Consider the following 46,650-nt stretch of genomic DNA (forward strand, 5'->3'; position numbering starts at 1 on the left):
GCACCCGCCTGGCCGGCCGGCCGGGCGGCGCCCGCCGGGGTTGCCGGGGCAGCCGGGGTGGCCGGGGTGGCATCGTGAGCCGGGGCCGACGTGGGAGTCGATTCCGGGGTCGCCGCGGGGCGGTTCTGGGCTTCGTTATCGTGGGCTGACACGTCAGACATTTTACCTTCGCCTAAGCTAGTCGGTTAATTTTTGGTTAAGTACTATGGAGGGCATGGGACGCCTCATCCTTCTCCTCCTCATCGTTGCCGCCGTCATCCTAGTCTGGAAGGCCTTCGGCCCCGGCACGTGGGGCAAGCGGACCGAAATCCAGGCGGATAACCGCGCCCCAAGCCCCAAGCAGATCAAGGGCCCGGATGATGACGAAGAGTTCCTGTGGAACATTGAGAAGCAGCGCTTCAAGGAGCGCCGCGCGCGGGAGGCGCGGGAGGCCGAGCAGCGCCGCCAGCAGGAACGCCAGCGCCGGCAGCAGCCCCCGCAGGACGAGACCTAAGCCCCGCGGGCATGTGGGTGCGGCCTACTCGGACGCGTCCTTAAACGTGAGCTCCAGGCCCAGCGCCTGGGCCACGGCCGCGACCTTTTCCCACCGCACGCCCGTGCCGCCGTGCTCGATGGTGTGCAGCGTCGAGCGGGACACGCCCGCGTCCTCGGCGAGCTTTTGCTGCAGGATGCCGCGCTCCCGGCGGCACCGGGCCAGGTACTCGCCCAAGTGCAGCAACTGCGGATTGTCCCCGGCCGGCTTGCCGGGCTTGTTACGAGTGCGGTTTTCCATTCGGTAGACCTCCCGCCACCAATCGCGGCAGTAATGAGCTAGTGGGAGTGAGCTAGTGGGAAGCTCGCGGCTAGTTCAGGCCCGCGTAGGAGTGCAGGCCGGAGACCACCATGTTAATGAAGAACAGGTTGAAGATCATGGTGGCCAGCGCCAGGATGTTGACCCAGGGGGCGTACTTGCGGGCCGAGGGGGTCGCGCGCATGTGCAGGTAGGCCGCGTAGAGGATCCAGGTGGCAAAGGAGACGGTCTCCTTCGGGTCCCAGCCCCAGAAACGGCCCCAGGCGGACTCCGCCCAGATAGCGCCCAGGACAATGCCTAAGCCAAGGGTGGGCAGGGTGATGACCGCCAAGCGGTAGGCCAGCTGGTCCAGCTTCTTCGCCGAGGGCAAAATCATCGTGATGGTGCCCAGGAAGCCATGCTCCTCGCCCTTGGGCTGCGCGCGGCGCAGCAGATACAGAATCGAGGCGATGCCGGAGACAATACCGATGGACGCGCCCACGGAGACCGTGGTGACGTGGATGGGCAGCCAGTGCGACTGCAGCGCCGGGACGACCGGGGCGGACTCCGCGTACAGCTTGGTGGAGCCGTAGAACAGGAGGGCCAACATCGGGGTCAGCAGCCACGGCCACAGCGGGCGCCACTGCTTGCGTTGCAGGGAGATCGCGGCGACGACCATGGTGCCGGCGGTGACCATCAGGACGTACTCGTAGAGGTTGCCGAACGGGAAACGGCCGGTGGCCAGGCCGCGCAGGACAATCGCCACCAGGTGCAGGACCACGGCCAGCCAGATGAGCGACTGGGTCATGTTGCCAATCTTGTCGGCGCGGCGCTCACGGTGTGCAACCTCGTCCGCGGTCGGGGCGGGCTCGGCGCCCGAGGCCCCGACGGGGGTGGCGGCGGCGTCGCTAGACCCGGCGCCCACCGCGGCGAGCTCCTTGTTTTCCTTGCGACCCTTCGCCTTTTCTTCCTGGGCCGCGCGGCGGGTCTCCAAGAGGCTCTTCATGCGCCCGTAGTACATCAGGGACATGAAAAGGGCGACGATATAGATGACAAACGCGGTCTGTACCGCGATGTCCGAAAAGTTCGACAGGTTCTGATCGACCGGCATACACACCTACTCTGACAGATTGCGTTCGCAGATTAGACTACCCCTGGCCAGCACGGGAATCCAACTTTAGATGGAGAGGATTATCTGTCTTCGTAATCGTAGAGCTCGTCCTCTTCCGTCTCCTCCGGATCGGGCAGCTCCAGCAGCTCACGGTAGAGCACGTGGAACTCTTCCGACCAGCCGGCCCGGTCCGTGCGCGACAGGCCCGCCATCTCAATGGCGGTGGTGCCGTCGGCGTTCGGGCGCAGGCGCACCCACACGCGGCGGCGCTTGATGACCAGCGAGCCGACCAGGGAGGCCAGCATGACCAGTGCGGAGACGAGCACCCAGAACTGCATCGGGTCGTAGGAGACCTGGTAGTTGGCGAACTCGTTGGCGCCGTCGAAGGTGACCTTGGTGCCGTCGTCGAGCGTGACCGACTCGCCCATCCCCAGGTTGACGCGCTCCAGCTTCTGCAGGGCGCCCGAGTGCATCAGCGTCGAGTCCAGGGAGAAGATGGACTGCGCCGTGCCGGTGTCCAGGCCCGCGTCGCCGCGGTAGATGTCGATGGCCAGCGCCGGGTCCATCATGGACGGGAAGGACGAGGACAGCAGCTCGCCGTTCTCGCCGGACCAGCTGGCCGTCGGCGCGAACAGGCCCTGGATGGCCAGCTGGTTCTGGCGGCGCTCGTAGAGGTCCGGGTACACGCCGGCCGGCGGGTCGAAGCGCATGGCGCCCGAGGACAGGAAGTTCGTCAGATCGTCCGGGCGGAACTGCATGGTCTGCGTGCGCTTCTCCCCGTCCGGCCACTCTACCGTCACGGTGGGCGCGAAGCCGTGGCCCTGCAGGTAGACGCGGTTATTGGCCAGGCGCAGCGGGTGGTTGACCTTGAGCTCGTAGTCGTCCCAGGCTTCTTCGCTGGCGTAGATGTCCTCGCCCTCGGCGTAGGAGACGTTCGAGGTAAACATCTCCGCCTGTCCGTTCGGCAGGTAGTCCGCGGTGAAATCGTGCGCGACCAGGCAGAAGGGGTGCAGCCCCGTGCCGTCGAAGAGCGGGCCGGCGCGGAAGGAGTCGTAGTTCGACGTCGAGGTGTTGCAGAACTCGGTGGATTGCTCGGCATCGGAGGCAGAAACGTGCTTGCCGGACTCGGTGACCACGATGACCTGGCCCTCGTAGTAGACCATGCGGCCCACGGCGATGGTGACCAGCATGGCCACGAGCGCGACGTGGAAAATCAGGTTGGCCAGCTCGCGGGAGTAGCCGCGCTCGGCCGAAAAGGCCAGCGCCCCGGCGCGATCCTCGCCCGGCTCGTAGCGGGCCACGCGCCAGCGCTTGAACATCGCCTGGGTCTTGTCGCTGAGCTCCTCGATGCCGCGCTCCGAGGTGCCCTCGGCGTGCAGCGGCATGCGGGTCAGGAACTTGGGCGGGCGGGTCGGCTGAGTCTTCCACGCCTTGTAGTGATTCCACGAGCGCGGCAGGATGCAGCCGATGAGCGAGATGGTCAGCAGCACGAAGATGGCGATGAACCACGTGGAGGAGAAGACGTCGAAAAGCTGCAGCTTGTCGTAGATCTCGGCGATGGTGCCGTTGGTCTCGATGAACTCGTTGACGTTGGCCTCGTTGAGGTCACGCTGCGGCAGCAGGGAGCCAGGGATCGCGGCGACCGCCAGCAAAAACAGCAGCGCCAAGGCGGTGCGCATACTGGTCAGCCAGTTCCAGCCCCGCTTGAGCCAGGTGCCGATCTGTTTCACGAATGCTCCTTAACTAAATGAGGGTCGCGCCGTATTCCACGGTCCACTGCCGGATCCAGTTGATGAATTCTCCCCAGAGGCCCGTCAGCAGTGCCAGGCCCACCAGGACCATGGCCACGCCACCGATTAACTGCACGGTACGCGAGTGCTTACCCAGCCAGGAAATCGTGCGCATGGCCCGGGCCGAGCCCAGCGCCACGAGCAGGAAGGGCAGGCCCAGGCCGAGGCAGTAGCCGATGATGAGGATGGTGCCGCGCAGCGCCGTCATCCCCTCGGTGCCCGCGGACACGGAGATGATGGCGGCCAGGGTCGGGCCCAGGCACGGGGTCCAGCCCAGGGCGAAAACGCCGCCCAACAGCGGCGCGCCCAGCCAGGTGGTCCAGCGCTTGGGCGACAAGCGGGTGTCTTTTTGCAGCGCGGGCACCAGGCCCATAAAGACCACGCCCATGAGGATGGTGACCACGCCGCCGATACGCATGAGCGTGTCAGCGTTTAAGGTCAGCACGGAGATCGCGCCGAAGACGGAGACCGTCGCCAGCACGAAGACCACGCTGAAGCCGAGGATAAACAGCAGCGCCGCGCCGACCACCGCCCACTGGCGGCGCTTGCCCACGCGGGCGCCGTACTCCGCGTCGTAAGTCACCTCCCCGCCGACCACGCTGGCCAGGTAGGAGATATACCCGGGCACCAGCGGGACCACGCACGGGGAGGCGAAAGAGACCAGGCCGGCGGCGGCCGCGGCGATGATTCCTAACAGGATGGGCCCGGCCGCGGCGGTGTCCGCGAAGGTCTGCCCCAGGCCCGACTGGGCCACGATTAGCTGTGTCTCCATACGCTAGGCGGACTCCTGCTCTAGTTCCTCGACGACCTCCAGCAGGTCTTGGTCCGTGATTTCGCGCAGGAAGACGGCGGCCGGGCGGTGCTGCTTGTCCAGCACGATGGTGGTGGGCACGACCGCGGTGGGCACGCCACCCAGCGCCGCCGCTGTCTTGAACGGCGGGTCATAGATGGACGGGTACTCCAGGCCGTTGTCTTCTTTGAAGTCGCGCGAAATCTGCGGGTTGTAGTCGCGCACGTTGATGCCGAAGACGGTACCGGCCTTGTCTTCCTGGAGCTTTTCGTGCACCCGCTGCAGGTCGTCCGACTCGGAGCGGCACGGCGCGCACCACTGGCCCCAGGAGTTGAGCACCACGATCTGGTCGTCGAAGTCCGACAGGGAGATGGTCTCCCCCTCGTTCATCAGGTCCTCGCCGCTGAACTCCTGCAGCGGCTTGCGCTCCTCGGGCGCGTAGCGGATCTCCGTCTGCCCGCCCGGGGTGATGAACTCGAAGGTCTCCCCCGTGGCGACGGCGTTCTTGGAGTTTTCCTCCGACTGCTGGCAGGCGGGCAGGGTCAGCGCCGCCGCGATCAGCGCGGCAGCGGCGGCAACAAACTTGGAAGACATATACACCTGAAAATCTAGGCCGGGAAAATAGACCGTTGAATTAATAATGGGCAGCTAAAGAACTTAAAGACGAGGCCAGAAGGCTAGATCTGGTGGGCCGGGGACGAGTAATAGATGTCAGTGATCTCCTCGTTCTGGAAAACCAGGGAGGTCACGGACGCCAGATCGCATTCCCGCGCCCACGGGGCGTGCGGCAGGCGCAGGCCCAGCACGGTGCGCTGGACCATCACGATGGGCAGCTGGTGGGAGACCAGCACCGCCTCGTGGCCGGCGGCCTTGTCGCGGGCGCGCTCGACCGCGTTAATCATCCGATCCGCGATCTGGGTATAAGGCTCGCCCCAGGACGGCTCGAGCGGGTTGCGCATCAGCGGCCAGCGGCGCGGGTTCCACAGCTGGGAGCGCAGGCCCTTGGTCCGCAGGCCCTCGAAGCGGTTGCCCGACTCGATGATGGTCTTGTCCAGCTCCACGTCCAGGCCGGTGACCTTGGAGATGGGCTGGGCGGTTTCCTGGGTGCGCTGCAGCGGCGAGGCCGCCAGGTACGTCACGTCATGGCCGCGGAAGACTTCGGCCGTGCGCGCCGCCATGGAGTGCCCGCGGGACGACAGGTGGTAGCCCGGGATCCGGCCGTAGAGGATCTTGCCCGGGTTGTAGACCTCGCCGTGGCGGACCAGGTGGACGATGGTGGCAGTCACTAGTTCTCCTTTGTTGCGGCGGCAGCGACCTTCGCTGCCGTGGCAAGTGCGTTTTCAATCCTCTCGAAATCATTGTCGCTAAGCGCGTCAGATACAAACCAGGTCTCGAAAGCGCTCGGCGGAACCATGACGCCGCCTTCCAGCAGGGCGTGGAAGAAGGGGGTGAAACGCCAGGTCTCGGCCGTCTGCATGTCGGCGAAGTTGCGGCCCTCGCCCTCGGCGAAGCGGATGGAGAGCATCGACTCGGCGCGCTGGACGTGGTGGGCCACGCCCTCGCGCTCCAAGGCGCGGTGGATGAGCTTTTCCAGGCGGTCGGCCTGCTGCTGCAGGCGCGGGTAGAGCTCTTCGTCCGCCAGCTCCAGCGAGGCCAGGCCCGCGGCCATGGCCACCGGGTTACCGGACAGCGTGCCGGCCTGGTAAACCGGCCCGACCGGGGCGAGGTAGTCCATCACGTCGGCGCGGCCACCAAAGGCTGCGGCGGGCAGCCCGCCGGAGACCACTTTGCCGAAGGTCACCAGGTCGCCGGCGACGTGGTCGACGCCGTACCAGCCCTGGTGGGAGGTGCGGAAGCCCGTCATGACCTCGTCCAGGATGAGCAGCGCGCCGTCGGCGTGCGCGATCTCCTTGAGCGCGGCGTTGTAGCCCTCGTCCGGGGCGACGGTGCCCATGTTGCCGGCCGCCGCCTCGGCGATGATGCAGGCGATCTGGCCGGGGTTCTCGGCAAAAGCCTGGCGGACGGCCTCCAGGTCGTTGTAGGGCACGACGATGGTGTCCTGGGCCTGCGCGCCGGTCACGCCCGGGCTATCGGGCAGCCCCAGCGTCGCCACGCCGGAGCCGGCCGCGGCCAACAGAGCGTCCACGTGGCCGTGGTAGCAGCCCTCGAACTTTAAGACCTTCGGGCGGCCGGTGAAACCGCGGGCCAGGCGCACCGCGGACATGGTGGCCTCCGTGCCGGAGTTGACCAGGCGCACCTTGTCGACGGCAGTGCGGCCCACGATGGTCTCGGCCAGCTGCACCTCGGCCTCAGCGGTCGCGCCGAAGCTCAGGCCCTTTTCCACCGCGTACTGCACGGCTTCGACGATCTTCGGGTGCGCGTTGCCGTGAATCATCGGCCCGTAGGAGCTGACCAGGTCCACATAGGTGTTGCCGTCCACGTCCCACAGCTGCGAGCCCTTGCCCTGCGCAATAGCGCGGGCCTGCCCGCCGACGGAACCGTACGCCCGAACCGGGGAATCCACCCCGCCGGGGATCACTTTCTCCGCTCGTGCGAAAAGCTCGGCGGACTTGGACGTTGTCATGGCGCTAGAAGTAGGCATAGCCCACATTCTACGGGTTTTCGCGCTATACAAAAGTTGTAGCCGCCCGCACCCGCCCTGCGTGCTCCGCCGCCCTGCGCTAGGGTGGCGGCTGGAGCGAACTGGGTGGCCCGGACCTGCCACCTGCTCGGGGAAAACACACGCACACAGCACGCTCAGCCAACGCACTGAATCACCGACTACGCACACAAAGTAATCGAGAAACATTCGGGGGAATCTTTCATGCTGCCGCGCTACCGCACAGCCGCCTTTGCCATCGCCGCTACCCTTTGCCTGTCCGCCTGCCAGACCGCCGAACCCGCGCGGGAGGAAACCCGCCCCACGTCGGCGGCGGACTCCAACCCGCGCCCCTGGTCGCCGGGCTCCGACTCCGCGCTCAGCGGCTCCAATTCCACCGCGCCCGACGCGACAACCCTCGATGGGGAAGTCTCCCCAGTGCGCGCGCCGCAGCTGCCCGGCGCTAACGATGCCGCCGCGGCCGACGATGCCGAGACCCCCACCGGCCCCACAGAGCCCGACCGCCCCGACGAGTCCTCCACTAAGCCGCACCCGGGCAACCCCGGCGCGCCGCACTCACGCCACCAGCGCGGGCCCGCCGGGCCGGCTGGCGCCCCGCCCCGGCCAGCACCGCGGCCCGGGATCAGCTTCTCCGAGCCGGGCCTGCCCAAAATCCCCAACATCCCGCCGGAAAAACTCCGCGCCCCCGACCTCCCGAAGCCGCGCGTGCCCGATCTCCCGGAACCGGATCTCCCCTCCCCCGATATCCCGGCTCCCGACGTCCCTTCGCCCGGGCAGGTAGAACGCGACGTCAAACGCTCCGTGGGCCTCTAGGCAGCAGCTAGCTGATGGCTTTCAGCCCGATGATGCCGCCGACGATCATCGCCAGGAACAGCAATTTCAGCATGGAGAAGGGCTCTTGCCCCGTCACGAGGGAATACACCACGGTCAGGCCGGCGCCCACGCCTACCCAGACCGCGTAGCCGGTGCCCACCGGCAGGGTCTTTAAGGCCCAAGCCAGCCCGCCCATGGAAATGGCGCAGGCGACAAAGAAGACCAGGGTGGGCACCAGTTTGCTAAACCCCTCCGAGCGGTCGAGCGCCACCGCCCACACCGCTTCAAAGGCACCGGAGACAACAAGGATTAACCAAGCCATGATTCTTTCTGGCCGTCTTGTCGCCTTCCCGGGTACGGCTCCCTCGTCCGGGGCCCGCAGTGAGCGAGCCTCCACCCAGTCCTAGCACAACTGCTGTGCAAAGGCCTACTGGCTTCTAATCCAACCTCTAACACCAGTCCGGGCTTCAGTTCCTAGCTCGGTGGACCGGAGAAAAAGAATCCAAACGAGATACTGATGACGACTGCCGGTGCCAGAACGGCCAGTAGCGCCGCCGCGTACAAGTCGTATTTCTTGGTTTTAAACGCCAAGTAACAATCAACCGCGAAGATGGCCAGCAAAACAATGCCGGCGACGATCACCGACGGCCACCACCACGTCCGGCCGACTATCCACATCAGATACCCAACAACAAAAGCAACCACGACCAGCCCCCAGCCGATAAGCCGGGGAGAACGCAACATCGCCGAATCTGAAGGTTTACTACTCTGCGCTTTCAAGGCCTTTTCCTCTACCGGAACGCTCTCTTAAGATGCCCACCTATGAAACCAACTTCGCTCTTGCTCAGCCCGCCCGCAACGAGTTTAGGGTGCGCCTGTTAGTCAGAACCACGCTCGATGAGTGTGTTCAGGGCCTTTAGTACTTTGACCCCAACACGATGAGGAACGCAAGCAGGGATATCACGATAAGCGCGAAAACTGAAATGATCAGCATCTGGATAGGTCCCAAAGTCATCTAATTCTTTCCCTCCGGCACGCTGTTTTTAAAGTGGATTGACAAGGGCAAATATCGGACGGATTCCTAGGGGGAACCCCTATTAAATTCATCCAATGCGAACAAAGTAACCCACTTTTAGAGGGTAGGCAACCCTTCGGATACTTTTTACACAGATAATTCGGCATCTCCCTCCCACCGGTGATTCCGTCCGCTGAGTGTTGACCTTCCAGTATTGGAATGCGCGCGCGGCAATCAGCGGTGTCCCACGCGGGAGCGCTAAAACTGGCATGCTGGAGGGCATGAAGATTGCATTTCTAGGAACTGGACGTATGGGCTCGGAGCTGGCCCGCCACCTGCTGAAGGACCACGAGGTCACGGTGTGGAACCGCACCGCTGAGAAGGCGCAGCCGCTCGTTGACGAGGGCGCGCAGCTGGCCGCCAGCCCGGAAGAGGCTGTGGCCGGCGCGGAGGTTGTCTTCACTTCCCTGTTCGGGCCGGACAATATTCGCGAGGTCGTCGTGGAGGCGGACCTCATCCCGGAGGGGATCACCTGGGTGGATACCACGACGGTCTCCCCGGACGCCGCACGGGAATTCGCCGCGGCGGTGGAGACCTACGTCGCCGCGCCGGTGGTGGGCACCCTGGGCCCGGCCCGCGAGGGCACGCTGGGCGTGTACGTGGGCACCCCGGACGACGAGCGCCGCGAGCTGGTCATGGACCTGGTCACCCCGTGGGCTGGCGAGAACAAGCTCATCGGCGTGGAGTCCGCCCCCATCGCCGCGGTCGGCAAGCTGCTGGCCAACCTGGCGCTGGCCGTGACCGCCGAGGGCGTGCTCGAGGCCCTGCACCTGGGCGAGTCCGAGGGGCTAAACCCCGAGGTCATTTTGGAGATGCTCGACATCACGGGCCTGGCGTTCATGAAGAACATGAAGGCCCCGTTCATCCTCGGCGAGCGCAACCCGGAGCCGGGCGACTTTACCGTCGACGCCCTGTGCAAGGACGCCAAGCTGATGGAGCAGACCTCCAACAAGCCGCTGCCGGCGGTCGCCGCGGCCATCGCCAACTTCGAGGAGCAGCAGGCCATGGGTCACGGCAACAAGGACTTCTCCTCGATTTTCGTCTTCCGCGACGTGAACTAAATCGTTGCCTAGGCCAACTTAAACCAAGCGGGCGGCGGCCGCGCGGGCATCCGCGATAACGGCCGGCACGCCTACGCCGCCGGCCCAAGCGCCGGTGACCTCTAGGCCCGCGACGTCGGCGAGTTCCTCGCGCACGGCTTCCACGGTGGCCAGGTGCGTGGCATCGAAGCGCGGCAGGCCGCCGAACCAGCGCTGGGTGAAGATCTCCCCCACGCCGGCCGCGCGCCCGTCGAAGCCCGTGATCGACTGCAAGTCATCGAGGGCGTAGTCCACCAGCTGGTCTTCCTCAGCGCGGACCAGGGAGTCGTCGCCGAAGCGGGCGAAGCTGGCGCGCACCAGGGCCCCGCCGTGCAGGCGCTCGGCCAGGTGCGGCCACTTGTTAGAAGACAGGGTAAACGCCTTGGCGTGCACGCCCGGCTGGTCCGCGGCGACCAGGATGCCGGAGTTGTCCGGCAGCGAGTTGCCCTCCGGGTCGGTGATGGAGTCGAACTTCAGGCCCACCACGACGGAGCTGGCCAGCTTGACGGGGCTTAGGGCCTCGGAAGCGGCCGGGGCGACCTTGGCAAGCAGGCGGGCCGTGGTCGGCGCCGGGGTGGCGATGACCACGCGGTCGTAAGGCTTCTGCGCCGGTTCCCCGCCGCCGGTGAGCCAAAAACCGTCGTCTTTCTTCTCCACGGCGCTGATGAAGGTGTCGACGTAGATGTCCGCGCCGGACTTTTCCGCCAGCGTGTCGTAGACCTGCGCGTAGCCGCCGCGGAAGGTGTTGAAGACCGCCTTCGGCTTGGCGTCGTTTTCCGCCCCGGCGGGCTGGTTCTTCTCCGCCTGGGCCTTCATGCGCTGGAAGTACTCGGCGACCGCGCCGGTCAGCGTGACCTTGCCGGCGGCGGCCTGGTCGTCCAGCACGGCGGCGAGCTTCGGGATGGTCGCGCGCAGGCCGAGGTCCTCGGCCGCGCAGGAGTAGACCCCGCCCAGCAGGGCGGAGACGACCCGGTCGACCAGGTCCTGGCCGAACTGCTGGGCCACCAGCTGGCCCACGGAAACATCGCCGCCGATTTCCCACTCGAAGGGCTCCTCGTTGTCGATGTTGCGGCAGGTCTCCTCCGAGACCAGGTGCGCGACGACCTCCGAGTTGCCCGGGATGCCCATCACGCTGGGGGCGGGCAGGTTGGTCAGCTCGCCCTGCGAATAGACCAGGGAGCGCTTGCCCGACGGGGTGACCAGCTGGTCGGCCAGGCCCAGCGAGTGGAAGAACTCCACCGCGTCCTCCCGCCGCGCCAGGAACGCCTCCGCGCCCATGTCCGTGGGCCCGTCGTTAAACGGCACGGTGTAGAGCTTGCCGCCGATGCGCCCGGCGGCCTCGAAGACGTCGACCTGGCGGTCCTCGCCGCGAAGCTCGTAGGCGGCGGTCAGCCCGGCCAGCCCGGCACCGATGATTGCAATGCGCATAAAAATTCCTAGCCTTCCTCGTGAATGATGGCCACGGCGCGAGTGATGGCGTCTGCCTCGGTGGTCGGTAGCACCCCGTGGCCCAAGTTCCAGATATGGCCGGTCGCGTGCCCGGCCGCTTGCGCGCTTTTGACTTCGTCCCGGATGCGGCGAACGGCCGCGCGCACGGCGTCGTCGCCGGCGAACAGCAGCGCCGGGTCCAGGTTGCCCTGCAGGGAGTGCGCGCCGTGGGCGGCGTGCACGCGGGCGGCCGCCGCATCCATGGACACGCGGTAGTCCACGCCGACGACCTCCGGTCCGGCCTCGGCCATGGCGGGCAGCAGCTCGCCGGTGCCCACACCGAAGTGGATGCGCGGGATGACCCCTTCCACGCCGGCGAGGATCTCCTGCGAATACGGCAGGACGAATTCCCGGTAGTCGGCCTCGTTGAGGTAGCCCGCCCAGGAGTCGAAGAGCTGCATGGCGTCGATGCCGGCCTCGACCTGGGTGTGCAGGAAGGTCTGCACCGTGGGGACGATCCGGTGCATGAGCGCGTGCCAGGTCTCCGGCTCGGCGTGCATGAGCGCCTTGGTGCGCTCGTGGTTCTTCGACGGCCCGCCCTCGATCAGGTAGCTGGCCAGGGTGAACGGGGCGCCCACGAAGCCGATGAGCGCCTGCGAGTCGGTCAGCTCCTCCAGGATGTGGGCGATGCCCTGCTGCACCTGCTCCACGTCGTGGTCCAGGATGGGCAGGTTGTCGATGTCCGCGCGGGTGCGCACCGGGTGGTCCATGACGGGCCCGCGGCCCGGCACGATGTCCACGCCCACGCCCGCGGCCTTGAGCGGGACCACGATGTCGGAGAACAGGATGGCTGCGTCCACGTCGTGGCGGCGGACCGGCTGCAGGGTGATCTCGGCCAGCAGTTCCGGCATGAAGCAGGAGTCGAGCATGTCGATGCCCTCCCGCACCTTCCGGTATTCCGGCAGCGAGCGCCCGGCTTGGCGCATGAACCAGACCGGGGGTCGCGAAGGGCTGCGTCCCCAGGCAGCGTCGAGGATGGGGGCATCAGTCAGGGTACGGCGCATCATAATCCCCCATTATGGTTCATCTTTGCGCCCAACGGCTAATCCGCCCGGTCCGGAGAAAGCTAGTTCTGCTCCCGGATGAATTCATTGGCGGTCGGGCGGAACATCAACAGGATCGCCACGGCCAGCAGGATGGGGATGAGCAGCAGGGCGATCCCGCCCACGCCAAGGGCCAGGGCGGCGACGTTGAAGAAGATGCACAGCGCGGCCACCGTGGTGCACACCCGGCGGGCCCACTTGTTGCCGCCGCTCAGCTGCGCGGCGGCCACGGAAAGAACCAGCGCGCCGACCACGTTGGATACGGCCACAAAGAGCTGGTCCCCGGCCGGCATCCCGGCGGACTGGCCGCCGAAGAAGGCGACGAGGCCGGAGGTGAGCATGACCACCGCGGCGGCGACTAAGACCCAGTAGGCCCAGCGCAGCGAGGGCGGGCAGACCGTGCCGTCCCAGCGCGAATCCTTCCGGGAGGCCCGGTTGTAGTCGAATGGTCCGGGGCTATATCCAGGGGTCCCGTAGGTCATGAGCTCTGGTTTTCCTTCTCGCGCTGTTTGTCTTTCCGATCCTTTTTGGCCTGCTTTTCTTCCTGCTTTTCCTTCTGCTTTAGCTCCGCTTTCTCACGGCGCTTTTCCTGCTCTTCCTTGAGCTCCTGCTCCATCTGGCGCAGCTGCTCCAGCTCCCCGGTGTAGTCCAGGGTCTCGTTGCGCAGGCTGAAGATGAGGCCCAGCACGGCGGCGACCCCGACCACGATCTGCACGGAGCCGTCCACCACGTACAACCAGTCTGGCACATCGGTGGCCGTCGGGCGCGCCAGGAAGACCAGCAGCACGCGTACGCCGAAGTACAGGGAGAAGGCGAACCAGATGCGGCGGGCCAGCCCGGAGCGCTTGGTGTTCTTGGCCAGCATGACCAGCAGGCTGATCAGCAGGGCGAGGATGGCGACTGAGAACAGCGCCGAGAGCCCCACGGCCAGGAAGGTGGCCATGGTCACCGCGCCCTCGCCCAGGGCTTCCAGCTGTGCGAGCTGGTCGCCGGCCGCCTGCCGGGCGTTGGCCTTGATGACGTCCACGTTCACCACGGACATCACCACGTTGAGCACCTGGTGGATGGCCTCGCCGGCCACGGCCACGCTCCACGTCAGAAGCATCAACCCGACCGCCTCCGGGCGGGCGGCCAGGAATTTCTCGAAGCGTCCGCCCGGCTCCTCGGAGCGGTGCGGGTGGGCCTTGCCCGGAGTCCGGGGCTGGCCGGCCGGACGCTGCGGGCCCCGGTTGTGCTCAGCGGGCGGGCGGTGCGGTTCAGTCACTAAAAACCTGTGCTTTCGGGTGAGTGGTTGGGGCGGGGCGGGAACGGAAAGGGCGCGGGGATGCGCGGGTTAAGCGCTCCCCGCCGCGGTCTTAGCCGCGCAGGGCGCGGGCGGCCTCGACGGCGTAGTAGGTGAAGATCTGGTCGGCGCCGGCGCGCTTGATGGAGGTCAACGCCTCCATCATCACGGCGTGCTCGTCCAGCCAGCCGTTCTGGCCGGCGGCCTTAATCATCGCGAACTCGCCGGAGACCTGGTAGGCCGCCACCGGCACGGGCGAGCGCTCCGCGATGGCGGACAGCACGTCCAGGTACGGCAGGGCGGGCTTGACCATGACGAAGTCGGCGCCCTCGTCGATGTCGAGCTCGGCCTCCAGCAGAGACTCGCGGAAGTTGGTCGGGTCCTGCTGGTAGGTGCGACGGTCGCCCTCCAGTGAAGAGCCGACCGCGTCGCGGAAGGGGCCGAAGAAGGCGGAGGCGTACTTGGCGGAGTAGGCCATGATCGCCACGTCCTGGTGGCCGGCCTCGTCGAGCTCCTCGCGGATCTGGCAGATCTGGCCGTCCATCATGCCAGACGGGCTGACGATGTGGGCGCCGGCGCGGGCCTGGGCGCGGGCCATGTCGCGGTAGAGCTCGATGGTCGCGTCGTTGTCTACGCGGCCCTTATCATCCAGCACGCCACAGTGGCCGTGGCTGGTGAACTCGTCCAGGCAGGTATCCGCCATAATCAGCAGGTCGTCGCCGAATTCCTTGCGCAGGGCAGCCACGCCGCGGTTGAGGATGCCTTCCGGATCCCAGGCCTGGGAGCCGGTGGCGTCCTTGTCCTCGGGCTTCGGGACGCCGAAGAGGTCCACGCACTTGACGCCGGCATCCAGCGCCTCGTGGGCGGCCTTGAGCAGGGAGTCCTCGGTGTGCTGGTAGACCCCGGGCATGGAGGGGATTTCCCGCGGGCTATCGATACCGTCCGCGATGAACATCGGCAGGATGAAATCCGCCGGCTGCAGGTGAGTTTCTGCCACCATCTCGCGCATCGCAGGCGACTGGCGGAGACGGCGGGGACGTCGGGAAAAATCGTAAGTCATGCCCACAATCATAGATCCCCGCCCCCGGCCGCGGCAGCACCGGCGAGGGCCTGCCCCGGCCGGCCTACCTAGCTGGCGGACTTGCGGCGCGCGCGGCGCTTCTTCTTCGGCGGTGGCAGCTGGCCGGCGGCGCGCAGGTTGGCCACGTGGGCGGCCAGGGCATCGATAAGCGAGGGCACGTCGGCGACCTCGGGGACCACGTCCACGCGCAGCCCCATCTCCTCGGCGGCGGCCTTGGTGGACGGTCCAATGCAGGCGATGATGGTGCGCTGGTGCGGCTTGCCGGCGATGCCGACCAGGTTGCGCACCGTCGAGCCGGAGGTGAACGCGACGGCGTCGAAGCCGCCGGTCTTGATCATGTCGCGGACCTCCGCCGACGGCGGGGCGGCGCGCACGGTGCGGTAGGCGACCACGTCGTCGACCTCCCAGCCCAGGTCCTCCAGGCCGGTGACCAGGGCATCGCCGGCGATGTCGGCGCGCGGCAGCAGCACGCGGCCCACGGCGTCGATGTCCTCGACGTAGTTCGGGAAGACGGAAACCAGCCCCTCCGCGTTCTGCGCGTTGGGCTTGGGCTGGAGCTCCGGCACCATGCCCTTGGCCCGGATGGCGTCGGCGGTCTTTTGCCCCACGGCCGCCAGGTGCACGCCGGCGAAATCGCGGGCGTCCAGGCCCAGCTGGGCGATCTTGTCCCAGACGGCCTTGACGGCGTTGACCGAGGTGAAGACCACCCACTTGTAGCGGCCTTCCACGATCCCCTTGATGGCGCGGTCCATCTGCGCCGGGTTGCGCGGCGGCTCCACGGAGATGGTCGGCACCGACTGCGGGATGGCGCCGTAGGAGGCCAGGCGGGCGCTCATGGGGCCGGCCTGGGCCTTGGTGCGCGGCACCAGCACGCGCCAGCCGTAGAGGGAGCGGTTTTCCCACCAGGAGTACTTGGAGCGGTCGTCGAAGCTGCGGCCCAGGGTGACCACCAGCTGGCCGGGCAGCTCGGCGTCGAGCTTGGCCAGCATGCCCAGGGAGGTCTCAAAGGTCCGCTGCAGGCGGGTCGTGCCGTGCACGGTCACGTAGGCCTCGGTTTCCTTGGGCAGGCCGCGGTCGGTCAGCTGCGCGGCGATGACCGGTAGGTCCTCGGCCGTGGCCTGCAGGACCAGCGGCTGGGCGGCGGCGGCCAGCTTGTCCCAGTCGATCTCCCCGGCGGTGAGATCCGCCTCGGTGTAGGTCGAGCCCAGCGCCAGGCCGGCGAACGAGGGCACGGTCGACGGCAGGGACATGCCGGGCACGACCTGGAATTCCAGGCCGGCCGCCGCCACGGCGGTGATTTCGGCCTTGATGGCCTCGCGGTTGAGCGGGTTGCCCGCCACCAGGCGCACCACGTCGCCGGGCTCCGGCAGGGACTTTTCCCGGCTGACCTCGGCGGCCTCCTCCAGCGCGGCGCGCAGCACCTGCGCGTTGGTCTCGGCGGCGCCGGAAACGCCCGGCTTGCCGTCCTCCGGGATTTCGCGGATATCGGCGGCGGTCGGCGGGGCCGGGCGCGGCGGCTTGCGGCGCGCGCCCGCGGCCTTCGCGTCCGCGCACATCTGCGCGTATTCTTCCTCGGCCGCCTCGAGCTTTTCCGGCGGGACCGGCAGTGCCGTGCCCACGATGTCACGGACCCCACCGAGCACGTCCGGATCGGTGATGGTAATCGAGTTGTGCGCCAGCACTTCCCTGGCGCGCACGGTCAGCAGATCCGGGTTCCCGGGGCCAGCGCCGACAAAGATGATCTTGCCCAGCGCTTCTACCTGGCTCGTGCCCACAGCGTTGCTCATAAGGTTCTTTTCTAAAATCTCGGGGCGGCGAAAAACTGGCCCCATGCCACCTTTCCAATCCCCGTCGGTGCCGGGGTGGTGGCAGGACCAGTCCGTTATTTCGCTGCGCCGTGTCGTTGGGATGGCGGAGGATAACTTACTTCGTCGAAAGGCTATTTAACGGCCAAAAATCCCAGGACACAGGTCCCGGGACGCCTTTTCGAGGGGCCGGATCATCAGTGCATAATGATCATGTGCTAGATACACCTTAAATTAATCAGCGCCCGCAATCAAAAACTCGCGGGCGCCGAAATCCCTAGCTCATCCCTAGCTCTCGCCGAGAATCTCGGCCGCCCCTTGGGCAAAGAGCGAGTCGGAGACCTCGGTTCCCAGCTGCGCGGCGCGCTCGACCTCGCCGGTGGCCTCGGCCAGGATCTGGCGGGTCCCGTCCAGGGCGAAGACCCCGCCGCGGACGGTGATCTGCCCGTCGGCCAGGTGGGAGGTAGCCGCCACCGGGGCGGTGCAGCCGGCCTCCAGGCGGGCGAGCACGGTGCGCTCCCCGGCGGCCTGGGCCATGGCCTCGGCGTCCAGGAGCGTGTTGATAGCGGCGACGGCCTCCTCGTCGTCGACGCGGGCCTCCACGGCCAGGGCGCCCTGGGCCGGGGCCGGCATGATGGTCTCCGGGTCGAAGACCTCGGTGGCGCGCTCGCCGTAGCCGGCGCGCACCAGGCCGGCATACGCCAACATGACCGCGTCCAGCTCGCCGGAGGTCACCTTGCCCATGCGGGTTTCGATGTTGCCGCGCAGCGGGCGGATGTCCAGGTCCGGGCGCAGGGCCTTCAGCTGGGAGATGCGCCGCGGCGCGGAGGTGCCCACGCGCGCGCCTTCCGGCAGGTCGGCCAGGGCCAGGCCGTCGCGGGCGATGAGCGCCTCGCGGTGGTCCTCGCGCTGGGGCACGACCAGGCGGAAGCGCTCGTCCGGGGCGGTGGGCAGGTCCTTGAAGGAGTGCACGGCGATGTCGCACTCGCCGGCCTGCAGCGCCTCGCGCAGCGCCTGGGTGAACACGCCGACGCCGATGCGCTCAACCGGGGCCATGTTCACGTCGCCGGCGGTGGTCACGATGTGCAGCTCGGCCGGGTAGCCGTTCGCAGTTAACCAATCGCGCACGTGGCCGGCCTGGGTGGTGGCCAGCTGGGAGCCGCGGGTGCCAATCTTGAGGGTCACTTAAACGTCCTTTCGCGAGTTAACAATGGTCTCCGCCGCCGGCAGGTCGTCCACGTCGACGGAGACACCGGTGCCTTCCAGCTGCAGGCCGAACAGCTCCTGCAGCGCGGTCTCGTGGCTGACGGTACCGGACTGGGCGGCCAGCTTCTTGGCGCGCACGGTCGGCTCGTGCAGCAGCTTGTCCACCACGCGCTTGAGCGAATAGCGCACGTCTTTCATCTGGTCCTCGTTGAGGTCCGGGGATTTCTGCTCCAGCCGGGCCAGCTCGCATTCGACCAGGTTGGCGGCGCGGCGACGCAGGGCGGACACGGCCGGGACCACGTCGCGCACGCGCTGCGCCGAGGAGTACTCCGCCAGCTCCTGGTCCACGATCTGGCGGGCCTGCACGTGCGGGTCCCGGGCGGCGCCGACCTCGGTGCCGGCGGCCTGCAGCGACTTGCTCAGCCGCTCGATGTTGACCAGGTTGACGTTGTCATCCTCGGTCACTGCGTCGTCAATATCGCGCGGCAGGGACAGGTCCACGAGCATCATCTCGCGCCCGGCGGGCAGGTCGTCGGCCGTGATGGTGAAGTTGTCGGCGCCGGTGGCAGAGACCGCCAGATCGACGTGGTCCAGGGCCCCGGCCCGGTCGGCGAAGTCGACGACCTCGGCGTGGACGCCGGCCTGCTCCGCGTGCCCGGCCAGGCGCTCGGCGCGCTCCCGGGTGCGGTTGGCAATGATGAGCTTGTCGATACCCAGGCGGCCGGCGTGCGTGGCGGCCAGGGAGGCCATGGCGCCCGCGCCCAGCACGAGGGCGGTCTTGCCCTGGAGATCGCTGACCCCCATGGCCGTGAGCGCCTGGTCGAAGGCGAAGGAGACCATGGACGCGCCCGCGTCATCAATATCGGTCTCCGAGTGCACGCGCTTTCCGGCGTGCAGCGCCGACTGCGCCAGGGCGTGGATGCGCGGGCCCACGGTGCCTTGCTCGGCGGCGTGCTGGTAGGCGGTGCGCACCTGGCCGATGATCTGCTGCTCCCCCATCACCATGGAGTCGAGCCCGCAGGCCACCAGCATGAGGTGCTCCGCGGCGGCGTCGGCGTAGCGGACGTAGAGGTAGCTGCGCAGGCGCTCCACATCGACGCCGGAGACCGCGTGCAGCGTCCCGATGACGTCTTCGACCCCGGTGTGAAAGGAGTTGGTGACGGTGTAGACCTCCAGCCGGTTACAGGTGGAGATGATCATCGCCTCGGACAGCGAACTGGCCTCCACCAACTTCGCACACGCGCTGTGTTGCACCTGTTCATCCATGCTTAGCTGCTCCAGCAGCGCCACGGGCGCCGACTGGTGGGACATTCCCACGACGAGCACGCTCATGCAGCATTCCTCCACTCCACTAGACTTGCCAGCAGGCAGGCGACCTGCGCCTTAACCCCGCTCAGTGATGAATCCTCACCACGATCAACCAAATTATTGATTCAAATCAACCAAAAGGATACCTGTTGGGCGCGGAATTCACGAACCGCGCGTCCTGTTAGACGCCGCCCCACCGCGCACCACGGGCCCATCCGCTCGGTGCAACCCGCGAACTAGCGCGCCAATTCCTGGGCCAGCTCCGCGTTGTCGACTTCCCAGCAGGAAAACTCCTCCTCGTCGACCACGACCACGGGCACGCGGTCCCCGAATTCGACGGCCAGCTCCGGGGCGCTATCCACGTCCACCACGCGCAGCTCCGCGCCCGCGGCCGCAACCACCGGGGCGATCTGCTCGCGCACCCGCGCGCACGAACCGCAGGTGCTGCGCACCATCAGCTCCACCACGTGCCGGCCAGAGCCACCGGCCCCTTCCGTCTTTACAGCCACTGCCGCGCCCACTCCTTGCACCAATCCTTGACCTAAATTTTTTAGGGCAATCCCTGCCCGGGGGCGGTCGAAGGGTTAACTAAGACAAGCTCCGGGCTAGCGTTTACTATAGATACGTTACCCGCCCCATCCCCTACGCGATCACATCCCGTCTAGGAAGCTTGACCCTGCCACAGTGAATCACCCGACCGACCCCGCCAACGGCTTGCCGTTGAACCCGCGCGACTTTCTGGCCAACTGGACGGCCAGCCGCGGAAACCTGCGTAACTTCCTGGAAAACTCCGCGCTTGCCCCGCTGGACGACGCCTCCCAGCGCGCCGCCGGCGAGGCCGCGGCTTCCCAGGCGGTCGAGATGTTCTTCGACATCGACCTGGATTCCTATCATTCCGGGGTCGACTCGGTCAGCGGCTCGCTCAACGCCGCGGGCGGGCTGCGTCTTACCACCCCAGACCCGGACATCCCCCAGGACGCCGGGGCGGCCGCCTTCTTCGACGTGGACAACACGCTCATCCAGGGCTCGTCCCTGGTGCTTTTCGCCCTCGGCCTGGCCCGCCGGCGCTTCTTCAAGTTCCGGGAGATCGCCCCTATCGCCTGGAAGCAGCTGAAGTTTCGGATTTCCGGGGCGGAAAACGCCGCCGATGTCGCCGCCGGCCGCAGCCAGGCCCTGGAGTTTATCAAGGGCCGCTCCGTCGACGAGCTAACCCAGCTCTGCGAGGAGATTGTCGACCACTCCCTGCTACGCAAGGCCTACCCGGGCACGACTGAGCTGGCCCAGATGCACATCAACGCCGGCCAGCAGGTCTGGCTGGTCACCGCCACCCCGGTCCAGCTGGCCCAGATCCTGGCCAAGCGCTACGGCTTCACCGGGGCACTGGGCACCGTCGCGGAGGTCGAGGACGGCAAGTTCACCGGCCGTCTGGTGGGCGATATCCTCCACGGGCCCGGCAAGAAGCACGCCGTGGCCGCCCTCGCCACGCTGGAGGGCCTAGAGCTCAAGCGCTGCACGGCCTACTCGGACTCGGCCAACGACGTGCCCATGCTGTCCATGGTGGGCACCGCGGTGGCCATCAACCCGGACAATAAGCTGCGCAACCTGGCCGTGGACCGCGGCTGGCTCATCCGCGACTACCGCTCCGTGCGCCGGGCCATCCGCACCTACGGCCTGCCCGCGCTGATCACCGCCGCCTTCTCCCTGGGCGGCTGGCGCGGGTGGCGCGGCTGGAAGGCCTCCCGCAGCTAGCCACCGGCGCGCAACGGCCCGCGGACACAGCACGACCTCAAGACACACCAAGACCCCGCGACCCGGGGAACCCGGGTGGCGGGGCCAAAGCGGCAAGAAGTTTTACTTGCCCAGCTTACGACGCTGGACGCGGGTGCGGCGCAGCATCTTGCGGTGCTTCTTCTTGGACATGCGCTTGCGGCGCTTCTTGATAACAGAACCCATTGCTGGTTTCCTCACTTTCGCGGATAGTACGTACTAAACCTGCCGGCGGTCTAACGCTCGCCTGCCATACCCCGCAGGTGCACTCTGCCCGGGCTGCCCTACCGAACCGACCGGGACGAGCCCGGGCAGCCGGCGCGGCGGCGGCGAGAATAAGCCGACACGAATGGTGCTTATATTACTGGTTGTGCGCCGGTGACCCAAAACCGCCCGCTCGTCCCCGCAGCCTGACCTCTAAAAATGACAGCGCCCTCCACCTCCTGCCCGCTGGCAGGAAGAGGAGGGTGCTGCGCTTGGTAGAAAGCAACCGGCCCGCCGGGTGGCGGGAGGAGCAACCTTTAGCCGACTCCGTAGGTGGAGGACTTCAGGTACTCGCTCACGGCGGTCTCGTGGACGCGGAAGGAGCGCCCGACGCGGACTGCCGGCAGGTCGCCAGCGTGAACCAGACGGTAAACGGTCATCTTGGAGACTCGCATGATCTCTGCGACCTCAGCGACCGTCAGAAAGGTTCCCTTTTCTTCATTAACCATATTTATCTAACCCTTCAGCCCGTGGCGCGCTGTAGGCTTCCCCTCCCACAGGACGAACACGCACGTGCTTGAACCAGCCTATCGTGAAACTTGTGACTAGTACGACTTGAGTGGAAAAGTTTTCCCAGAAATCTATTTCTCGCCCAGAAAAACTCCGGCACAACAGGGTTCACTACTGTCCCGACTAGTCACGAGCGTTACATATATACCCCCACATCGGGGGAGGTAAAGGGACGCCTGTAATTCCCTGGGAATAGTCGCAGAGATAGGAGCGGCCCTCTACCCGGGCCTTTACTCGGCCCGTGGCCCGCCGCCTTAGCCCAGCTCCTGGGAGCGGGTGGCACAGGCCTCGGCCGCGCGGAAGAAGGCGCCACGCAGGCCGGACTCCTCCAGCTCACGCAGGGCGGCCACCGTCGTGCCGCCCGGCGAGGAGACGTTGATGCGCAGCTGGGAGGCCGAGTCGCCGGACTCGGCGAGCATCGCCCCGGCGCCGGCAGCGGCCTGGCCCGCCAGCTTCTCCGCCACGTCGCGCTTGAGCCCCAGCTGCACGCCGGCGTCCACGAGCGCCTCCGTGACCAAGAAGTAGTAGGCCGGCGCGGAGCCGGCCAGGGCGGTCACCGCGTCCATGTCGGCCTCGCCCACCGTTACAACCTCGCCAACCGCGCTAAGGAGCTCCTGCACGCCCTCCAGCTGCTCCTCCGTGACGCTGCGGCCCGGCGCGCAGGCGCACATGCCCTTGCCCACCAGCATGGGCGTATTGGGCATCACGCGCACCACCGGGGTCTTAGACCCCGCGGCCGTCTCCATGGCCTCCAGGGTCACGCCGGCGGCCATGGAGGCCACCACGGCACCCTCCGGCAGGCTGTCTGCCACTTCCTCCAGCACCGAGACGATCCCGTAGGGCTTCAAGCACGCGAAGACGTAGTCCGCGTCCTTGACGGCCGCGGAGTTGTCCGCCGTGGTGGTGACCCCGTAGGTGGTTTCCAGGTACTCGCTGCGGTCCTTGCTGCGGTTGGTCGCGGTGATATCGGCGCCTTCGTAGCCCTTAGCTACCAGCCCCGCAATGAGGGCCTCGCCGATATTTCCGCCGCCTAAAACTGTAATTTTCGTCATGTCCCCAGCCTGCCACAGCCGCCGCGGCCGCGGCCACCTTCCCTACCCTGCCGCGAGCCCAATCCCGCCGCGGGACCAACCCTGCCGCGGGCCCGATCCTGCCGCGGGACCGCCCCTGTCCCGGATAGACCAACACCCCGGGGCCGCCGGAGAATCGAACCGGCGCCCCGGGGTGCGGGAGCGAAAAGCTAGAAGCGTGCTCTAGAGGACCAAGATGAGCAGCGGGCCGAAGGTGAGCAGCAGGCCCACCACGGCGGCCAGGCCCATGGAGAAGCCGTCACGGGCGGTGCGCAGGGCGTGGACCACGCCGACCATGATGACGGTGACCAGCACGGCCAGGATGGAGACCAGGACGCCGTTGAAGCGGTCCCAGAGGATCTCGAAGCCCTTGAAGACCACCGCGCCCAGCACGATGCCGATTACGGCCAGCAGCACCACGGCCACCGGGTTGAGCTTCTCGTCCTCGCCGTCGGCGTCCGCGGCCACCTCGTCGGAAGCGTCCTGGCGGGCCAGCTCCTTGTCGGCCGCGCTGTCCTGCGCGGAGGTCGCGCTAAAGGCGGTCGCCCCGCCGGTGGCCGCAGCCGTAGCGGCCGGCTTGGCCGGGTCCTCGACGACCGGGATCTCGCCGGTCTCGTCCGCGCTAGCGGCCGCGATCCGCGGGTCCTTCGGCTCCTTGGCCGCAGCGGGCTGGGACTTGTCGGCCTTGGCAGTCTTGGCGGCCGGCTTCTTCGCCGCCGGGGCCGGCTCGTCGGTCACCTTCTGGATGACGGCGGTCGCGTCATCGGAGGGCTGGTGGGCCGCCTCGGTGCCGGCCTTGGCTTCCGCCTTCTTCGCGTCAGCCTTGGTCTCGGACGTCTTAACGTCGGCCTTGGCAGCGGCCTTGGTCTGAGACTTCGCAGCCGGTGCGTCGGCAGCGGTGGAGGCCTTGGCGCTCTTGGCGTCCTTGTCGTCCTTCGGGGCGGGGATGACCGGTGCCGGGGTATCCATGGGCACGCTGGAGTGCTTGGACTCGTGCGGGGCGGAGTCCACCTTGCTCAGGTTGCCGGTCAGCTCGGCCACGGAGACGCCGCCCTCGTCGAGGCTGCGGCGCCGGCGGCGGCGCTTCGGTTCCTCGCCCGCGGCGGAGTCGGCACCCTTGCTCGCCTTGTTGCGGGCCAGGAGCTCCGCCACGGTCAACTGTTTATCGTCAGCCATGTCTGTGTTGTCTTCCTATCCTTGACCCTTGTCCAGCCGGCGCAAGATGACACCCTCGCGCAGGGCCCACGGACAAATTTCCATTTTCTCTAAGCCTAATGCCCGCATCGAGGCTTCGGCCACTAAGGCACCCGCCACGATCTGGTGGGACCGGTCTGAACTTACCCCTTCCAGGTCCGCCCTGTCAGCCGCAGTCATGCGGGAGATGAAGCTAATCAGCTGGCGCAGGCCCGGCGCGGTCAGCGTGCGCTTAACAAACGGGCCTTCCGAGGACGGGGCCGCGCCGGTCAGGCGGGCCAGGGTACGCAGGGTCTTCGAGGTGCCCACGGCCATGCCAGCTGGGCCCTGGTCGCGCATGCGCTTGGTGGCGTCGACCAGCTCGGCGTCGATGTAGTCGCGCAGCATGCTGACCTTCTTCTTGGCCGGCGGATCGGTATCAAACCAGTTGTGGGTCAGGCGGCCCGCGCCCAGGTCCAGGGAGAAGGCCAGGTCCGGGAATTCTTCGGTGCCGGTGGTGAGCTCCAGGGAGCCGCCGCCAATGTCCATATTGGTGATGCGGCCGGCGGACCAGCCGTACCAGCGGCGCACCGCCAGGTAGGTCAGGCGCGCCTCATCCTCGCCGGAGAGGATCTCCAGCCGGACGCCGGTCTCCTTCTCCACCTCCTTGAGGACCTGCTCGGAGTTCTTCGCCGAACGCACCGCAGAGGTCGCGATCGGAATGAACTCGTCGCAGTTGAGCTTGTTGCCCAACTCGGCAGCCTCCTTGACGGCAGCCACCAGCTTCTTCACGCCCTTGGAGTGGATGTTGCCGTCCTTGTCCAGCTGCTCCACCAACCGCAGGGGAGTTTTCCAGTCACTCATGGGAGTGGGCCGCCCGCCGGTCTGGGCATCGACCGCCACGAGATGGACCGTGTTGCTCCCCACGTCTAATACACCTAATCGCACACGTCTAGCGTAGTAGGTCTACGGTATTAAAGTGTGAATCGCCCGAAGTCTAGTGAAGTTTATCTTGGTTTTCCGGCCTCCTCACCAGCCGGTAAATCGATCGCAGCCGGGACCGAATTGGCTCCAGATTTCCCCCGGGAGTGGTTCGAATTTACCGACGTCGATGACCCCTACCACGTCTTTTCCATCGACTTGACCTGGGTGGAGTCCTTCTACTCCTGTCAGTTCGGCACCGCAGCCTGCCCCGGTATCGACAGCAACCAGCCAGACGTCGGCTGCTGCGTACACGGCGCCTACATGGCCGACGAACAGGACCGCGATCAGCTCTACGATGCCGTGGCGAACATGCCGGCCAAGTACTGGCAGCACCGCCCCGCGGACACCGACGCCTACTTGGAGCGCCAGGAGCGCGCGGCCGACGACGAGCTCGAGCCCTGGCTGGTCTGGGACGAACTCGACGGCGACGACGGCGAGCCGGAGCCGGCGCTGAAGACCCCGCTGGTGGGCGGGGCGTGCATCTTCGCCAACCGCGCCGGCTGGGCCACGGGCGCCGGCTGCGCGCTGCACCAGTGGGCTATCGATGCCGACCAGGAGCTCACCGTGGTCAAACCGGAGGTCTGCTGGCAGCTGCCCCTGCGCCGCTACGAGGACTTCGAGGACCGCCCCGACGGGCAGGAGATCCTGCGCACCACCATCGGCGAATACGACCGCCGCGGCTGGGGCGACGGCGGCGAGGACTTCGACTGGTACTGCTCGTCCAACCCGTCCTGCCACACCAGCGCGGAGCCGATGTGGCGCTCCCAGCGCACCGAGCTCATCGCGCTCATGGGCGCCGAAAACTACCAGGTCCTCGCCGAGCACTGCACCGCCCGCGAGCAGGCCGCCCGCGCCGGCGTGCCGCTGCTCCAGCACCCGGCCAGCGCCGCGCGCAAGCAGTAGGAACACCCCCGCGCCTAAGGCCCCAAGAAAGGCGAAAGACCCGCGGCGCGCGGCCGCGGGGCGGGGCCCAAGCAAGGCTCGGGAAAGCCCGGAAAGGTTCGGCTAGAGGTCGAATTTGTAGCCCAGGCCGCGCACGGTCACCAGGTGCTTGGGCTGGGAGGGCTCGGCCTCAATCTTGGAGCGCAGGCGCTTGACGTGCACGTCCAGGGTCTTGGTGTCGCCGACGTAATCGGCGCCCCAGATGCGGTCGATGAGCTGACCGCGGGTCAGCACGCGGCCGGCGTTGCGCAGCAGGTATTCCAGCAGGTCGAATTCCTTCAGCGGCATGGGCACCGGGTCGCCGTCCACGCAGACGGTGTGGCGCTCGACGTCCATGCGCACACGGCCGCCTTCCAGGATCTGCTCGTCGAAGTCCTGCTCCTCGGCCGCCGGGGCGGCCTCGTGGCCGCGGCGCAGGACCGCGCGGATGCGGGCGATGAGCTCGCGGGAGGAGTACGGCTTGGTCACGTAGTCGTCAGCACCCAGCTCCAGGCCGACGACCTTGTCGATCTCGGAGTCGCGGGCGGTGACCATGATGACGGGCACGGAGGAGATGGCGCGCAGTTGCTTGCAGACGTCGGTGCCGGACATGCCGGGCAGCATCAGGTCGAGCAGGACGATGTCAACGCTGTTGTTGGCGAACTTGTCCAGCGCGGTCTGGCCGTCGTGGGCCACGATCGGGCTAAAGCCCTCCTTCCGCAGTAGGAACGCCAGTGGATCAGCCAAGGACTCCTCGTCTTCCACGATGAGGATGGTCGTCATGATGCTTTATCCTTTCGCCTTGCTGCCACCCGGGCGACTGCGTTGTGCAGACCCGACGTAGCTTTATTCTCACTCTTGTTGTCCGTGTCCGGGGGACCTTCCGCCGGGGCTGGTTCGTGATAAATAGGAAGCTCGATGGTGAACGTGGACCCGGTGCCGGGCCGCGACCATAGCTTAATATTGCCACCATGGTTGGCCACCACGTGCTTCACTATGGCTAATCCTAAGCCAGTGCCGCCCGTTTGCCGGGATCGGGCCTTGTCTACCCGGTAAAAGCGCTCAAAGACGCGCTTTTGGTTCTCCGGGGCGATGCCGATGCCGCGGTCGGTGACCCGGATGTGCACGATGTCGGTGCCCACCACCTTCTGCGAGATGGACACCGGCAGCGCCTCCGGCGAGTAGTTGATGGCATTCGTAATCAGGTTGGACACCGCGGTGACCAGCAGCGGCTTGTCGCCCCAGATGAGCACCCCGCTGTTGCTGCCACGGATGAGGTCGATGTTATGGTTGTCGGCGGCCAGCTGGTTGCGCTGGATCGCCTCGTCGATAACGTCGTCGATGCGCAGCGGCTCCATCTCCGGCAGCGCCTCCGCGCCCTGCAGCTTGGACAGGGAAATCAGCTCGGTGACCATCTCCGCCATGCGGTTGGCCTCCTGGTGGGCCTTGGCCCCGAAGTACTTGACGTGCTCCGGGTCCTCCGGGTCCTCCAGCAGTGCCTCGGTGAGCAGGGCGATGCCCCCGACCGGGGTCTTGAGCTCGTGGGAGACGTTGGCCACGAAGTCGCGGCGGGCGTTTTCCATGCGCACGTGCTCGGACTCGTCCGTGCCGAAGACGGTGATAAACCGGTTGTCGTTCAGGGTCAGCGGCTTAATCAGCGCGTGCACCTGGGTCACGCGGTTGCCGGTGCGCCGCTTCGGGATGGACAGGTCGAGGCCGCGTTCCTCGTGGTCCTCGTAGACCTCCTGGGCGACCTGCCACACGTCCGGGCGCACCGCGCGGTCGTGGACCAGGGACATGGTGTGCGCGGCCGGGTTCGACAAGATGACCGCGCCGCCGCGGTCGACCACCACCACGCCAGTGTTCGCGCCCTGGATGGTCAGGTGCAGCACCTGGCTGACGGTGGTGACCTGGTTCGAGTCCGCGGTCGCCGTCGTGCGGAAACGCTGGATCCGCCCGCGCACCCAGCGCACCAAGGGCAGGACCAGTGCGCAGACCACTGCACCGGCCACAAATGCCAGAACGTTTCCCACGCTCGCGCCTTCCTCGGTTGTCAACGCGCCCGGGGACCCCGCAGATCACCGACTTGTCCGATCCTGGCCCCTCGGGCGCGGCTAGATAGTTTTCGTACCTACCTAAATGCTACTTGCCGCCCTGGGCCGCCACGGCGGCAGCCCCGGCTTCAGCGGCTTCCGGATCCAGGTAGGTACCGCCCGGGTTGACCACCTTGCCGGAGGCGTCCACCTCGTAGACCAGCGGGATGCCGGTCGGGATGTTCAGGCCGGCGATGTCCTCGTCCGAAATCTGATCCAGGTGCTTGACCAGCGCGCGCAGGGAGTTGCCGTGCGCGGCGACCAGGACCTTCTCGCCGTTTTTCACGCGCGGCAGGATCTCTTCCTCGAAGTAGGGCACCAGGCGGGCGACGACGTCCTTGAGGCACTCGGTGCGCGGGACCTGGTCCAGGTCCGCGTAGCGCGGATCCTCCGACTGGGAGTACTCCGCGTCATCGGCCAGCTCGGGCGGCGGGGTGTCGTAGGAGCGGCGCCACGCCATGAACTGCTCTTCGCCGAACTTGTCCTTGGTCTCGGCCTTGTTCAGGCCCTGCAGAGCGCCGTAGTGGCGCTCGTTGAGGCGCCAGTCGCGGGTGACCGGGATCCAGTGGCGGTTGGCCGCGTTCAGCGCGATGTTCGCCGTGCGGATAGCGCGGCGCAGCAGCGAGGTGTACAGCACGTCGGGCAGGAGGTTTTCGGAAGCCAGCAGCTCGCCGCCGCGCTTGGCCTCGGCCTCCCCCTTCTCGGTCAGGTCGACATCCACCCAGCCGGTGAACTGGTTGGACTCGTTCCATTGGGATTGTCCGTGACGCAATAGGATGAGTTTTCCGTTAGTCATGCCTCCAGCATGCCACGAAACGGGCTGCACCGCCGCGAAATTCTAGCCCCCGGTGGCATGACGCGGATGACAGTTGGGGATCTCCGCGGTCAGCGCGCGCTGGTAGACCGCGACTAGCTCGGTGGCGGCGGCCTCCCAGCTAAAGCGCTCGGCGTGCGGCACGGCCGCCTCCCCCATCGCGATGCGCCGCTCGTCATCATCGAGCAGCTCCTCCAGCGCGTCGGCCCAGTCCTCCGGCTCGTGCGAGTCCACCAGCAGGCCGGTCACGCCGTCCTCGACGGCGATCGGCAGGCCGCCGACGCGGGCGGCCACCACCGGGGTGCCGGAGGCCTGGGCCTCCACGGCCACCAGCCCGAAGGACTCGTTGTAGCTGGGCACGGCCACGATATCCGCGGCCTGGTAGAGCGCCACCAGCTCCTCCGGCGGGCGCGGGCTTAAAAAACGCACGCGGCGGTCCACTCCCAGCTCGCGCGCCAGGTCCGCGTAGGCCTGCGGGCTAGCTCCGGCCCCGGAGGGCCCGCCGCAGATGACCACGCGGAGGTTGCGCAGCGGTTCCCGGCGGAAGATCTCCGCGGTGGCGCGGATGAGTACCTCCGGGCCCTTGAATTTCTGCAGGCGCCCCACGAACGCGATGACCTTGCTGTGCAGCGGCAGGCCCAGCTCGCGGCGGGCGCGTTCGGTGTTGCGGTCGCTGCCCGGGGTAAACAGCTTGGTGTCCGCGCCCGGCGCGACGGTGACGATCCGCTCGGCCGGGGCGTCGTAGTGCTCGGCCAGCTCGCGGGCCTCGTCGACGGTGTTGACCACCAGCAGGTCGGCGTTGTCCACCAGCTGCTGCTCGCAGATGCGCCGGGCCTCGGATTCGCGGGCGTCGTCGTCGCTGCGGTAGGCGTTTTTCACCGCGGCGAGGGTGTGCGCGGTGTGCACCAGCGGCACGCCCCACAGGTCCCGCAGCAGCCAGCCCACCTGGCCGGAGAGCCAGTAGTGGGAGTGGATGATGTCGTAGTGCAGGCCGTGGCACTTGACGTATTCGACCATCCCGCCGGCAAAGGCGGCCAGCTGCGTGGGCAGGTCTTCCTTCTCCAGCCCCTCGTAAGGCCCGGCCACCACGTTGATGACCCGCAGGTGCTCGCTAACTTCTACGACCTCGCCCTGGCTGGGCCGGGTCGCCCGGGTATATACGTCTACTTCAACGCCCTGCAGCGCCAGTTCCTTGGCGGTGTTGAGCACGTAAACGTTCATTCCCCCGGCATCGCCCGTCCCGGGCTGCTCGATGGGGGAAGTGTGCATTGAAATCATCGCCACGCGCATGGCGCCCCAGTCTAATACCGCCGGGGCTCTCGCCGCCGCGGTGTTGCCTGCGTCACCGCTTCCCGGAGTGCCGCCTGATGCCGGGGCGGCGCCCGCGCCGTGCGGCCGCGCGTTGCCGCGTCGTTATACTAGGGGAAGCACAACCTACGCTTGCGAAAGTTTCCCCGATTCTTAGAGGTTAGAACCCATGTCAGCATTCGAGACCAAGGCTTGGCTCCAGCACTACCCCGAGTGGACCCCGCACTCCCTCGACTACGGCGAGACCACGCTGCTCGACATCTACGACAACAACCTGGCCATCAACGCCGAAAAGCCCGCCACCTGGTTCTTCGGCCGCACCCAGTCCTATGCGGATCTGGACCGCCAGGTCAACCGCGCCGCCGCGGGGCTCAAGGCCTTCGGCGTGCGCCCGGGCGACCGCGTCGCGCTGGTCATGCCCAACTGCCCGCAGCACGTCGCCGCCTTCTGGGCGGTGCTCAAGCTGGGCGGCATCGTGGTCGAGCACAACCCGCTGTATACCGCCCACGAGCTGGAGGGCCTGTTCCAGGACCACGGCGCGCGCATCGCCATCGCCTGGGACTCCACAGCCGGCACGCTGGAGAAGCTGCGCGGCACCACGGATCTGGAAACGGTGGTCTCGGTCAACATGATCGAGGCCATGCCGACTCTCAAGCGCGCGGCCCTGCGCCTGCCCTTCCTCAAGTCGCAGCGCGAGCAGCTGTCCCAGCCCGCCCAGAACACCGTCCCGTGGGACACCCTGATCGGCAACGCCATCGGCGGCGACGGCCAGGACCTGAAGGAGCCGGAGGGAATTGACCGCGACACCACCGCGCTCATCCTCTACACCTCCGGCACCACCGGCAAGCCCAAGGGCGCGGAGCTGACCCACGGCTCCCTGTTCGCCAACCTGCTCCAGGGCAAGGCCTGGGTGCCGGGCCTGGGCGAGCAGGAAGAGCGCATGCTGACCGCGCTGCCGATGTTCCACGCCTACGGCATGACCATGAACATCACGCTCTCCCAGCTCATCGGCGGCGAGCTGGTCATGCTGCCGGCGCCGAAGATCCCGCTGGTCATGGACGTGATGAAGAAGCACACGCCCACCTGGGTGCCGGGCGTGCCGACGCTCTACGAGAAGATCGTGGAAGCCGCCGAGGAGCAAAACATCCCGATCAAGGGCATCCGCGCCGCCTTCTCCGGTGCCGCCACCCTGCCGGTGGACACCGTGGAGAAGTGGGAGAAGTACACCGACGGCCTGCTGGTGGAAGGCTACGGCCTGACCGAGTGCTCGCCCATCATCGTGGGCAATCCGATGTCCACCGACCGCCGCCCGGGGTACGTGGGCATCCCCTTCCCGGACACCGAAATCCGGATCGCCAACCCGGAGAACCTGGACGAGACCATGCCGGACGGCCAGGAGGGCGAGATTTTGGCCCGCGGCCCGCAGGTCTTCAAGGGCTACCACAACAACCCGGAGGCCACCGCCGCCGCCTTCCACGACGGCTGGTTCCGCACCGGGGACCTGGGAGTGATGGAAGAAGACGGCTTCATCCGCCTGGTCAGCCGCATCAAGGAGGTCATCATCACCGGCGGATTCAACGTCTACCCGGCGGAGGTCGAAGAGGCCCTGCGCGTGCACGATGCCATCAAGGACATCGCGGTCGTCGGCCGCCCGCGCCCGGACGGCTCCGAGGACGTCGTGGCCTGCGTGGAGCTCAACGACGGCGCCGCCCTGGATCCGGAAGGCCTGAAGGAGTTCGCCCGCAAGCGCCTGACCCGCTACAAGGTCCCGCGCACCTTCTACCACTTCGAGGCCCTGGCCAAGGACCAGATGGGCAAGATCCGCCGCCGCGAAGTCCAGGACGACCTCCTGCAGCGCCTGGCCCAAGAGCGCAAGTAGCCCCCGCGCCGCGGCCACCCCGACCCGGCGCTCGCCAAACCCCCGCCACCCCGGCGGGGGTAAATTTTTTCGCCACACCTCCCAAAAACATGAGGATTAAATCATGTTTAAGGTAGGCTTGCGAGCTGTATAGTTTTGTTCTCCTACGGAAGGTAATCGCACTCGTATGTTGGCCTATGAGACCCGAGCCTGGACCCAGCACTACGGCGACTGGACCCCCGCGGAAGTGGAAATAGGCAACGAAACCCTCGTGGACGTCTACCAGCGCAATCTCTCCGAAAACGGGGACCGCCCGGCCACCTATTTCTTCGGCCGCACCCTCACCTACACCGAGCTGGACCAGCAGGTCCGAGCCGCCGCGGCCGGGCTCAAGGCCTTCGGCATCCGCCCGGGCGACCGGGTGGCCATCGTGCTGCCGAACTGCCCGCAGCACATCATCGCCTTCCACGCCGTACTACATCTGGGCGCCACCGTGGTCGAGCACAACCCGCTCTACACCAGCTACGAGCTGGAGGGCCTGTTCAGCGACCACGGCGCCCGCGTGGCCATCGCCTGGGACAAGGCCGCCGCCACCCTGGAGCCGCTGCGCTCGACCACCACTTTGGAGACCATCATCTCCGTCGACATGACTGAGGCCATGCCGCGCCTGCAGCAGCTAGCCCTCAAGCTGCCGGTGCCGCCCATCAAGGCCAAGCGGGAACAGCTCACCGCCCCGGCCCCGGGGTCGGTCCCCTGGTCCACGCTGCTCAGCTCCGCCATCGGCGGCGACGGCCGCAACCTCACCCCGGCGGATATCCGTCCGGCCGACCCGGCGCTCATCCTCTACACCTCCGGTACCACCGGTGCGCCCAAGGGCGCGGTGCTCACCCACCGCAACCTGCAGTCCAACTGCCTGATGGCCATCGCCTGGGTGCCCAACCTGGGCGAGGAACCCGAGCGCTTCCTGGCCGCCCTCCCGCTCTTCCACGCCTACGGCATGACCGCGGTGTGCACGATGTCCATCTTCGTCGGCGCTGAGGTTATCCTGCTGCCCGCCCCGAAGATGGACCTCATCCTGGGCGTGGTCAAAAAGCACATGCCTACCTGGTTCCCGGGCGTGCCGACGCTTTACGAGAAGCTCGCCGACGCCGCCAAGGACAAGGGCGTGAGCCTCAAGGGCATCAAGAAGTCCTTCTCGGGTGCGGCCACCCTGCCGGTCGCCACGGTGGAAAAGTGGGAGGCAACCACCGGCGGAATGCTGGTGGAAGGCTACGGCCTGACGGAGACCTCCCCGGTCATCTGCGGCAACCCGATGAACGAGCACCGCCGCCCCGGCTACATCGGCCTCCCCTTCCCCAATACTGAGGCCCGCGTGGCCGATCCGGACGATCCCTCGGTCACCCTGCCGGACGGCGAGGAAGGCGAGCTGCTCGTCCGCGGCCCGCAGGTCTTTTCCGGCTACCTCAACAACCCGGAAGCGACCGAGAAGTCCTTCTACAAGGACTGGTTCCGCACCGGCGATATGGCCGTCATGGAAGAAGACGGCTTCATTCGCCTGGTCGCCCGCATCAAGGAGGTCATCATCACCGGCGGCTTCAACGTCTACCCCGCGGAGGTCGAGGAAACGATCCTCTCCCACCCGGACGTCACCGACGTAGCCGTGGTGGGCCGCCCCCGCAAGGACGGCTCCGAGGACGTCGTCGCCTGCGTGACCCTCCGCGACGGCGCCGCCTTGGACCCGCAGGGCATGTAGGACTTCGCCCGACAGCGCCTGACCCGCTACAAGGTCCCGCGCACCTTCTACCACTTCGAGGAACTCGCCCGCGACCAGATGGGCAAGATCCGCCGCCGCGAGGTCCAAGCCGACCTGCTCGAGCTCCTCCAACGCTAAGACAGCGCCCCCAACCCGACGGGAACACCGACCCCACCAACCCCCGTCGGGAATTATCTACCCCTATCACTCAACGCAGCCATCCCCGCCGGCCGCACCCGCACCCCACGCACAAAAGCCGATATTTCCCCCCCTAACCTTCCAAGAAATATCGACCCCGGTCACCGCGAAAAACCGTTTCCCCAGTTCACCAACCGGCGAAACGGTCAGAGGCCGATAATTTCCCACGCACTCCCACCACGCGCGCGCCCCCACGCGCGACCCTCGCGCCTAGCGCACCGGCTGCGGCTGCCGGGCCGCGCGGGCCCCGCTCAGGTCCGCAAAGACCGCGGTGTTGAAGGCGAACGCCTCTTGGGCCTCCGCAATCAGCGCCTCCCGCTCGCTAGCGCTCAGCGGCAGCTCGTCCAGCTGGCAGCGGTAGGCCGCCCGGTACGGCGGAATCTTGCCGATGGCGGCGAAATCGTAGAAGCGCAACGCGTCCGCGTCGATGTCGTAGATGGTGCCCAGCCGCGCCGCGATGACCTGGCCGCCGGAGATATCCCCCAGGTAGCGCACGTAGTGGTGCGCGATAACCCGGGCCGCCTCATCTTCGCCCAGCGACTCCAAGCGGGCCACGTAGCGCGCGGTGGCCGGCAGAATCCGGACCTTCTCACGCCAGTCGGAACCCATCATGTTTGCCAGGTCGTTCTCCAGGGCCGGCCGGCGCTCCAGGCGCGGGTCCGCCACCGCAGACCCCAGCGCGGTGTGTGCTACCCGCCGCACGGTGGTCTCCAGCGCGTCGTAGATAAACCACAGCTGGCCGGTCAGGGCGTGCACCGCCTCCGCGTCCAGGCCGCCCCTAATCAGCGCGGTCATGAACTCCGAGCCTTCCGCGCCCTCGTGTGCCCGCGCCGTCTCGTCCCGCAACGTCTGGGACAGCGGCTGGACCACTTGAGTGCGTTCCGTCATCGTGGCAGTCGAGGCCATTGTTGTTCTCCTTCCGAGTACGCAGTGCGCAAAGCGCGCCCGCCGCCAAGGCCTCCGTGGAACTGACCTCAGCTCGTTCATTTCCTACATATTAAGGTTTGCCTTACCTGAAAGTACAGGGGTGGAAGCGAAGATCAAACCAATGTATGACACCTCATACCCCACCCCCAGGCAGCGGGCAGGCCACACTCAGTCTGGGACACAAGCTCAACCCGAACCACAGCTATTCCCAGCCTTTCCCGCAACGGATATGGAAAGATAAAGAGACTTCACCGCCCCATCAAGAGGAGACAAAACCATGGAAATGTCGACGATTACCGAGTGGATGTTCGCCGCCGAAATCCCCATCCCGGACGACATCTATGCCTGCTCATCGAGGGAGAGCAGCCCTACGCCGCCTTCAAGACCTTCCGCGACTCCGCGGTATTTACCTCCAAGCGCCTCATCGTCCGCGACGCCCAGGGCCTGTCCGGCAAGAAGGTGGAAATCTATTCGCTCCCCTACAGCGCCATCAACATGTGGTCGAGCGAAAATGCTGGCAAGATGTTTGACTTCACCGCCGAGGTCGAGCTGTGGACGCGCGCCGGCCACATCAAGATCAAACTCGGCCGGGACGTGGACGTTCGCCGCATCGACTCCCTCATCGCCCACGCCGCGCTCAGCCACTAAGCGCTGCCAAGGTCCACCCCAACAGCCGAGCACCACAAGCTAAAGACTCACCCCACCGAGCCCCTAGTTACCCAGCCGGCGGGCCAGGTAACGGCCGGTCACCGACTGCGGGGAGTCCGCCACCTGGTCGGGCGTGCCGGTGGCGAGAATCTCCCCGCCGTCCTCACCGCCGCCTGGGCCTAAGTCGATGATGTAGTCGGCATCCGCGATGAGGTTGAGGTCGTGCTCGATGACGATAACCGTCGCGCCGCGCTTGGTCAGCGCGTCGAGCACGGACACCAGCGTGCGGACATCGAGCGGGTGCAGGCCCACGCTGGGCTCGTCCAGCACGAAGACCGCGTCGCTGTGGTCGCGGTTCATCTGACTGACCAGCTTGAGGCGCTGGGCCTCCCCGCCGGACAGGGCCGGGGTCGCCTCCCCCAGCGTCAGGTAGCCCAGGCCAAGGTCATCGAGTTCCGCCAGCTTCTTGTGCACCCGCGGCAGGTCCTCCGTAAACTGCAGCGCCTCGTGGGCGGTGCGCCCGAGCAGCTCGGGCAGGCTTAGACCGTTGCGCTGGTAGCGGTTAGCCTCCGGGGCGTAGCGGCTGCCGTCGCACTCCGGGCAGACGATCTCCACGTCGGGTAGGAACTGCACGTCCAGAGTCACCTCCCCGGTCCCCTTGCACCGCGGGCACGCTAGCGAGCCGGTGTTGTAGGAAAAGTCCGAGGCGCTCAGCCCGTCCTCGCGCGCTGCCTCCACCGCGGCGTAGGCCTTGCGCAGCTCGTCCAGGACGCCGGAGTAGGTAGCCACGGTCGAGCGGACGTTCTGGCCGATCGGGCTAGCGTCAATCAGCTGGACCCGCATGCCCTCCGGGGCTTTCAGGTCGCTGACGTGCGCGGGTAGCGCCGCCGACTGCGCCCGGGCTTGAAGGGCGGGTACGAGGGATTCCAGTAGCAGCGTGCTCTTTCCGGAGCCGGATACGCCGGTGATCGCGGTCAGCCGCCCCAGCGGGATATCCACGCTCAACGGCTTGACCGTGTGGATGGCGTCGGCCTCGAGGTGGATCGCCCCGAGTCCGAAGACCTCGTCCGCCGCGGCGGCGATTCGCGTCGGGGTGAAGTGATCGCCGGAGAGGAATTCACCCAGCAAGGAATGGGAGTCCTGGGCGACCGCGTCGGGGTGCCCCTCGGCGATGACGGTGCCGCCCTTGCTTCCGGAGCCCGGGCCGATTTCCACCAGCCAGTCCGCCTTATTGAGGATCTGTACGTCGTGGTCGACGAAGACCACCGAGTTGCCGTCGGTGAGCAGATCCCGCATCACGCCCAGCAGGCCGTCGACGTTGACCGGGTGCAGCCCGATAGAGGGCTCGTCCAGCACATACAGGACGCCGGTGGTGCGGTTGCGCACCGCGCGGGCGAGCTGCACGCGCTGGCGCTCCCCCATGGACAGCGTGGATCCGGCCCGGTCCAAGGAGAGATACCCCAGGCCGAGCTCAACCAGGCGGCGGGCCATACCGGTGAGAGTGTCGACCAGCGCGCCTGCCATGTCCTGCATCTCCTGCGGGACCTCGGCGGGCACGCCCTGGGCCCAGGCCAGCACGTCGTCCAGGCTCATGGCGGTGACATCAGCCAGGTTGCGCTCGCCGATGCGCGGCTGCCGCGCCGCCGGACTCAACCGGGTGCCCTGGCAGTCCGGGCAGATGTCTTCCTTCAGGAAGCGGTTGACCTTCGCCAAGCGCTTCTCGGTGTCGGCGCGCTCCAGCTCCTTCGTCACGGTCAGCCGGGCATTGCGGAACGTGAAATCTAGCTCGTGCACGCCCTTCTTACTCGTAACCGTGATGTGCTTCTTTTCCTCGGGGCCGTCGAAGACAACCTGCCGTTCCCAGTCCTCGAGCTCGCTCCACGGAACGTCGGTGCGCACGCCGAACTCCCGCGCGATGTCCGGCTGCACGTTGAAGCCGAACATCTGCCACGGAACCACCGCACCCTCGTCGATGGTTTTCGACGGATCGGGCACGAGCGCCGCGTCATCGACCGCGCGCACCAGCGCGGTGCCCTGGCACGTAGCGCACGCGCCCGTGGAGTTAAAGGACAGCTCCTCCGCGCCCGGCGCCTTGACCTGCTCGCCGCAGGTGGGGCACATAAACGGCGTCTCCGCGGCGACATCAATGGTGGGCGCTACCCGGTGCCCGCGCGGGCAGACGTGGGAGCTCAGCCGGGAGAACATCAGGCGCACCACGTTGAGCAGCTCTGTCGAGGTACCGAAGGTGGAGCGAATCCCCGGCATCGCCGGACGCTGGCGCAGGGCCAGTGCGGCCGGGATGTGCTCGACGGAGTCTACGGCCGCGCGCGGGCTCTGCGTCATCCGCCGCCGCGTATACGTCGACAGGGCCTCGATGTACCGGCGAGAGCCCTCCGCATACAGCACACCCCGCGCCAAGGAGGACTTGCCCGAGCCGGACACGCCGGCGATGCCCACCAGCGAGTACAGGGGAATATCAACGTCCACGGAGCGCAGGTTGTTCACCCGCGCGGCGCGGACCCGGATGCGGTCAGGGATAGTCATAGCTTCACCGTACCCCGGCCAGGAAAGCCCCTCCGCGTCTGTTTTCCGTCTCGGTGCTTAACGATGCCCCACAGCCGGCCACGGTTTCACCGGCGAAGCAGACCGGTCCGTCGAAACATAAAGAGCGGAATGCGTACAATTTGCAAGAACCCTACGCACCGACTGCGGAGGAGAAGCTTGGCTCACCAGCCCGTCTGTTTTAAGTTCGGCCATGATAACGTCAACCGGCTGCACGTCGAGGTGCTGCGGGTCCATGAGGGTGCAGCCTATGCGAATGTCGAACTTCTCAAACGGAACACCGTGCAACAGCATGTTCGTGCGTAACAGCGCGTGGTTGGTCGGGTTGATTTCCTGGCCGTACAGGCCGTCCTCGATGTTGTCGATACCGAGGTGTTTGGCAAACCGGAACAGCAAAGCCCCGGAACCGGTACATGAGTCGCACAAGCCTACGGATTGGATACAAGAGTGGAGCGAAGCCTGCCGTCACTTATCGGGGTTTACCAGGAGGAAAACGGCAACAAGGATACCCATCTAGCGCCGGATGGAGCTACCACGTAGCGCAGACGCTTCGGCCCCGGAAGAACTGCCGGGCATACTGAACCGTTGTGTCACCGCCGCCAAAGGATGCGCCAAAAGGTTCTGATAGCGCTAAAAACTGTCGATATTCCTCTTCTTCACTGGAGAAGTCAAAGCAAGCTGTCCTCTTAATGCCGCCGAAACGAGCAAGCATCTAGATTCAACGAGCTTGTTTCGTGATCCCTCCGCTAGAGCCTCAACGTTTGAATGAATGTCGAGATTAAGGTCAATGAGACGCAAGATTTCCTTTTGCTCTTGGATACTCGGTAGTTCATAGGGGAACGCCTTAATTACCTTTTGAGAGATATTTGGTTGAGCGCCACCTTTACCTAATGCAATGAACTTAATTCGATTTGCCCGTAGGTAAAAAAAGAGGAACCGCTCAAGTGTGTGCTCCGCACTCCTCGCGACGGCTATTGCCTGGTTGGTCGCAGCGTCCATAGCAAGAATGCCGACCTTACCGATGGTGGCGCCGTACATCGCGATGGCGACGGATCCCTTGGGGAAAACCTTCGCACTTGAGTTCTTAATAGCAAGCTCGGTGATACGCTCCTCCGTCTCGGAGATTACGCCATCCGGCAATTCTCCGGACTTTACCCATGGAATGTCCCCGGTATAGTAATCCGGGTTCTTTCGAGATGGTGTACCACCGGAAGACCATTTAAAGGATTCACCAAGGGTTGTGGATATCCAATCCTCTCGACGGACGCCGCGTTGGTTGCGCCATTCTTCAGTGAGCTGGCCCCGAATCGCCGCCTCTAAGAGGCTCTCAGTTCGACGATCAGCCCCCTCCAAGAACACTTCGATACGGTCGACTGCCTTGTCGATCCTCTGCAGGTTCTCCGCAAGCTTTTCGATGATTCCTTGTTGCTCTTCAAGCGGAGGAAGGGGAAATGGAAATTGCTCCAGAAACCACTTAGGGACTCTTTGTTGGCCTACTGCACCTGCCATAACTTCTTTTGCTTGAGCTCGAAACGTGTGTTGTCGGACAAAGGCATGTAAGAACCTAGAGTTGAGAGCAGGCGATGGCCTAAGAACGAAAAACTCTGTCGAGCCATATCCGAGCCCATTAAGCAGATCAGGGACGATTGCAGATTTACCGTTCTCCATACACGGTGTGATCTTGGCGAAAAGGACATCGCCGGTTTGAAAAGATGTATAGCCTTTAGCGACTTGTTGCAGCTTTCTAAAATCAGGGTCTTCGATCTGCCCCGTCACATCTGATACCGCGGCCATTGGTACAAAGGTTACATCTGTTTCGACAGGAACAGACGAAATATTGTCTCTAGAAGGGTTCACTTTGCAGGCCGAACCGAGCCGAACCCATTTCCAGTGTTTAGGGATCGGGTACGGTTGTTCTTCTTTGGGGATGAGCGCCTCGTCAGGGATACCGTCGAAGTCCTCGACCAGAGGGAGGGATTTCATTCGTGCCATCAGACTTCCTCACCGTCTTGGAGATCGGCAGCAAGGGAGCGGAGCAGGCCAAGAGCTTCCTCGAGGAAGTCTGCCGCTTCGTTGATCTGCTCGGCAGGGTCGTAGGAAGCCCAATCGATCTGTTCAGCTTCCTCCTGAACCAGACCAATATCGAGCGTGTCGTCCTTGTCTCGAATCTCCTCTCGGCTGAAACGAGTCCACCGTTCATCCTCAATGCTCGCCCGGTCGGGAGCGGTGTAGACGGCTTCGAAACTAGCGAAGTGCTCTGTTGCTAGCGGGTTCCGCTTACCAAATGAAGGCATGTTGGTACGCAAATCGTAGTACCAAACCTCTTTGGTATTGCCGTTATCGGTGCGACCTCGTTCGAAGAAGAGAACATTGGTTTTTACGCCTTGGGCATAGAAAATTCCTGTTGGCAGGCGCAAGATGGTGTGCAAATTGCACTTATCCATCAGGTCTTCACGAATCCTGCGGCCGTCTCCGTCAGCAAACAAAACGTTGTCCGGCAAAACGACTGCAGCGCGCCCACCTGGTTTAAGACTGCGGTAGATGTGCTGCAAAAAGTTCAGCTGCTTGTTCGACGTTGGGAAAGTAAGGTCATCGCGAGTGGCGCGTTCACCACCACGCTTCGTTCCAAACGGCGGGTTGGTAAGTACAACATCGTAGCCCTTGACATCCTTTCCCAACGGGGACAGGGTGTCGCCCAACAAAATAGGTGCTTCAATCCCGTGCAGCATCGCGTTCATCAGCGCAAGCCTATGCGTATCGCGGACGAGCTCAACTCCAGTGAAAGCTTCCTTGACCTCAAAATTGGCTTCGATTTCACTGAGGTCAAAGAAGTCGGCAGTTTGTTGTCTCACGTGCTCACTGGCCGCGATCATGAACCCAAAAGTTCCACAAGCGGGATCGTTACAGCGCTCTCCGGGCTGGGGGTTGACGAGTCGGACCATGACGTCAATGAGTACGCGGGGCGTAAAGTACTGACCAGCCCCGGATTTCTTCTCATTAGCGTTCTTCTCGAGTAGACCTTCATAGAGATTACCGAGGCCCTCCTCGCGCGCAGAAAACCAGTCGAGCTCATCAATGGACGAGATAATCTTCTCGAGGTTCTTCGGCTCGTCGATGGTCGTCGACGCCCCAGTGTAGATCTGTCGAACCGGCCCACGTGCTTCTTCGCCTAGGCGCTGGAGCAAGTCTCGGTAGTAGTGCTTCAGGTCAACACCTGATTTTGCCCGCAGCACATCCCAGCGGTATTCAACAGGAATTCCCACCTCCGCACCGGTTTCCTTCGCCATCTTCAAAAAGAGGATGTAGGTCAGCTCAGTAACGTACTCGTGGTATGTGATTCCGTCATCACGAAGCACATTCGAGAGGTTCCAGAGCTTGGCGACAATTTCTTTGTTATTCACGCGATACTCTCTTCAGTTTCGTAAAGATATTTGTTGAACTCATTGATCACGCTGTCGAGGTTACCTCCGAAAGCGATATCGACACGGGTAAAACCTCCTTGCTGCCGGAACCGAGGGTCTTCATCAAACACCTCAGGCGTAAGAAGGAGCTCGTTCTCCAGATACTGCTCAACTCGCGATAGCCACCCAAGCTCTACCTTGGAAAAGCTATGCCCAGCTTTGAGCTTGCTGACCGCGTTTCTAACGCGTTCTTCGTGGCTGACCAGTGGTGAGCCGAGTGCGTATCGTCGGACAAGTGAGATGATGTCGGCAGCGATCTCTTTGTTGGACAACTGAGATACGGCACTCGATAGCTTCTGCTCAGTAAACCCTTCACGATCGAGGGCAAGTTTCAGCGACTTCAACTGCCCGCGGGTCAAATCAGCCGGGCGTGTACAGATGATGTTGAGTGCGGCGATTTCATTGGTGTTGTTCTTGATGAATTGGGTGAATTCATCAAGGTAGTCACCTGGTGAGGCACTGTCACCGAAATCTCGTGTATGGGTGAGGAGTTCATCGGGTTGGTGCGAGATCACCACGCGACGTGGCTCGCCGAGCGTGGTGGAATCCAGGTAGGCGAACAGTTCCGCATGGTCATGCACCCACGCAGCAGCGTCAGCGGGTGAAAGCTGCTTGAGCTGGTCGATAACCGTCGACATCGACTGCCCACCAGCAAGGTCGGTGACCTGCTCGGCGGCTGCTGCTTTCATACGCTGCTTGCGACGCTGAAGCTTAGCCACGATTTGCTCAATAACTGATTTCTGGGAGTCTTCGTCGTCAATGACGGTGAGGCCTTCGAGCAGATCGGTGAAGCGGGTGTTGGGATTGACCACAACTGGTTTCATCGTGTTGACCTGCTCGAGAGCATCGTAGACCCCGACTGGATCGTAGATATCGAACTTGTCCTTGTCGATTTCCGAGCACAACCGTGTGGCACGACCTAGCATCTGTTCAAACAGGATGCGAGACTTCACTCGCCGCATGAACACCAATGACGTAATGGATGGCACATCAATGCCGGTGGTCAGTAGGTCAACGGTAACGACAATCGACGGGTAGCGTTCATTCTTGAAGCGCTTGATCGCTTCCTGAATCTTCTTCTTGTTACCGCCCGCTACACTGCCGGTGATCTTCATGATCGCTTCCGGCTCGACACCACTGGCCGCATAGATTTCCTTCAAAATCGCCACGATCATGTCCGCATGCGCGTCATCAACAGCGTAGATGAGTGCCTTGCCGAATTGATCGGGTGAGCTCGGGTCGAGATCACGAGCAATCTCGGCCAAGACGGTTCGGTTGAATTCCTCAGTGATGACCTGCCGATTGAACTGTTCAACATCGAAGGTCACCTCATCAGCGAGTTCCTCGCTGTTGGTGATTTCACCGGTCTGCGGATCGTAAATCGGCAGTGTCTCGCCTTTACCAAAGGAAATCCCGTCCGTAGACAGCTTCGTGGTCAGTCGATGTGGCGCATCATGGTCGACCAACCAACCATCCATGACAGCTTCCCGATAAGAGTAGGTGTAGACCGGTGTTCCGAAAATCTCTGTGGTGTGCAACGCAGGCGTCGCCGTCAATGCAATTTTGAACGCATCGAAGTAGTCAATCAGATTGCGGTAGGCCGATTGATAGTCGAACTGGTCACGGTAGAGCACTTCATCATCAGTCATCTCCTTGTCGAGGAGGTAGCCTCGGTGTGCTTCGTCAACGATGATTAAGTCGTAATCCGTGACTGCGGGCACGACCTGATCATCGGGATAGAAAACCCGTTTGACCATTGCTTGGACTGTTGAAACCCGGACTTTCGTCTCCGTATCGATCTCAAGGTCTTCTAGGCCCTTGATGTCATAGAGTTGGTCGAGGCTCATCAGCTCTTCAAGTTTGACATCTTGAAATGCATCGAGTGCCTGCTCACCGAGAGCCGTCCGATCTACAAGGAACAGAATCCTCCTAAAACGCTTGGCTTTCAGGAAACGGTAGATCATCCCGAGAACGGTGCGGGTTTTACCAGTACCCGTTGCCATTGCGAGCAAAGCGTGGCTCTGCCCATCCGACACGGCTTTTTCTGCGGCGTGAATCGCAGCAGCCTGATAATCACGCAGGTTCAGGCCACTAGGGTCGGTCAGGAGATCATCACTGTAGGAAGCGAGCCTATGGTCCGCTTTGTCACTGTCTGCGTCCAAGATGGCTTGGAGCCCTTCGGGGCTCGGCCAGCCGTGGAGAGCACGAGGAGCGTTCAACGCACTGCGAACATCGAGGAACCACACGCCCGATTTCGTCTTGAGCTGATCGAGGTAGGGGCGCGCATTGGTGGCGAAGATAAACGGAACCCGGTAGCCGCCCCAGTGGCCAAGCGTCAGATCGTAATGCTCAGGCTTAATGAGCCGGGCATAATCCTTAGCTTGGTAATCAAGCACGGACGGGATGTCCACATGGTCAGCCTTAGCCTCGATTACCGCTACCAGAGCCTCCCCGATGAACAGCGCGTAATCTGCTCGTCCGCTTCTTCCCACCGTCGAATTGGTAGGCCACTCAGCAATCGCAAGATTACGTCCTGCCTCCGGCCGCGTCCCACGCGCATAGCGAAGTCGCTCGGTATCTGCTTCCCACCCAGCGTTTCGAAGCTGCTCATCAATCATGAGCCTGGTTTCAGCCTCTGTACGTGGTCTTTGATTCGCTGCACGAGACGCACGCGATACCCGTTCACGCTTGCTAACTGGAGTTGACTTCTCGGCCTTGTTCTCGTCGTCTCGTTTGAGCCTAGCTTCCTTGTCTTCCAGCAGCTCGATGGGTTCTTCAACAAACGATGTCAGGGAATAAGTCGGAATCCGAAGATGAAGTGGCCCATACGTGTGCGCAAACCAGCCAGCCACGGAATGAACCATAGGAAGAAACTGCGCCGCAGACTCTTCATCGCCCCACCCTTCGTGGGCTGCCTTGTTTCGTGCCTTTCGCACTAGATGTAGAACATCGACTACATCTTTTGGAAGGAGTCCTTCTCTTTCAAGGGTGTCAATTCGCTTTACCGCAGAGTTATCAAAAGGTTCTCGAACCCCATCAAACTTGTACATCATCGACACGATCGACTCACAAAGCATGCCAAGCTTAATCAAAGCCGAATTAGGATCAGACTGCCGATAAGCCTCAGCCAAGCTACCCAGGTTTGCTAACGAAGGAAACGAGTCTTCAAGAAACGCAAAGTTTTTCATTATTCGCTCACTAACTCCCGTTCACAGATATCGGCAATGCCGCAGTTAGGTGCTTCGCAGATCCGTATCAAAGTATCGGTTTGCAGGTTGGCCTCTTTGCTTAGTTTTGTGATGGAGCTGGAGCTCAAACCAGCCGCTACCCGAAGGCCTTGTTTACGCCAACGGTGTGCTCTAAGGATTTGCCAAAATTTATCGTAGTACATTTTCGAGCTAGGATCCGGTAGAATTCCTTAGGTTTTTAGGTCTAGGTGACGTGAGTATTGCCCGTTGATGCCCTTGCCTGTGTATGGGGGAATGAAGCAATAGTGAAAAAGTTTCGGCAAACACACTCCCGAGCAGGGCGCTTCGTAAGCTCGATAAAGCCCGTAATTCGAAGGAAGCAGGCTCGATTACGGCCCAGATCCTTACCAGGCCGGGGATCTGCGAAGCAACTCTGAACCGGTGGCAAGCAACGAATGAGGCGATGACCAAGAGTGAGGCTAGAGAACTCTAGCGACTTCGTGACGAGAACATCCGTCTAAAGCGTCTGTTGGGGCAGGCTGAGCTGGATAAAGCGGCTTTAAAGGAGTTGGCTGAGACAGCCTTCTCAGCCCAGCTCGCCGCCATGATGCCGTTTCACACTTGGTGGAGCTGGGTTATTCCCACAGGCTTGCCCGCCGGATTGTCGGGCTTTCCCGCAGCACCTAACGGCCTGCCAGAGTCCGCGAGAGTCAGCCAGATAAGTACACCTCCTTCGCAGGCGTTCATACACGCCTTCGCCAAAGAACACCGCCGGTGGGGACACCGGCAATCCGGGATCAAAGCTCAAGCGTAAGGGTACGGGGTATGCCGGGGAACCGTCCGCTGGATCTGACGTGAGGAGGCTCGGCGGGGAGCTGGCCAGAAAGAAACACGACACGCCTCGATGGTTACAGCCTGCGGGATGTTACCACTGGCCGGTACCCGAACGATACACGGACGCTGGATTTACAATGCGATTCCACCTAGCACGACACGACGATCAAGAGACGATCCAGATCTGCACCATTATCGATGAACACACCCGCGAACACGTCGCCTTCACAGTCGACCAGAACTTCGATACGGATTCGATGGTAAAACTACTTGACCCAGCTCCAATCGAACATGACGAGCGCCCAAAGGTGATCTGGATGGATAACGGACCAGAATCCACCAGCCCACGCCCCAAAACCTGGGCTAGTGAGGATAAGACAATCCACGCGTTCATCCCCGCCAGGCCAGCTGTGGCATAACCGATTCGTTGAGTCGTTTCATCACCGTATCCGAAACGAGCTGCTAGAGGACAACAGCATCGACAACCTTGATCACGCCCGCATGCTCGTGCCCCTGTGGCCACGGCACTATTAATGACGTCCACCCGCACTCTTGACTGGATTACCTCAGTCCACGGAGATATGAGGAAAAATGGAAACAAGACAGCACGGCTAACGCTTAAACGAAGAGGACCTAATTCTTAAGAAGTCCGATAAGACGCTGGCCACATGGTCGAACCCTCTGAGCCAAAGGGGCGTTCAACGCGGCCTTCGAGCGCGCCTACCTGTCCACGTGGCTGACCCGGCGCCACCCCATTCGATGGCTGTGCGGAGGTTTTTCGATCCTACTCAGTGGCATTGCCCCATGGTCTGGTCCGCCCCTCGGTTTGCCCATGAGCCTCGATCGAGTCGCTATCGCGCTAGACCTCGACGTGCGAAAAGCTCGGTAGGTTAGAAGCTTATCCGCTAATTCTGCACCCCGGCCGAAACCAGCTTCTGTAACCAAGGTGAGGTTACCCTCGTTTAGTGGACACCCTATTTGTGCGGATCTTGTGTCCGTAGGAGAGGATGTTCATTGTGAGTCAACAGCGCAAGAAATACACGCCGGAGTACCGGTG

General features: G+C 64.6%; 41 protein-coding genes, 2 pseudogenes and 1 riboswitch. Of the genes and pseudogenes, 9 read left to right on the forward strand and 34 right to left on the reverse strand.

The window, feature by feature from the left end:
* The first annotated feature begins 214 nt into the window (after positions 1 to 214).
* The gene (locus tag ACEE23_RS09265) at positions 215 to 493 is read left to right on the forward strand and encodes a hypothetical protein (RefSeq protein ID WP_368520859.1); all 279 of its coding nucleotides are present in this window, start codon (positions 215 to 217) and stop codon (positions 491 to 493) included.
* Positions 494 to 517: 24 nt separating this feature from the next.
* Here the strand turns inward: ACEE23_RS09265 and ACEE23_RS09270 are convergent, their stop codons facing one another.
* The 7 genes from ACEE23_RS09270 to hemL form a co-directional block, all read right to left on the reverse strand.
* Positions 518 to 772 carry a helix-turn-helix domain-containing protein gene (locus ACEE23_RS09270; RefSeq protein ID WP_368520860.1) on the reverse strand — a complete coding sequence of 85 codons (255 nt, stop codon included), beginning with the start codon at positions 770 to 772 and terminating at the stop codon, positions 518 to 520.
* A 70-nt stretch (positions 773 to 842) separates the two neighbouring features.
* Positions 843 to 1,880 (reverse strand): c-type cytochrome biogenesis protein CcsB, encoded by a 1,038-nt coding sequence (ccsB, locus tag ACEE23_RS09275; protein WP_368520861.1) that lies wholly within the window; start codon positions 1,878 to 1,880, stop codon positions 843 to 845.
* Positions 1,881 to 1,960: 80 nt separating this feature from the next.
* A complete protein-coding gene (locus ACEE23_RS09280) occupies positions 1,961 to 3,559 on the reverse strand; it encodes a cytochrome c biogenesis protein ResB (protein WP_368520898.1) in 1,599 nt (532 codons plus the stop codon).
* 64 nt (positions 3,560 to 3,623) lie between these two features.
* A complete protein-coding gene (locus ACEE23_RS09285; RefSeq protein ID WP_368520862.1) occupies positions 3,624 to 4,442 on the reverse strand; it encodes a cytochrome c biogenesis CcdA family protein in 819 nt (272 codons plus the stop codon).
* Positions 4,443 to 4,445: 3 nt separating this feature from the next.
* Positions 4,446 to 5,054 carry a TlpA disulfide reductase family protein gene (locus ACEE23_RS09290; RefSeq protein WP_368520863.1) on the reverse strand — a complete coding sequence of 203 codons (609 nt, stop codon included), beginning with the start codon at positions 5,052 to 5,054 and terminating at the stop codon, positions 4,446 to 4,448.
* Positions 5,055 to 5,137: 83 nt separating this feature from the next.
* Positions 5,138 to 5,746 carry a histidine phosphatase family protein gene (locus ACEE23_RS09295; protein WP_368520864.1) on the reverse strand — a complete coding sequence of 203 codons (609 nt, stop codon included), beginning with the start codon at positions 5,744 to 5,746 and terminating at the stop codon, positions 5,138 to 5,140.
* A complete protein-coding gene (gene hemL / locus ACEE23_RS09300) occupies positions 5,746 to 7,071 on the reverse strand; it encodes a glutamate-1-semialdehyde 2,1-aminomutase (RefSeq protein WP_368520865.1) in 1,326 nt (441 codons plus the stop codon). Before hemL ends, ACEE23_RS09295 begins: the two co-directional genes overlap by 1 nt.
* A gap of 213 nt (positions 7,072 to 7,284) precedes the next feature.
* Between hemL and ACEE23_RS09305 the strand changes: the two genes are divergently transcribed.
* Positions 7,285 to 7,893, forward strand: coding sequence for a hypothetical protein (locus ACEE23_RS09305; RefSeq protein WP_368520866.1), 609 nt, complete (start codon positions 7,285 to 7,287; stop codon positions 7,891 to 7,893).
* Positions 7,894 to 7,900: 7 nt separating this feature from the next.
* Here the strand turns inward: ACEE23_RS09305 and ACEE23_RS09310 are convergent, their stop codons facing one another.
* Positions 7,901 to 8,215 (reverse strand): DMT family transporter, encoded by a 315-nt coding sequence (locus ACEE23_RS09310; protein WP_368520867.1) that lies wholly within the window; start codon positions 8,213 to 8,215, stop codon positions 7,901 to 7,903.
* Positions 8,216 to 8,222: 7 nt separating this feature from the next.
* A riboswitch (guanidine-III (ykkC-III) riboswitch) is annotated at positions 8,223 to 8,288 on the reverse strand.
* 79 nt (positions 8,289 to 8,367) lie between these two features.
* Entirely contained in the window at positions 8,368 to 8,673 is a 306-nt protein-coding gene (locus ACEE23_RS09315; protein WP_368520868.1) for a hypothetical protein, read from the reverse strand.
* Positions 8,674 to 9,177: 504 nt separating this feature from the next.
* Here ACEE23_RS09315 and ACEE23_RS09320 point away from each other — a divergent pair.
* Positions 9,178 to 10,029 carry an NAD(P)-dependent oxidoreductase gene (locus ACEE23_RS09320; RefSeq protein WP_368520869.1) on the forward strand — a complete coding sequence of 284 codons (852 nt, stop codon included), beginning with the start codon at positions 9,178 to 9,180 and terminating at the stop codon, positions 10,027 to 10,029.
* Between the two features lie 18 nt (positions 10,030 to 10,047).
* On the opposite strand, the gene ACEE23_RS09325 is transcribed toward ACEE23_RS09320, so the two are convergent.
* From ACEE23_RS09325 to ACEE23_RS09365, 9 genes are all read right to left on the reverse strand, one after another.
* Positions 10,048 to 11,475, reverse strand: coding sequence for a protoporphyrinogen oxidase (locus ACEE23_RS09325; RefSeq protein WP_368520870.1), 1,428 nt, complete (start codon positions 11,473 to 11,475; stop codon positions 10,048 to 10,050).
* Between the two features lie 8 nt (positions 11,476 to 11,483).
* Entirely contained in the window at positions 11,484 to 12,542 is a 1,059-nt protein-coding gene (hemE, locus tag ACEE23_RS09330) for a uroporphyrinogen decarboxylase (RefSeq protein ID WP_368520871.1), read from the reverse strand.
* 59 nt (positions 12,543 to 12,601) lie between these two features.
* Positions 12,602 to 13,060: a tellurium resistance protein TerC gene (locus tag ACEE23_RS09335; protein ID WP_368520872.1), complete on the reverse strand. Its 459-nt coding sequence runs from the start codon at positions 13,058 to 13,060 to the stop codon at positions 12,602 to 12,604.
* Complete coding sequence (locus tag ACEE23_RS09340) at positions 13,057 to 13,842, reverse strand: hypothetical protein (RefSeq protein WP_368520873.1); 786 nt, start codon at positions 13,840 to 13,842, stop codon at positions 13,057 to 13,059. Before ACEE23_RS09340 ends, ACEE23_RS09335 begins: the two co-directional genes overlap by 4 nt.
* A 91-nt stretch (positions 13,843 to 13,933) precedes the next feature.
* Positions 13,934 to 14,920, reverse strand: coding sequence for a porphobilinogen synthase (hemB, locus tag ACEE23_RS09345; RefSeq protein WP_368520874.1), 987 nt, complete (start codon positions 14,918 to 14,920; stop codon positions 13,934 to 13,936).
* Between the two features lie 68 nt (positions 14,921 to 14,988).
* Positions 14,989 to 16,728: a uroporphyrinogen-III synthase gene (locus ACEE23_RS09350; RefSeq protein WP_368520875.1), complete on the reverse strand. Its 1,740-nt coding sequence runs from the start codon at positions 16,726 to 16,728 to the stop codon at positions 14,989 to 14,991.
* A gap of 306 nt (positions 16,729 to 17,034) precedes the next feature.
* Positions 17,035 to 17,931, reverse strand: a complete 897-nt coding sequence (hemC, locus tag ACEE23_RS09355) for a hydroxymethylbilane synthase (RefSeq protein WP_368520876.1) — start codon at positions 17,929 to 17,931, stop codon at positions 17,035 to 17,037.
* Entirely contained in the window at positions 17,932 to 19,284 is a 1,353-nt protein-coding gene (locus ACEE23_RS09360) for a glutamyl-tRNA reductase (protein WP_368520877.1), read from the reverse strand.
* A gap of 212 nt (positions 19,285 to 19,496) precedes the next feature.
* On the reverse strand, positions 19,497 to 19,715 hold the full coding sequence (locus tag ACEE23_RS09365; protein ID WP_368520899.1) for a glutaredoxin family protein: 219 nt from the start codon (positions 19,713 to 19,715) through the stop codon (positions 19,497 to 19,499).
* Between the two features lie 229 nt (positions 19,716 to 19,944).
* On the opposite strand from ACEE23_RS09365, the gene ACEE23_RS09370 reads away from it, so the two are divergent.
* Positions 19,945 to 21,009 (forward strand): HAD family hydrolase, encoded by a 1,065-nt coding sequence (locus tag ACEE23_RS09370; RefSeq protein WP_368520878.1) that lies wholly within the window; start codon positions 19,945 to 19,947, stop codon positions 21,007 to 21,009.
* A 102-nt stretch (positions 21,010 to 21,111) separates the two neighbouring features.
* Here the strand turns inward: ACEE23_RS09370 and ACEE23_RS09375 are convergent, their stop codons facing one another.
* From ACEE23_RS09375 to ACEE23_RS09395, 5 genes are all read right to left on the reverse strand, one after another.
* Positions 21,112 to 21,213, reverse strand: a complete 102-nt coding sequence (locus ACEE23_RS09375; RefSeq protein ID WP_003855542.1) for a 30S ribosomal protein bS22 — start codon at positions 21,211 to 21,213, stop codon at positions 21,112 to 21,114.
* 335 nt (positions 21,214 to 21,548) lie between these two features.
* Entirely contained in the window at positions 21,549 to 21,740 is a 192-nt protein-coding gene (locus ACEE23_RS09380; RefSeq protein ID WP_070768923.1) for a helix-turn-helix domain-containing protein, read from the reverse strand.
* Between the two features lie 315 nt (positions 21,741 to 22,055).
* Complete coding sequence (gene proC / locus ACEE23_RS09385) at positions 22,056 to 22,853, reverse strand: pyrroline-5-carboxylate reductase (RefSeq protein WP_368520879.1); 798 nt, start codon at positions 22,851 to 22,853, stop codon at positions 22,056 to 22,058.
* A 201-nt stretch (positions 22,854 to 23,054) separates the two neighbouring features.
* A complete protein-coding gene (locus tag ACEE23_RS09390; protein ID WP_368521368.1) occupies positions 23,055 to 24,047 on the reverse strand; it encodes a hypothetical protein in 993 nt (330 codons plus the stop codon).
* A gap of 15 nt (positions 24,048 to 24,062) precedes the next feature.
* Complete coding sequence (locus ACEE23_RS09395; protein ID WP_368520881.1) at positions 24,063 to 24,992, reverse strand: Ppx/GppA phosphatase family protein; 930 nt, start codon at positions 24,990 to 24,992, stop codon at positions 24,063 to 24,065.
* Positions 24,993 to 25,025: 33 nt separating this feature from the next.
* Between ACEE23_RS09395 and ACEE23_RS09400 the strand changes: the two genes are divergently transcribed.
* A complete protein-coding gene (locus ACEE23_RS09400; RefSeq protein ID WP_368520882.1) occupies positions 25,026 to 25,931 on the forward strand; it encodes a hypothetical protein in 906 nt (301 codons plus the stop codon).
* A gap of 102 nt (positions 25,932 to 26,033) precedes the next feature.
* Here ACEE23_RS09400 and ACEE23_RS09405 read toward each other — a convergent pair whose 3' ends face one another.
* The 4 genes from ACEE23_RS09405 to mshA form a co-directional block, all read right to left on the reverse strand.
* Positions 26,034 to 26,732, reverse strand: a complete 699-nt coding sequence (locus tag ACEE23_RS09405) for a response regulator transcription factor (RefSeq protein WP_368521369.1) — start codon at positions 26,730 to 26,732, stop codon at positions 26,034 to 26,036.
* Positions 26,729 to 27,982 carry a sensor histidine kinase gene (locus ACEE23_RS09410; RefSeq protein ID WP_448872176.1) on the reverse strand — a complete coding sequence of 418 codons (1,254 nt, stop codon included), beginning with the start codon at positions 27,980 to 27,982 and terminating at the stop codon, positions 26,729 to 26,731. Before ACEE23_RS09410 ends, ACEE23_RS09405 begins: the two co-directional genes overlap by 4 nt.
* A gap of 109 nt (positions 27,983 to 28,091) precedes the next feature.
* The gene (locus ACEE23_RS09415; protein WP_368520885.1) at positions 28,092 to 28,838 is read right to left on the reverse strand and encodes a phosphoglyceromutase; all 747 of its coding nucleotides are present in this window, start codon (positions 28,836 to 28,838) and stop codon (positions 28,092 to 28,094) included.
* Between the two features lie 42 nt (positions 28,839 to 28,880).
* Complete coding sequence (mshA, locus tag ACEE23_RS09420; RefSeq protein ID WP_368520886.1) at positions 28,881 to 30,146, reverse strand: D-inositol-3-phosphate glycosyltransferase; 1,266 nt, start codon at positions 30,144 to 30,146, stop codon at positions 28,881 to 28,883.
* A gap of 187 nt (positions 30,147 to 30,333) precedes the next feature.
* On the opposite strand from mshA, the gene ACEE23_RS09425 reads away from it, so the two are divergent.
* A complete protein-coding gene (locus ACEE23_RS09425) occupies positions 30,334 to 32,043 on the forward strand; it encodes a long-chain-fatty-acid--CoA ligase (protein ID WP_448872174.1) in 1,710 nt (569 codons plus the stop codon).
* Between the two features lie 166 nt (positions 32,044 to 32,209).
* A pseudogene (locus ACEE23_RS09430) lies at positions 32,210 to 33,913 on the forward strand (long-chain-fatty-acid--CoA ligase).
* Positions 33,914 to 34,183: 270 nt separating this feature from the next.
* On the opposite strand, the gene ACEE23_RS09435 reads toward ACEE23_RS09430, so the two are convergent.
* Positions 34,184 to 34,879, reverse strand: a complete 696-nt coding sequence (locus ACEE23_RS09435; RefSeq protein WP_368520888.1) for a biliverdin-producing heme oxygenase — start codon at positions 34,877 to 34,879, stop codon at positions 34,184 to 34,186.
* Positions 34,880 to 35,177: 298 nt separating this feature from the next.
* Here ACEE23_RS09435 and ACEE23_RS09440 point away from each other — a divergent pair.
* A pseudogene (locus tag ACEE23_RS09440) lies at positions 35,178 to 35,548 on the forward strand (PH domain-containing protein).
* 63 nt (positions 35,549 to 35,611) lie between these two features.
* On the opposite strand, the gene ACEE23_RS09445 reads toward ACEE23_RS09440, so the two are convergent.
* The 6 genes from ACEE23_RS09445 to ACEE23_RS09470 all read right to left on the reverse strand — a co-directional run bounded on the left by ACEE23_RS09445 (position 35,612) and on the right by ACEE23_RS09470 (position 44,962).
* Positions 35,612 to 38,092, reverse strand: coding sequence for an excinuclease ABC subunit UvrA (locus tag ACEE23_RS09445; protein WP_368521374.1), 2,481 nt, complete (start codon positions 38,090 to 38,092; stop codon positions 35,612 to 35,614).
* A gap of 57 nt (positions 38,093 to 38,149) precedes the next feature.
* Complete coding sequence (locus tag ACEE23_RS09450; protein ID WP_368520890.1) at positions 38,150 to 38,536, reverse strand: N-6 DNA methylase; 387 nt, start codon at positions 38,534 to 38,536, stop codon at positions 38,150 to 38,152.
* A 204-nt stretch (positions 38,537 to 38,740) separates the two neighbouring features.
* Entirely contained in the window at positions 38,741 to 40,102 is a 1,362-nt protein-coding gene (locus ACEE23_RS09455) for a restriction endonuclease subunit S (protein WP_368520891.1), read from the reverse strand.
* The gene (locus ACEE23_RS09460) at positions 40,102 to 41,511 is read right to left on the reverse strand and encodes an N-6 DNA methylase (protein WP_448872171.1); all 1,410 of its coding nucleotides are present in this window, start codon (positions 41,509 to 41,511) and stop codon (positions 40,102 to 40,104) included. Before ACEE23_RS09460 ends, ACEE23_RS09455 begins: the two co-directional genes overlap by 1 nt.
* Positions 41,508 to 44,759 (reverse strand): type I restriction-modification system endonuclease, encoded by a 3,252-nt coding sequence (gene hsdR / locus ACEE23_RS09465; RefSeq protein ID WP_448872169.1) that lies wholly within the window; start codon positions 44,757 to 44,759, stop codon positions 41,508 to 41,510. Before hsdR ends, ACEE23_RS09460 begins: the two co-directional genes overlap by 4 nt.
* On the reverse strand, positions 44,759 to 44,962 hold the full coding sequence (locus ACEE23_RS09470) for a helix-turn-helix domain-containing protein (protein ID WP_368520894.1): 204 nt from the start codon (positions 44,960 to 44,962) through the stop codon (positions 44,759 to 44,761). Before ACEE23_RS09470 ends, hsdR begins: the two co-directional genes overlap by 1 nt.
* Positions 44,963 to 45,959: 997 nt before the next feature.
* On the opposite strand from ACEE23_RS09470, the gene ACEE23_RS09475 reads away from it, so the two are divergent.
* Positions 45,960 to 46,127, forward strand: coding sequence for an integrase core domain-containing protein (locus tag ACEE23_RS09475; RefSeq protein ID WP_448872167.1), 168 nt, complete (start codon positions 45,960 to 45,962; stop codon positions 46,125 to 46,127).
* Positions 46,128 to 46,650: the final 523 nt, after the last annotated feature.

This window comes from Corynebacterium sp. 32222D000AT (assembly GCF_053546955.1).

Bases quoted from the DNA above. Each gene is read 5' to 3' on its own strand.
- ACEE23_RS09265 (WP_368520859.1), top strand. From the start codon at position 215: ATGGGACGCCTCATCCTTCTCCTCCTCATCGTTGCCGCCGTCATCCTA.
- ACEE23_RS09270 (WP_368520860.1), bottom strand. From the start codon at position 772: ATGGAAAACCGCACTCGTAACAAGCCCGGCAAGCCGGCCGGGGACAAT.
- ccsB (WP_368520861.1), bottom strand. From the start codon at position 1,880: ATGCCGGTCGATCAGAACCTGTCGAACTTTTCGGACATCGCGGTACAG.
- ACEE23_RS09280 (WP_368520898.1), bottom strand. From the start codon at position 3,559: ATGCGCACCGCCTTGGCGCTGCTGTTTTTGCTGGCGGTCGCCGCGATC.
- ACEE23_RS09285 (WP_368520862.1), bottom strand. From the start codon at position 4,442: ATGGAGACACAGCTAATCGTGGCCCAGTCGGGCCTGGGGCAGACCTTC.
- ACEE23_RS09290 (WP_368520863.1), bottom strand. From the start codon at position 5,054: ATGTCTTCCAAGTTTGTTGCCGCCGCTGCCGCGCTGATCGCGGCGGCG.
- hemL (WP_368520865.1), bottom strand. From the start codon at position 7,071: ATGTGGGCTATGCCTACTTCTAGCGCCATGACAACGTCCAAGTCCGCC.
- ACEE23_RS09305 (WP_368520866.1), top strand. From the start codon at position 7,285: ATGCTGCCGCGCTACCGCACAGCCGCCTTTGCCATCGCCGCTACCCTT.
- ACEE23_RS09310 (WP_368520867.1), bottom strand. From the start codon at position 8,215: ATGGCTTGGTTAATCCTTGTTGTCTCCGGTGCCTTTGAAGCGGTGTGG.
- ACEE23_RS09320 (WP_368520869.1), top strand. From the start codon at position 9,178: ATGCTGGAGGGCATGAAGATTGCATTTCTAGGAACTGGACGTATGGGC.
- ACEE23_RS09325 (WP_368520870.1), bottom strand. From the start codon at position 11,475: ATGCGCATTGCAATCATCGGTGCCGGGCTGGCCGGGCTGACCGCCGCC.
- hemE (WP_368520871.1), bottom strand. From the start codon at position 12,542: ATGATGCGCCGTACCCTGACTGATGCCCCCATCCTCGACGCTGCCTGG.
- ACEE23_RS09335 (WP_368520872.1), bottom strand. From the start codon at position 13,060: ATGACCTACGGGACCCCTGGATATAGCCCCGGACCATTCGACTACAAC.
- hemB (WP_368520874.1), bottom strand. From the start codon at position 14,920: ATGACTTACGATTTTTCCCGACGTCCCCGCCGTCTCCGCCAGTCGCCT.
- ACEE23_RS09350 (WP_368520875.1), bottom strand. From the start codon at position 16,728: ATGAGCAACGCTGTGGGCACGAGCCAGGTAGAAGCGCTGGGCAAGATC.
- ACEE23_RS09360 (WP_368520877.1), bottom strand. From the start codon at position 19,284: ATGAGCGTGCTCGTCGTGGGAATGTCCCACCAGTCGGCGCCCGTGGCG.
- ACEE23_RS09365 (WP_368520899.1), bottom strand. From the start codon at position 19,715: ATGGTGCGCAGCACCTGCGGTTCGTGCGCGCGGGTGCGCGAGCAGATC.
- ACEE23_RS09375 (WP_003855542.1), bottom strand. From the start codon at position 21,213: ATGGGTTCTGTTATCAAGAAGCGCCGCAAGCGCATGTCCAAGAAGAAG.
- ACEE23_RS09380 (WP_070768923.1), bottom strand. From the start codon at position 21,740: ATGGTTAATGAAGAAAAGGGAACCTTTCTGACGGTCGCTGAGGTCGCA.
- proC (WP_368520879.1), bottom strand. From the start codon at position 22,853: ATGACGAAAATTACAGTTTTAGGCGGCGGAAATATCGGCGAGGCCCTC.
- ACEE23_RS09390 (WP_368521368.1), bottom strand. From the start codon at position 24,047: ATGGCTGACGATAAACAGTTGACCGTGGCGGAGCTCCTGGCCCGCAAC.
- ACEE23_RS09405 (WP_368521369.1), bottom strand. From the start codon at position 26,732: ATGACGACCATCCTCATCGTGGAAGACGAGGAGTCCTTGGCTGATCCA.
- ACEE23_RS09415 (WP_368520885.1), bottom strand. From the start codon at position 28,838: ATGACTAACGGAAAACTCATCCTATTGCGTCACGGACAATCCCAATGG.
- mshA (WP_368520886.1), bottom strand. From the start codon at position 30,146: ATGCGCGTGGCGATGATTTCAATGCACACTTCCCCCATCGAGCAGCCC.
- ACEE23_RS09425 (WP_448872174.1), top strand. From the start codon at position 30,334: ATGTCAGCATTCGAGACCAAGGCTTGGCTCCAGCACTACCCCGAGTGG.
- ACEE23_RS09435 (WP_368520888.1), bottom strand. From the start codon at position 34,879: ATGGCCTCGACTGCCACGATGACGGAACGCACTCAAGTGGTCCAGCCG.
- ACEE23_RS09445 (WP_368521374.1), bottom strand. From the start codon at position 38,092: ATGACTATCCCTGACCGCATCCGGGTCCGCGCCGCGCGGGTGAACAAC.
- ACEE23_RS09455 (WP_368520891.1), bottom strand. From the start codon at position 40,102: ATGGCACGAATGAAATCCCTCCCTCTGGTCGAGGACTTCGACGGTATC.
- hsdR (WP_448872169.1), bottom strand. From the start codon at position 44,759: ATGAAAAACTTTGCGTTTCTTGAAGACTCGTTTCCTTCGTTAGCAAAC.
- ACEE23_RS09470 (WP_368520894.1), bottom strand. From the start codon at position 44,962: ATGTACTACGATAAATTTTGGCAAATCCTTAGAGCACACCGTTGGCGT.